Source organism: Rhizobium sp. BT03, from assembly GCF_030053155.1.
Lineage (GTDB): Bacteria > Pseudomonadota > Alphaproteobacteria > Rhizobiales > Rhizobiaceae > Rhizobium.
Map to the genome: position 1 here is coordinate 452,253 of NZ_CP125640.1, position 56,276 is coordinate 508,528.

General features: G+C 61.8%; 51 protein-coding genes and 3 pseudogenes (2 of these 54 cut by a window edge). 31 read left to right on the forward strand and 23 right to left on the reverse strand.

The features are described 5' to 3' along the window. The 4 genes in view from QMO80_RS02175 to plsY are tightly spaced (at most 40 nt apart) and all read left to right on the forward strand, a layout consistent with a single transcriptional unit that may run on beyond the window. Positions 1-335, forward strand: the 3' portion of a protein-coding gene (locus QMO80_RS02175) for a cupin domain-containing protein (RefSeq protein WP_283198709.1). Its footprint begins 370 nt before the window's first position; 335 of the gene's 705 nt are visible here — the last part of the coding sequence; its start codon lies beyond the left edge, outside the window; its stop codon occupies positions 333-335. Beyond that, on the forward strand, positions 332-1,435 hold the full coding sequence (locus QMO80_RS02180; RefSeq protein WP_283198710.1) for an FAD-dependent oxidoreductase: 1,104 nt from the start codon (positions 332-334) through the stop codon (positions 1,433-1,435). Before QMO80_RS02175 ends, QMO80_RS02180 begins: the two co-directional genes overlap by 4 nt. After that, entirely contained in the window at positions 1,432-2,640 is a 1,209-nt protein-coding gene (locus tag QMO80_RS02185) for an MFS transporter (RefSeq protein WP_283198711.1), read from the forward strand. The genes QMO80_RS02180 and QMO80_RS02185 overlap by 4 nt, the downstream gene beginning before the upstream one ends. 40 nt (positions 2,641-2,680) lie before the next feature. Next, entirely contained in the window at positions 2,681-3,340 is a 660-nt protein-coding gene (plsY, locus tag QMO80_RS02190; protein ID WP_283198712.1) for a glycerol-3-phosphate 1-O-acyltransferase PlsY, read from the forward strand. Between the two features lie 48 nt (positions 3,341-3,388). On the opposite strand, the gene QMO80_RS02195 is transcribed toward plsY, so the two are convergent. Further along, positions 3,389-4,300 (reverse strand): arginase family protein, encoded by a 912-nt coding sequence (locus tag QMO80_RS02195; protein WP_283198713.1) that lies wholly within the window; start codon positions 4,298-4,300, stop codon positions 3,389-3,391. A gap of 202 nt (positions 4,301-4,502) precedes the next feature. Between QMO80_RS02195 and QMO80_RS02200 the strand changes: the two are divergent. Then, positions 4,503-4,703 (forward strand): annotated as a pseudogene (locus tag QMO80_RS02200) (GNAT family N-acetyltransferase); the annotation flags it as partial. 33 nt (positions 4,704-4,736) lie between these two features. Here QMO80_RS02200 and QMO80_RS02205 read toward each other — a convergent pair. Continuing rightward, a complete protein-coding gene (locus tag QMO80_RS02205) occupies positions 4,737-7,580 on the reverse strand; it encodes a pitrilysin family protein (protein WP_283198714.1) in 2,844 nt (947 codons plus the stop codon). A 197-nt stretch (positions 7,581-7,777) separates the two neighbouring features. Here QMO80_RS02205 and QMO80_RS02210 point away from each other — a divergent pair, with 197 nt between their 5' ends. Beyond that, positions 7,778-8,758: a substrate-binding domain-containing protein gene (locus QMO80_RS02210; protein WP_283198715.1), complete on the forward strand. Its 981-nt coding sequence runs from the start codon at positions 7,778-7,780 to the stop codon at positions 8,756-8,758. A 69-nt stretch (positions 8,759-8,827) separates the two neighbouring features. Here QMO80_RS02210 and QMO80_RS02215 read toward each other — a convergent pair whose 3' ends face one another. From QMO80_RS02215 to QMO80_RS02240, 6 genes are all read right to left on the reverse strand, one after another. Beyond that, positions 8,828-10,093: an ABC transporter substrate-binding protein gene (locus QMO80_RS02215; RefSeq protein WP_283198716.1), complete on the reverse strand. Its 1,266-nt coding sequence runs from the start codon at positions 10,091-10,093 to the stop codon at positions 8,828-8,830. 25 nt (positions 10,094-10,118) lie between these two features. After that, on the reverse strand, positions 10,119-10,952 hold the full coding sequence (locus QMO80_RS02220) for a carbohydrate ABC transporter permease (RefSeq protein WP_283198717.1): 834 nt from the start codon (positions 10,950-10,952) through the stop codon (positions 10,119-10,121). After that, entirely contained in the window at positions 10,949-11,872 is a 924-nt protein-coding gene (locus QMO80_RS02225) for a carbohydrate ABC transporter permease (protein ID WP_283198718.1), read from the reverse strand. The genes QMO80_RS02220 and QMO80_RS02225 overlap by 4 nt, the downstream gene beginning before the upstream one ends. Continuing rightward, the gene (locus tag QMO80_RS02230) at positions 11,865-13,046 is read right to left on the reverse strand and encodes an ABC transporter ATP-binding protein (protein ID WP_283198719.1); all 1,182 of its coding nucleotides are present in this window, start codon (positions 13,044-13,046) and stop codon (positions 11,865-11,867) included. Before QMO80_RS02230 ends, QMO80_RS02225 begins: the two co-directional genes overlap by 8 nt. Further along, positions 13,043-13,873 carry a metallophosphoesterase gene (locus tag QMO80_RS02235; protein ID WP_283198720.1) on the reverse strand — a complete coding sequence of 277 codons (831 nt, stop codon included), beginning with the start codon at positions 13,871-13,873 and terminating at the stop codon, positions 13,043-13,045. Before QMO80_RS02235 ends, QMO80_RS02230 begins: the two co-directional genes overlap by 4 nt. Positions 13,874-14,066: 193 nt before the next feature. Further along, positions 14,067-14,462 carry a hypothetical protein gene (locus QMO80_RS02240; RefSeq protein ID WP_283198721.1) on the reverse strand — a complete coding sequence of 132 codons (396 nt, stop codon included), beginning with the start codon at positions 14,460-14,462 and terminating at the stop codon, positions 14,067-14,069. Positions 14,463-14,671: 209 nt separating this feature from the next. Between QMO80_RS02240 and QMO80_RS02245 the strand changes: the two genes are divergently transcribed. The 3 genes and pseudogenes from QMO80_RS02245 (at position 14,672) to QMO80_RS02255 (ending at position 15,910) form a co-directional block, all read left to right on the forward strand. Then, the gene (locus QMO80_RS02245; RefSeq protein ID WP_283198722.1) at positions 14,672-14,857 is read left to right on the forward strand and encodes a hypothetical protein; all 186 of its coding nucleotides are present in this window, start codon (positions 14,672-14,674) and stop codon (positions 14,855-14,857) included. A 385-nt stretch (positions 14,858-15,242) separates the two neighbouring features. Then, positions 15,243-15,491, forward strand: a pseudogene (locus tag QMO80_RS02250) (calcium-binding protein); the annotation flags it as partial. 125 nt (positions 15,492-15,616) lie between these two features. Then, positions 15,617-15,910 carry a hypothetical protein gene (locus QMO80_RS02255; protein ID WP_283198723.1) on the forward strand — a complete coding sequence of 98 codons (294 nt, stop codon included), beginning with the start codon at positions 15,617-15,619 and terminating at the stop codon, positions 15,908-15,910. Between the two features lie 25 nt (positions 15,911-15,935). Here the strand turns inward: QMO80_RS02255 and QMO80_RS02260 are convergent, their stop codons facing one another. Both QMO80_RS02260 and QMO80_RS02265 read right to left on the reverse strand, forming a co-directional pair. After that, entirely contained in the window at positions 15,936-18,023 is a 2,088-nt protein-coding gene (locus QMO80_RS02260) for an ATP-binding protein (protein WP_283198724.1), read from the reverse strand. Next, positions 18,020-18,760 carry a response regulator transcription factor gene (locus tag QMO80_RS02265; RefSeq protein WP_283198725.1) on the reverse strand — a complete coding sequence of 247 codons (741 nt, stop codon included), beginning with the start codon at positions 18,758-18,760 and terminating at the stop codon, positions 18,020-18,022. The genes QMO80_RS02260 and QMO80_RS02265 overlap by 4 nt, the downstream gene beginning before the upstream one ends. Positions 18,761-18,995: 235 nt before the next feature. Here QMO80_RS02265 and QMO80_RS02270 point away from each other — a divergent pair, with 235 nt between their 5' ends. From QMO80_RS02270 to QMO80_RS02315, 10 genes are all read left to right on the forward strand, one after another. Continuing rightward, a complete protein-coding gene (locus QMO80_RS02270; protein WP_283200092.1) occupies positions 18,996-19,988 on the forward strand; it encodes an ABC transporter substrate-binding protein in 993 nt (330 codons plus the stop codon). A 118-nt stretch (positions 19,989-20,106) separates the two neighbouring features. After that, the gene (locus tag QMO80_RS02275) at positions 20,107-21,132 is read left to right on the forward strand and encodes an ABC transporter substrate-binding protein (RefSeq protein ID WP_283198726.1); all 1,026 of its coding nucleotides are present in this window, start codon (positions 20,107-20,109) and stop codon (positions 21,130-21,132) included. A gap of 88 nt (positions 21,133-21,220) precedes the next feature. Next, positions 21,221-23,452: an iron ABC transporter permease gene (locus tag QMO80_RS02280; protein WP_283198727.1), complete on the forward strand. Its 2,232-nt coding sequence runs from the start codon at positions 21,221-21,223 to the stop codon at positions 23,450-23,452. Beyond that, positions 23,449-24,510 carry an ABC transporter ATP-binding protein gene (locus tag QMO80_RS02285; RefSeq protein ID WP_283198728.1) on the forward strand — a complete coding sequence of 354 codons (1,062 nt, stop codon included), beginning with the start codon at positions 23,449-23,451 and terminating at the stop codon, positions 24,508-24,510. The genes QMO80_RS02280 and QMO80_RS02285 overlap by 4 nt, the downstream gene beginning before the upstream one ends. A 45-nt stretch (positions 24,511-24,555) precedes the next feature. Continuing rightward, entirely contained in the window at positions 24,556-25,377 is an 822-nt protein-coding gene (locus tag QMO80_RS02290; RefSeq protein ID WP_283198729.1) for an inositol monophosphatase family protein, read from the forward strand. 129 nt (positions 25,378-25,506) lie between these two features. Continuing rightward, positions 25,507-26,061: an NUDIX hydrolase gene (locus QMO80_RS02295; RefSeq protein WP_283198730.1), complete on the forward strand. Its 555-nt coding sequence runs from the start codon at positions 25,507-25,509 to the stop codon at positions 26,059-26,061. Between the two features lie 37 nt (positions 26,062-26,098). Next, a complete protein-coding gene (locus tag QMO80_RS02300; RefSeq protein WP_283198731.1) occupies positions 26,099-26,605 on the forward strand; it encodes a helix-turn-helix domain-containing protein in 507 nt (168 codons plus the stop codon). 13 nt (positions 26,606-26,618) lie between these two features. Continuing rightward, positions 26,619-27,884, forward strand: coding sequence for a beta-ketoacyl-ACP synthase II (gene fabF / locus QMO80_RS02305; protein WP_283198732.1), 1,266 nt, complete (start codon positions 26,619-26,621; stop codon positions 27,882-27,884). 80 nt (positions 27,885-27,964) lie between these two features. Next, positions 27,965-28,393: a DUF4864 domain-containing protein gene (locus tag QMO80_RS02310; protein WP_283198733.1), complete on the forward strand. Its 429-nt coding sequence runs from the start codon at positions 27,965-27,967 to the stop codon at positions 28,391-28,393. 106 nt (positions 28,394-28,499) lie between these two features. Next, complete coding sequence (locus QMO80_RS02315; protein ID WP_283198734.1) at positions 28,500-29,582, forward strand: acyltransferase; 1,083 nt, start codon at positions 28,500-28,502, stop codon at positions 29,580-29,582. A gap of 2 nt (positions 29,583-29,584) precedes the next feature. Here QMO80_RS02315 and tgt read toward each other — a convergent pair whose 3' ends face one another. The 5 genes from tgt to coaD all read right to left on the reverse strand — a co-directional run bounded on the left by tgt (position 29,585) and on the right by coaD (position 33,551). Next, entirely contained in the window at positions 29,585-30,715 is a 1,131-nt protein-coding gene (gene tgt, locus QMO80_RS02320; RefSeq protein ID WP_283198735.1) for a tRNA guanosine(34) transglycosylase Tgt, read from the reverse strand. Further along, positions 30,712-31,815, reverse strand: coding sequence for a tRNA preQ1(34) S-adenosylmethionine ribosyltransferase-isomerase QueA (gene queA / locus QMO80_RS02325; protein WP_283198736.1), 1,104 nt, complete (start codon positions 31,813-31,815; stop codon positions 30,712-30,714). The genes tgt and queA overlap by 4 nt, the downstream gene beginning before the upstream one ends. Positions 31,816-31,887: 72 nt before the next feature. Continuing rightward, complete coding sequence (locus tag QMO80_RS02330) at positions 31,888-32,397, reverse strand: peptidylprolyl isomerase (protein WP_085737256.1); 510 nt, start codon at positions 32,395-32,397, stop codon at positions 31,888-31,890. 28 nt (positions 32,398-32,425) lie between these two features. Further along, positions 32,426-32,998 (reverse strand): peptidylprolyl isomerase, encoded by a 573-nt coding sequence (locus tag QMO80_RS02335; RefSeq protein ID WP_283198737.1) that lies wholly within the window; start codon positions 32,996-32,998, stop codon positions 32,426-32,428. 58 nt (positions 32,999-33,056) lie between these two features. Continuing rightward, the gene (gene coaD, locus QMO80_RS02340; RefSeq protein ID WP_064838471.1) at positions 33,057-33,551 is read right to left on the reverse strand and encodes a pantetheine-phosphate adenylyltransferase; all 495 of its coding nucleotides are present in this window, start codon (positions 33,549-33,551) and stop codon (positions 33,057-33,059) included. Positions 33,552-33,641: 90 nt separating this feature from the next. Between coaD and QMO80_RS02345 the strand changes: the two genes are divergently transcribed. From QMO80_RS02345 to QMO80_RS02355, 3 genes are all read left to right on the forward strand, one after another. Beyond that, the gene (locus tag QMO80_RS02345) at positions 33,642-33,920 is read left to right on the forward strand and encodes a hypothetical protein (protein WP_283198738.1); all 279 of its coding nucleotides are present in this window, start codon (positions 33,642-33,644) and stop codon (positions 33,918-33,920) included. Positions 33,921-34,062: 142 nt separating this feature from the next. Continuing rightward, positions 34,063-34,218 carry a hypothetical protein gene (locus tag QMO80_RS02350; RefSeq protein ID WP_003539654.1) on the forward strand — a complete coding sequence of 52 codons (156 nt, stop codon included), beginning with the start codon at positions 34,063-34,065 and terminating at the stop codon, positions 34,216-34,218. Positions 34,219-34,254: 36 nt separating this feature from the next. Beyond that, complete coding sequence (locus tag QMO80_RS02355) at positions 34,255-34,389, forward strand: hypothetical protein (protein WP_010056528.1); 135 nt, start codon at positions 34,255-34,257, stop codon at positions 34,387-34,389. Positions 34,390-34,549: 160 nt separating this feature from the next. Here the strand turns inward: QMO80_RS02355 and gyrA are convergent, their stop codons facing one another. After that, on the reverse strand, positions 34,550-37,372 hold the full coding sequence (gene gyrA, locus QMO80_RS02360; protein WP_283198739.1) for a DNA gyrase subunit A: 2,823 nt from the start codon (positions 37,370-37,372) through the stop codon (positions 34,550-34,552). A gap of 249 nt (positions 37,373-37,621) precedes the next feature. Between gyrA and QMO80_RS02365 the strand changes: the two genes are divergently transcribed. Continuing rightward, positions 37,622-38,269 carry a MarC family protein gene (locus QMO80_RS02365; RefSeq protein ID WP_184342289.1) on the forward strand — a complete coding sequence of 216 codons (648 nt, stop codon included), beginning with the start codon at positions 37,622-37,624 and terminating at the stop codon, positions 38,267-38,269. A gap of 86 nt (positions 38,270-38,355) precedes the next feature. On the opposite strand, the gene QMO80_RS02370 is transcribed toward QMO80_RS02365, so the two are convergent. Both QMO80_RS02370 and QMO80_RS02375 read right to left on the reverse strand, forming a co-directional pair. Continuing rightward, a complete protein-coding gene (locus QMO80_RS02370; protein WP_283198740.1) occupies positions 38,356-38,898 on the reverse strand; it encodes a hypothetical protein in 543 nt (180 codons plus the stop codon). A gap of 152 nt (positions 38,899-39,050) precedes the next feature. Continuing rightward, positions 39,051-39,560 carry a single-stranded DNA-binding protein gene (locus QMO80_RS02375; RefSeq protein ID WP_283198741.1) on the reverse strand — a complete coding sequence of 170 codons (510 nt, stop codon included), beginning with the start codon at positions 39,558-39,560 and terminating at the stop codon, positions 39,051-39,053. 283 nt (positions 39,561-39,843) lie between these two features. Here QMO80_RS02375 and uvrA point away from each other — a divergent pair, with 283 nt between their 5' ends. The 3 genes and pseudogenes from uvrA (at position 39,844) to QMO80_RS02390 (ending at position 44,049) form a co-directional block, all read left to right on the forward strand. After that, the gene (gene uvrA, locus QMO80_RS02380) at positions 39,844-42,765 is read left to right on the forward strand and encodes an excinuclease ABC subunit UvrA (RefSeq protein WP_283198742.1); all 2,922 of its coding nucleotides are present in this window, start codon (positions 39,844-39,846) and stop codon (positions 42,763-42,765) included. Beyond that, positions 42,762-43,218, forward strand: a pseudogene (locus QMO80_RS02385) (GNAT family N-acetyltransferase). Before uvrA ends, QMO80_RS02385 begins: the two are co-directional and overlap by 4 nt. Positions 43,219-43,242: 24 nt before the next feature. Beyond that, positions 43,243-44,049 carry a DUF72 domain-containing protein gene (locus QMO80_RS02390; protein ID WP_283198743.1) on the forward strand — a complete coding sequence of 269 codons (807 nt, stop codon included), beginning with the start codon at positions 43,243-43,245 and terminating at the stop codon, positions 44,047-44,049. Positions 44,050-44,055: 6 nt separating this feature from the next. Here QMO80_RS02390 and QMO80_RS02395 read toward each other — a convergent pair whose 3' ends face one another. After that, complete coding sequence (locus QMO80_RS02395) at positions 44,056-45,528, reverse strand: NAD(P)H-hydrate dehydratase (protein WP_283198744.1); 1,473 nt, start codon at positions 45,526-45,528, stop codon at positions 44,056-44,058. Positions 45,529-45,871: 343 nt separating this feature from the next. Here QMO80_RS02395 and QMO80_RS02400 point away from each other — a divergent pair, with 343 nt between their 5' ends. The 3 genes from QMO80_RS02400 (at position 45,872) to hspQ (ending at position 48,186) form a co-directional block, all read left to right on the forward strand. Further along, the gene (locus QMO80_RS02400; RefSeq protein WP_003579240.1) at positions 45,872-46,210 is read left to right on the forward strand and encodes a P-II family nitrogen regulator; all 339 of its coding nucleotides are present in this window, start codon (positions 45,872-45,874) and stop codon (positions 46,208-46,210) included. 79 nt (positions 46,211-46,289) lie between these two features. After that, positions 46,290-47,699: a type I glutamate--ammonia ligase gene (gene glnA / locus QMO80_RS02405; protein ID WP_003559365.1), complete on the forward strand. Its 1,410-nt coding sequence runs from the start codon at positions 46,290-46,292 to the stop codon at positions 47,697-47,699. A 157-nt stretch (positions 47,700-47,856) separates the two neighbouring features. Beyond that, on the forward strand, positions 47,857-48,186 hold the full coding sequence (hspQ, locus tag QMO80_RS02410; RefSeq protein ID WP_003539613.1) for a heat shock protein HspQ: 330 nt from the start codon (positions 47,857-47,859) through the stop codon (positions 48,184-48,186). A gap of 347 nt (positions 48,187-48,533) precedes the next feature. Here hspQ and QMO80_RS02415 read toward each other — a convergent pair whose 3' ends face one another. After that, complete coding sequence (locus QMO80_RS02415; protein WP_283198745.1) at positions 48,534-49,193, reverse strand: invasion associated locus B family protein; 660 nt, start codon at positions 49,191-49,193, stop codon at positions 48,534-48,536. A 288-nt stretch (positions 49,194-49,481) separates the two neighbouring features. Between QMO80_RS02415 and QMO80_RS02420 the strand changes: the two genes are divergently transcribed. Together QMO80_RS02420 and QMO80_RS02425 are read left to right on the forward strand one after the other, a co-directional pair. Continuing rightward, the gene (locus QMO80_RS02420) at positions 49,482-51,284 is read left to right on the forward strand and encodes an extracellular solute-binding protein (RefSeq protein ID WP_283198746.1); all 1,803 of its coding nucleotides are present in this window, start codon (positions 49,482-49,484) and stop codon (positions 51,282-51,284) included. A 63-nt stretch (positions 51,285-51,347) separates the two neighbouring features. Next, positions 51,348-52,019, forward strand: coding sequence for a DsbA family oxidoreductase (locus QMO80_RS02425; RefSeq protein ID WP_283198747.1), 672 nt, complete (start codon positions 51,348-51,350; stop codon positions 52,017-52,019). A gap of 20 nt (positions 52,020-52,039) precedes the next feature. On the opposite strand, the gene QMO80_RS02430 is transcribed toward QMO80_RS02425, so the two are convergent. The 3 genes in view from QMO80_RS02430 to QMO80_RS02440 are tightly spaced (at most 12 nt apart) and all read right to left on the reverse strand, a layout consistent with a single transcriptional unit that may run on beyond the window. Beyond that, positions 52,040-52,507, reverse strand: coding sequence for an OsmC family protein (locus QMO80_RS02430; protein ID WP_283198748.1), 468 nt, complete (start codon positions 52,505-52,507; stop codon positions 52,040-52,042). 12 nt (positions 52,508-52,519) lie between these two features. After that, complete coding sequence (gene mfd / locus QMO80_RS02435; protein ID WP_283198749.1) at positions 52,520-56,023, reverse strand: transcription-repair coupling factor; 3,504 nt, start codon at positions 56,021-56,023, stop codon at positions 52,520-52,522. Continuing rightward, positions 56,020-56,276, reverse strand: the 3' portion of a protein-coding gene (locus QMO80_RS02440) for a succinate dehydrogenase assembly factor 2 (RefSeq protein ID WP_283198750.1). Its footprint extends 49 nt past the window's final position; only the last 257 of its 306 coding nucleotides appear in the window; its start codon lies off the right edge, out of view — the gene reads right to left on this strand; it ends in the stop codon at positions 56,020-56,022. Before QMO80_RS02440 ends, mfd begins: the two co-directional genes overlap by 4 nt.

A 56,276-nucleotide genomic window follows, 5' to 3' on the forward strand; every position in this document is an offset into this window, starting at 1 on the left:
GCGAAGGCGGGAGCGGCGAGCTTGGCGACGCAGCCACGTCGTCAACGACCCTCTTCGATGGAGCGGACGAGCGTGTGATGCTCGAGGACTGGCCGGCACATGCCGACATCGAACTCGCCAACCCGCGAGGACTTGAATTCCTGGTGATCGACGGCTCCCTGACCCAGGCGGGCGACACACTTGAACGCTGGAGCTGGCTGCGCCTTCCCGCGGGACAAGCATTCCGCGCACGGGCGGGAGATCGTGGCGCAAAGGTCTGGTACAAGTCGGCCCCTCTCCTTCACGACGACGTCTGCAGCTTCGACCAGGCAGACGATAGAGGACAGGCGAGATGAAAGCATGCAGAGTAGCCGTCGTCGGTGCCGGCCTTGCCGGTCTTTATGCGGCACGCGCGCTCCACGCTTCGGGTATCGATGTGATCGTTCTCGAAGCGCGGGATCGGCTGGGCGGCCGCATTCTGACGGCAGATGAAACCGGCTTGCCGGCGGAAGACGGCTTCGACCTCGGCCCGTCCTGGTATTGGCCGCAGATGCAGCCGCCGATGGAGACGCTGATCGGCGAACTCGGGCTCCATTGCTTCGCGCAGAACAACGAGGGCGATGTGATCATCGAAAGGATGTCTCGGGAGAGGCCGCAGCGCTATCAGCCCACGATGGTGGAGCAGCAGTCCATGCGGCTTTCCGGCGGCACGGCATCGGCCGTGCGCGCATTGGCGCGCGACATACCCGCCGGCCGGGTCCTCCGCGATACGACGGTGACGGCGATGGCCCTGTCCGACACGGGGATCGAGCTGACGGTTAAAAGCGGCCAGGGAAATTTCGAGATCTTCCAGGCGGAGCAGGTTGTGGCCGCCCTCTCGCCCCGTCTGCTGGAAGCGACCGTAAGCTTCAGTCCGGAACAGGATCCCGGCACCGTTGCCCGGTGGCGCGATACTGCCACGTGGATGGCTCCGCACGCCAAGTTCTTCGCCGTCTACGACGAAGCCTTCTGGCGAACGGCCGGGTTATCAGGCACCGCGCAGAGCATGGTGGGACCGCTGGTGGAAATCCATGACGCGACGACCGCCTCGGGCAAGGCCGCCCTTTTCGGCTTCCCAGGTGTCGGCGCCGATCAGCGCGCGGCACTCGGCGAAGAGATGTTGAAACAAGCCTGCCTGGCACAGCTCTCCAAATTGTTCGGTCCCGCCGCCCTCAAGCCTCGGGCTGTTCTGTTGAAGGACTGGGCAGCCGATCCGCTGACAGCCACCGCCGCCGATCGTGTCGGTGGCGGCCATCCGCTGCCGGGGAATTCGCAATGGGTGTCTGGCTTGTGGAAGGACCGCCTCATCCTGGCCGGAAGCGAGATAAGCCCTTCCGAACCTGGTTATCTCGCCGGGGCAGTCGTCGCTGCCGGTCGCGCGGTCGCCGACATCCTGTCGAAGATGGATTCCAGATGAACGTCATGCATCAAACCTCGGCCGACCCGGCAGCCGCAAAGCGCAACTCCTGGGTGCTCACCGTTGCGCAGGCCTTCGGTGGCGCCAACGCTCCGATCATCATCTCGCTCGGCGGTCTGGTCGGACAGCATCTGTCGACCGATCCCGATCTGGTCACGCTTCCCGTCAGCCTTCTCAGCCTTGGGCTGGCACTCGGGACCCTGCCTGCCGCCTGGGTGATGCGTCGGTTCGGACGCAAGCCCGGATATCTGCTGGGCTCGGTGATCGGCATGGTTTCCGGCCTGATCGCTGCACAGGGGATCGTGCTCTCCAGCTTCCCGGTCTTCTGTCTCGGCACCTGCCTCGCAGGCTTCTATTCCTCTTACGTCCAGAGCTACCGGTTCGCCGCGACCGACAACGCCACCGCGTCGCAGAGCCATAAGGCGATCGCCCGTGTCATGGTTGGCGGCCTGATCGCAGCAATCATCGGGCCGCAGCTCGTCATCTGGACGCGCGACGCGCTGCCGGGGACGCCCTTCGCCGGGAGCTTCCTCAGCCAGGCGTTTCTCGCTGCCCTGGCGTTTCCGGTGCTGCTCATGCTTCGCACATCGACGCCGCCGACGGCTGATGCATCGGCAAGCACCCCGGAGCGGCCCCTTGCCCAGATCCTGACATCGCCGCGCTATCTCCTCGCCATCGCAACCGGCGTTGTGTCCTACGGGCTGATGACCTTCGTGATGACTGCGTCGCCGATCGCGATGGTCGGGCATGGTCATTCGATCGACCAGGCAGCATTGGGCATCCAATGGCATATCCTCGCCATGTATGCCCCGAGCTTCGTCACCGGCCGGCTGATGGTGCGCTTCGGCAAGGAGCGGGTCGCGGCCGTCGGTCTCCTCCTCGTCGGCAGTTCGGCGGCCGTCGCGCTCGCCGGCTTCGATATTTCCCATTTCTGGCTTTCGTTGGTTCTGCTCGGGATCGGCTGGAACTTCGGCTTCATCGGCGCGACCGCCATGGTGGCCGACTGCCATACGCCGGCGGAACGCAGCAAGGTGCAGGGTGCAAACGACTTCGTGGTCTTTGGTACGGTCGCCTGCGCCTCCTTCTCCGCCGGATCGCTTCTCCACAGCTCCGGCTGGGAGACGATCAACTGGATCGTGCTTCCGGCGGTCGCCCTGGTGCTGGTGCCGCTGGTCTGGCGGGCGGCGCGGCCCATCGCGATATAGGCGGACGCTCTTCAAAACATGGATCGTCGAGGTGACACACATGGTTTTCTGGATAGCGGCTACGGCTGGATTGGCGATCGCCTATCTCTTCGGTTCCATACCCACGGGCTATCTGGCGGGCAAATTGCTCAAGGGCATCGATATCCGGGAGCATGGCTCCAAATCCACCGGAGCAACGAACGTATTGCGAACGCTCGGCAAATGGCCGGCGTCGATGGTGTTTCTGATCGATGTGCTGAAAGGCGTGGGAGCAATCGTCTTTGCCCGCTGGTTTTACCCCTGGCTCTCGCCAGTCTCGTCAGGCACGGCGCCGATGGCGGCGGATCTGCAGAGCTCGGCGTCCGGGGCTGTCTGCCTGGCGGGACTTGCCGTGTTGTTAGGGCATAGCCGGTCGGTCTGGCTCAATTTTGCCGGAGGCAAGTCGGTTGCGACAGGGCTCGGCGTGTTGCTGGCGATGTCATGGCCCGTGGGTTTGGGGGCGGCAACGGTTTTCGCCGTTGCGCTGGCTATTTCCCGGATTGTTTCCCTGAGTTCCATGCTGGCGGCGTTGGCGGCCATGGCCCTGGTCTTTTGTCTGGAGCAACCGCTTCCCTACCGATTGCTGGTGATCGCAGGCGGCGTTTACGTGATTGTGCGCCACCGCGCCAATGTTCGGCGGCTGCTGGCCGGGACAGAGCCGCGTCTGGGCAATACCGCCTAAATCGAAAGCACAACGAAATCGTGAACGGCTCGCAACAAGAAGCTGGATTCATGCCTGCCGGACGATGGCGCCGATCGCATTGACGAGAAGCCGCGCGGCGGCGAGCGCCGACAGGCCATCAATGTCGGCGGGAGGATAGAGTTCGACAAGGTCGAATCCCGCAATCCTCGCCCGCTTGCCGAGGCCGGCGATCAGGTCGATCACCTGAGTGTAGGTGAGGCCACCAGGCGTTCGCGCCGCCACGCCAGGCATGATGCCGGGATCGATACTGTCGCAATCAAGGGTGACGACGACCTGCGCTCCTTCCGGAATATGCTGGAGGACGGCGCCGACGCCCTGGCTATGAACCTCGCGAGCGGTCACAAAACAGCTGCCATAGCGCTGCGCCGCTTCGATATCGGCGCTCCGCGCACTGCCGACGCTGCGCAGGCCGACTTGCACCATGCCGACCACATGCGGCATCTCGCTCGCCCGGCGCATCGGACTTGAATAACCGTGGCGTTCGCCATGCACCTCGTCGCGCCAGTCGATATGGGCGTCGATCTGCAGGACCCAGACCGGCCCTTGAGCCGCAAAGCCGGAGAGGAAAGGAATGGTCACCGAACAATCGCCGCCGAGCAGGATCGGTATGGCCGGCAATGCCAGGACCTCACGCGTCTTCGCCGCGATCCGAGCCCGGTTGCCGATATTGTCGTGCATGGTGGTCTCAACGTCGCCGGCATCGATGCATGAGATCGCTTTGCCGCCGAACAGCGGCCCGCCGAGATCGAAATCCCAGTGCTCGACGAGCGGGGCGTCGCCCTGGCTTGCAGCACGGATGGCGCCGGCGGCCAAGGCATAACCGCTGCTGTCCTTGCCGGGATAGTTGCTGCCATGGCCGGCAGCGAAAATCACCGCGCGGGGCAAACGCCCATCGGCGAGGCGATTGGGAAGGCCGAGAAACGAAGACGAGGCGGTCATTTCCTGAAGTTCCTGCGTTCGATCCCGACCTGTTTAGTCCCTTTAGAAATTTTTGAGAACTTTTTGGGAGGGCTTAATTACGGCGCTCGCCATATCCCGCGGAATTCATCCTCTTGAGCCGAAGGGTTCTAGGGTCCCGAAAACATGCGGTCTGACGCGGACATCGGCTGGGCTATCTCGACGGGCGGATTCTCGAACAGCTCTCTGCACCCATCCCAATTTCCAAGGGCGAGGCCTGGGTACCCTGCTCTTCCGCTTCGTTGCCGGCGAAATCGCATCCGGCGGCGACACGGCCTATCTGCATGCCCGTGCGGCAAACACGTCCGCCATTTCCCTCTACCGAGCGCTCGGCTTCACGCTGCGCTCGGAGATGAATATGCGCGTGGTCAAACGCCGTTCCTGAGCGATGACACGACCGCGCCGGGGGGCAAAGCGGCTATCTTACCGCCGCCGGCAGCACTTCGAACTTCCAGAATTTTTCCGGGCTGAAATAAGTCTTGGCAAAGGCGCGGATATCGTCGGCGGTGACCCTTTCGTAGCCGCTGAGATTGTCGCGTATCCGGTCTAAACGGCGCGAATCCGTCTGAGCGCCGCGCAGATATTCGATCCAGTATTCGTTGCTCTGCCGCTGATGCTTCAGCGTCTCGATGATCGGTCCCCGGGCGCGGGCGAATTCGTCCGCGGAGACATCCTGCGACCGCAGGTCATTGGCGATCTCGTCGACCAGTGCGTAGAAGCGCGCGATCTTTGCCGGCTCCGTCTCGACGTAGAAAAATGCGTAGCCATAGCCGGGGATTTCCCGTGACAGGTTGGCGTCACCCTCCAGAACGTAGCTTGCGCCTTCTGTAATGCGAAACTGGTCGATCAGCCTGTTCTGGAAGATCTGGGTGGCAATATTGGCGGTAAAGGACCGCGGCAGATCGGAGAGCAAATCGCCGATCGGAGCCCCAAAGGCGGCGGCGGCGTTATCCGCCCTGCCGCTATGGCTGAGCAAAACGGGCGTCTTGTTCGCCGGGGGAAAACGCACGTCGCCCCAATCTTTGCTTGGCGCTGCCTCCGGACGCGGCGGCAAAGCGCCGAAGGTTTCAGCCGTCATCCGGATTGCGTCGTCCACCATGACATCGCCGACGATGGTGATATCGATCGGGCCGTTGGACACCATAGGCCGGAACAGCGCCTCGAAATCTTCCGGTTTGGCGGCGGACAATTGAGCGCGATCGGGGAAGGTCCAGCGCGGATCGCCGGAATGCACGAGACCTGGAAAATCACGGCTGACAATGCCGCCAGGGGTCGCCTGATACTGATCGAGGCCGCTCAAATAGGCCTGCTGCACCCGCTTGAATGCCTCGGGGCGGTAGGCGGGATCGGAGGTATATGCCGTCATCAGCTGCAATTGCGTCGCAAGATCTTCAGTCCGCGTGCGACCGTCGAACTTGAAAGAGCCGTCGCCGATAGAGAAGTCGATGCCGACAATGTTGGCCGTCAGCGCTTTCTGGATATCCTGGTAGTCCATGGCCTTCACGCCGGACAGCGCGACGGCCGGAGATGCCCAGATCGGGGCGGGACGGTCGCGCGGCAGGTCCAGCCGGCCGCGGCCGATATCTTCGCGCACCAGCACCTCGTTGGCGCGCAGCTTGGTCGGCTTGACGGTAAGGCGCACGCCGTTGGAAAAGCGCACCATGGTCAGGCCGAGATCGTCGACGGTGCGGCGTTCGACCACGGCGCCCGGCTCGCCGAAATGGGTGTAGGGCCAGGCGATGTCGGCCGCGCTGGATGGCGCCGAGACGGCGACAGCCTTTGAAGCGTCATAGATCTGCCGAACCGTGTCGGCTCCGCCCTGCGGTGATTGGGCCGTCTGCAGCACGACCTGCGGACCGTTGCCGGAGAAAGCATGCCGCAGGGCCTGATTGACCTCGGCCGCCGTGACGCCGTTCGTTATCCTCTCGAACATCGAGAGGTCGTCGGCGGGCGACGTGAAGACCTGATTGTCATCGACGCTGCCAGCCAGCATGGAAGCGATGTCGGTGGTCGTGCGCGTCGCGGCTCCAGCCGCGGCAGCCTGGAGGGCCGAGCGGTATTCGAGGATTTCGCGATCGATCTCTGCCTGGGCAACGCCGAACTCCTGGATACGCCGCTGTTCCTGGTCGATGGCCGTGAGTGCCGCCTGCCATTTGCCCGGCTCGGAATTCGCCGAGATCAGCACGACATGCGCCGAATCGAGAAGATCCTGGGAGCCGACGCCCGCACTGATGAAAGGCGCGTCCGCCTTGCTGGCGATGGTGCTCACCCGACGTTTGAGCACCAAAAGCCCAAGATCTTCGATAAGCCCGGTGCGGCGCTTGGCGAAGGTGTCAGGCGCGGTATCATAAGGGCGCGTCCAGGCGATCTGTACGCTGGTCATGCCGCCGGGAACGACGAGGACGTCGGCGCTTTCGCCTTTCGTCTCCAATGTGCCAGGATCCGGTTTTACAGGCGTCGGACCCGCGGCCTTCCAGTCACCGAAGCGCTGCCGGATTTCGATTTCCATGGCTGCGGGATCGATATCGCCCACCACCACCAACGTCGCCCGATCAGGCCGGTAGTTCGCCCGGTAATAATCACGGACAAGGTCCACGGGCGCATTGCTGATGATGTCGGTTTTGCCGATCGGCGCGCGCATGGTCGCGCGCCGGCCGGCGAGCAATGAATTCATGATTCCGAGCCCTGCGCGATATTGCGGCGTGTCGCGCAGCCGCTCCTCCGACAGGATGACGCCGCGTTCGCGATCGAAGGCAGCGGCATCGAGGGTCAGTTCGCTCGCCGTCTCCCGCATCAGCATCAGGCCTGTTGAAACCGTGTCGGCATCGACCTCGGGAAGATCGAGCGCATAGACAGTCTCGTCATAAGAGGTGTGGGCGTTGGTATCAGGGCCAAAGGCCAGGCCCTTGCGCTGCAGGATGCGGATCATCTCCCCTTCGGGAACATGCGTCGAACCTTTGAAGGCCATGTGCTCGAGAAAATGCGCCAGGCCCTGCTGATTGTCGTTTTCCTCAAGTGAGCCGGAGCCGATGCGAAAGCGGATCGCGGCCTGCCCTGGTGGCGTGGCATTGCGCATGATCGCAAACCGCATGCCGTTGGCAAGTGTGCCGAAATGGACGTTGGAGTCGGCCTGGATGTCGCTTTGTGTCTGTGGCCAGGACGTGGACAGGGTGTCCGCATGGGCCGACGACGCGAGGCTTGCGACAAGAGCGACCGTCGCGAGAAACCGCCAGGCAGCGGAGCATTCCATTTTGTGAGACATTCTTGTCCGGGAGATGAGCATGAAAGAGGGCGAAAAGCACTGATCCGACTATTCCACAGGTTGCATTTTTCTTCAACTTCCATGTGTGAATGGACGGAAAGCGAAAACTCTGGCCAGCCGCTTTACGCAATGTCAGACCAATGTCATCGAAGCCTCCTAAGGGATTGCGCCTTATCTGTCACCAGGAGGCGTTTTCGATGGCGACATTGCAGCAGGTCGCATTCCGGGCCGGATGTTCGCTGGCGACGGCAAGCCGGGTTCTCAACCGCAACGGACCGGCAAGCGACCTGATGGTGCGCAAGGTGCGCCGTGCGGCCGCCGAACTCGGCTATCGCCCCGCCGGCTCGTCTGCCGGGCGGCTTGGGCGCAGGCCGGTTATCGGCGTGCTGATTCCAAGCATCACCAATCCGGTCTTTGCCTCGTCGCTGTCGAGCATTCAGAACCGTATGCTGGTGGCCGGCCATGGCGTGTTGATCGCCCAGTCGAATTACGATCCGGCGCGCGAGGCCGATGCCGTCGCGGCACTCCTTAACGACCGGCCGACCGGGCTGATTCTCACTGTCTGCGATCCATCGACCAGTGAAGCGCTGCTGGCCAGGCTGCCGCCGACCGTGCTGCTCAACAACCTGCCGACGGCGCAGTTTCCGGCGGCCGTCACCGCCGACAATCGCGGCGCGGGCCGCGAGATCGCGACCTTCCTGATCGGCATGGGCCATCGCCGCATTTTGTTTCTTTCCGGCAATTTCGCAGCTTCCGACCGTGCGCGCCTTCGCTACCAGGGTTATCTCGACGCCATGGCCGAGAACGGGCTGACACCGCTCGATGCCGTGCAGATCCCTTTCGTCGGCGGTTATGACCAGCTCGATCTCGGCACAGCGATGACCTCACTTTCGCCGACGGCGATCATCGCCTCCAACGACCTTCTGGCGCTCGGCGTCATCGGTGCGCTGAAGCGCGAGGGGCTGTCGGTGCCGGGGGATGTTTCGGTCGCGGGCTTCGACGGCATCGCCATCGGCCGGCTGATCGATCCGCCACTGACGACGATTGAAATGCCGGATGCCAGCATGGGGGCGACGGCCGCCTCGCTGCTGCTCGACATGGCGGAGAATGCCGCCCCTGCCCGCCACCTCGATGTCGCCCATACGCTGCGCCGTGGCGGCACGGTGCGTGCCATCTGAAGCTTCGAAACAAATGAGCCATCGCGTTCGGCGCGATGGCTCCTGTTCTATTCATACCTAGGAAAGCGATCAGCTGCGCGGCAGCATGCCCTCGACATCGGCGGCCGCGTCGTCGAGCGCTTCCTTCGGCTCGGCCGACTGGTCGACGATGCGCGAGAGGTTGTCGACGATCGTCTGGGTGACCTTGACGCCGCTCGAGCCGGGGAAGGCATACCAGGGGATCATGACAGGCATCTGGCTGAGGCCTGCCTGGAACAGCGGGTTCTGCTTGTAGAAGTCGCCGAGATATTCGGGCGATTTGGCGGCCAGCTCGTTGTTCGGGACATAACCGGTGCCGGGCACGACGACCGAGGCGCCATAAGGGCCGGCGGCGAATTTGGCGAACTTCCAGGCGGCATCTTGCTTGGCGGCGTCATGCGTCAGGATGACGACGGCGTTACCGCCGGTGGGAAGACGGCCGTTCACCGGATCGATCAGCGGGATCTTGGCCGTGCGCAGATCGAACTTGTTGCCGACATTCTTGATCGTGTTGCGCAGCGCGCCTGTGGTCTGGAATTCGAAACCGACCTTGCCGGCCGCGAAGGCCTGTTCGCCGGCGGGCTTGGTGAAGACAGGCATGCCGCCTTCCGTCGCCAGGCGATGCAGGACATCGACGGCCTTCTGGCCTTCCGGGCCGTTGAAGGCAACCTTGCTTTCGTCGTCGCTCAGCATCTTGCCGCCGGCGCCGAAGAGCAGAGCCGAAAACATCCAGTCGTCGCCCTGCCAGCGGAAATCGATGCCGTCGACGCCGTTGCCGAGCGCTTTGATCTTGCCGCCGAGCGCGATGACCTCATCCCAGGTCTTCGGCGGATTGTCGGGATCGCCGCCGGCCGCCTTCACGAGATCGGCGTTGTAATACATGATCGGATTGGACGTCGCGAATGCGAGGCCGACCTGCTTGCCCTTGACCTGGGCGAGCTTGAGGATCGTATCGGAGAAGCCCTGCTCGGCCATGTTGCCGTCTTTCTTGACGAGCGGGCCGAGGTCGACGGCGACATCGCGTTCGTCGAGCATGCGCAGGCGGTTCAGGCCGATGAAGGTGATATCGGGCATTTCGCTCGTGCCGACCTGGCGAAGGATCGTCTGGATGCCTTCCTCATAGGTCGCCGAGGGGCTCGCGAACTGGATCTTGATGTCGGGATTTTCCGCCATGAACTTCTTCGAGATCGTGTCCATCACGTCCTTGAAAAAGCCCGGCATCGGGTAGTGAACCGTCAGCATCGTCTCGGCATGCGCGGGAAGCGCGATTGCCAAGGATACGGCCGCTGCGGCGAGAAGCTGGGTGATATGTTTCATCGCTCGTTCTCCTGGTTGAAGCCGGTCAGCCTTTGAGACCGGTCATGGTGATGCCCTCGACGAAACGCTTCTGCGCAAGCAGGAAGGCGACGACGAGAGGAAGGGTAATGATGATGGTCGCCGCCATCAGCGCGCCGTAGTCGTCGCCGGCCTCGGCGGCGCGGAAATACATGAGCCCGAGCGGCGGCGTGGCGTAGTCCTGCTTGCTGATGACGACCAGCGGCCAGTAGAGATCGTTCCAATGGGCGACGACCGAGAAGATGGCGAAGGCGGTGACGGCAGGCCAGGCATTCGGCACGATGACGCGGGCGACGATGCCGAGCTCCGACATGCCGTCGAGGCGGGCGGCATGGATGAGATCGTCCGGCATGGCGCGGAAGAACTGCAGGAACATGAAGATCGCGAAGACCGAAATGGTGAAAGGCGCAACGAGGGCGACGTAACCGTTGAGCAGCGAGGCGCGGTCGAAAGCGACGTAGAGCGGCAGCGCGGTCGCATGGATCGGCACCAGAAGGCCGAGCATGACAAGCACCATCATGGCGCGGGCGGCGGCAAAGCGCAGTTTCGCCATGGCATAGGCGCAAGGGATCGCCACCAGAACCTGAAAGAAGAAGATCAGCCCGCAAACGACCACGCCGTTCCACAGAAGCCGCGCCATCGGCACCCGGCTCAGGGCCTTGGCGAAATTCTCCGCATAGGTGAAATGGGCGGGGATCAGTGACAGCGACGAGGTGAAGATATCGCTCTGCGCCTTGCCTGCCGCCGAAATCATGAAGACGTAGGGCGAAAGGAAGATGATTGCGCCCAGCGAAAGCAGCGTCAGGCGGATGATCCTGCCGAGGGAAAAAGCGCTCGTCATGTGTAATGCACCCGGCGATCGAGAATGCGGTATTGCAGGAACATCAGCACCACGAGGATGAGCAGGAAGACCACGGTCATCGCCGAGGCGTAGCCGACGCGCAGGTAGACGAAGCCCTCCTGGTAGATCGTAAAGAGCAGCACTTCCGACGCCTTGTTCGGGCCGCCCTCTGTCAGCGTCTTGACCGTCTCGAAGACCTTCACGGCATTGGTGATGCTGATGGTGATGACGAAGAGCGTCGTCGGTCCGAGCATCGGCCAGGTCACCAACAGGAAGCGGTCGAAAGGGAATCTGGCGCCGTCCACTTCGGCTGCGGCGTAAAGCTCGCGCGGGATCGCCGTCAGGCCGGCCAGGAACAGCACCATGTTGAATCCGGCCGATTGCCAGACGCCGATGATCGACAGGCTGTAGAGCACCGTGCTGGAGCTGCCCAGCCAGTTCGGGCCTGGCAGGCCCGCCAATGCCAGAAGCGCATTGATCGGCCCGATCGTCGGGTGGAACATATATTGCCAGACGGTCGCCATGGCGACGATCAGCGAGGCGACCGGCAGGAAATAGGCGGTGCGGAAAAAGCTGCGCGCCGCCGTCTCGCTCTCGATCAGCATGGCGACGCCGAGGCCCAGAAGGATCGAGACCGGCGCGACGATCGCGGTATACATCGTCGTATTCCACAGTGACTTGCGGAACGTGCGGTCGGTGATCAGATGCGCGTAATTCTCGAAACCGACGAAGCGGAACTTGCCGTAGCCGAGTTCGAAATCGGTAAAGCCGAGGAAGATGACAGCCCCGACCGGCAAAAGCACGAAGAGGAAGAGCAGAACGAGTGCCGGCAGCACCAGCATCCAGGCGATGCGGGCCTCGCTGCGCCGATGCGCAATGGCGGGATTGCCTGGCAGGCCGACGGAAACGACACTAGCCATGCGCCCTCTCCCGCCTGATATCGCCTGCGGCGAGACCGCTGCCGCCTTCCGCGCGAGCGGCAAGCCGATTGCCATCCTCGGCGAAAGCCATGGTCCGGCCGGCGGAAAACCGCAGCCTTATCGGATCGCCGGCTGCGAGGCCCGCGGCTTCGGGCGGCTGAACCTTGGCGACCACGGTCTCGCCGATCGCGTCGAGACGGCAATAGAGGATGACCTCCGATCCCAGGAACTCGACACGCTCGATCCGGGCGGCAAGCCCGCCCTGGCCGGTTCTCTCGATAGAGACGAACTCCGGGCGAATGGCGAGCATGACCGGCATCTTGCCGGCAGGCGGATTTTCAAGCGTCAGGCGCAGGTCGCCAAAGGCCACCACACCGCCCTGCGCTTCCGCGGGCAGCAGGTTGATGCGCGGCTGACCGATGAAGCGGGCGATCTCGATATGGGCGGGATCGTCGTAGATGACCTCAGGGCTTGCGATCTGCAGCAGACGGCCGCCCATCATCACGGCGACGCGATCGGCCATCGACAGCGCTTCGGCCTGGTCATGGGTGACATAGAACGTCGGCACGCCGGCGCGGCGATGCAATTCGACGATTTCGCCGCGGGCATGGACACGCAGATTGGCGTCGAGGTTGGACAGCGGTTCGTCCATCAGGAAGATGCTCGGCCGGCGGACCATGGCGCGGGCGAGCGCCACGCGCTGACGCTGGCCGCCCGACATCTGGCCGGGCTTGCGGTCGAGAAGGTGATCGATTTTCAGCGATGTCGCCATTTCCTTGACGTCGCGAGCGATCGCCGCGCGAGTGGCCCGCTGGCCCGGCAGCAGCGATCCGATGAAAGGCAGCCGCTGCATGGTCGACAGCCGGCGCATCGCCAGCGGCACGGCGATGTTCTGCGAAGCCGTCAGATGCGGATAGAGCGCGTAGGATTGAAAGACCATAGCGATGTTGCGGTCGGCGGCCGCCACGCCGGACATGTCTTTCCCGCCGATCAGGATCTCGCCGCTATCGGCATGGTCGAGGCCGGCAAGGACGCGCAGCAGCGTGCTCTTGCCGCAGCCGGAGGGGCCGACCAGCGCGATGAATTCGCTGGCTTTGACGTCGAGACTGATGCCGCTCAAGATCTGGTTGCCGTCGAACGCCTTGGTGATGCCGCGAAGCGAGAGCGCGCTCATTCGACCGGCTCCCGCTGCTTGACGGCCTGGGGATAGACCTCGTGCACGACATCATCAAGCACATAGGCGGTCATGCCGGGAACGGCGACGATTTCGCTTTCCACCGACGTGTCGAATTCATGGACGACGGCGCCGATCAGGCGTTCGCCCGGCATCTCGCGCTCCATCTTGTCGATGATGAAGGCCGCGGACGGACCCCATGTCAGCTGCGTGTTGCCGAAACGCCCCTGCCAGGCCCAGTGAAGGTGGCCGCTGCCGAAGAGCGCCACGTCATGGGCTGCGATCAGATCATAGAGCCGCCGGCGCTGGGCAGGACGAACGCTCCAATATCCGGTATCGCCCTCGTCCGGAGCGTCGACGAACAGGGGTTTGTGCGCAAAGAGCGCTACGCGCCGCCCGGCCCTTTCGGAGAGCACCTTTTCCAGCCACGCGAACTGGGCCGCCTCTTCGTCATCCTCGTGGCCCATAAGCAGCGAGTTCAGGCCGATGAAACGCCAGCCGGCGACATCCTCCAGCCAGCGGTCGGGGCCGGCAAGACTGCGCCAGCGCGACAACCGCTCGGTATCGACCGGCTGGCCGGATCCCTTCAGGTGGCCGACATCGTGATTGCCGGGGACGATCAGCATCGGGATCGACGCCTGGCGCATCAGATCCATCGAAAAGGTGATGTCTTCGTTCTTGTCGGCGCCGTCCACCGTGAGATCGCCGGTATGAACGATCAAGTCGGCGCCGGTTGCTTCGATCCAGGTCAGAAGCGGCGCCCAGTTGCCGTTGAAATGCGGCTTACTGGGGCTGAAATGGGTGTCGGTGATCTGAATGATTCTCATGGGCGCGCGTCTCCGAGACCTTAGAAGCGCGTCGTGCGCACTCCCTTCTCGTGCCCTCTCTAGAAGGCTCCCATGTCAATCAGACATCTGATGTTTTCAGCTGTTTCTCAGTTTTGATATCGATTTGTCATGCAGGAGAAGGCCGCCGGGGGAACGGGCAGCCTTTGCCGGCATTTGACAGGACGCAGTCCGATCAGTGCCGCGGCGCGTTGGCGGGAATGGACGATACCGTGGCCGAGACGGGGTCGCTTGCCGGAAACGAGTCCTCAAGACCTTCGTTGAGTTCCTCCTCCAGCGTTTGGCTGTCGTGGCTCGAACGTGCGCTCGGCTGGCCGATCAGGCCCTTGCTGCCTTCGTCGAAATTGCCGTTGCTCAAGGCATCGTAGCGGTTGATGCTGCCATCCGTCTCCCCACCCGCAAAGCTGGTGAGCTGGACCATCATCACCTTGGCGTGGTCGACGGCCGTGGAGTGGTCGAGCTCGCCATGAGAGTTGTCGATCTTGACGGAGATCGATTCCCCTCCCTCGCCCAGGAACTCGACGGTGAAGACGTCACCGGCCTGTGTCACTCGCGTATCGATCAACTGCATGGAAACCTCCTGTGTTTATCGATATCAACGGCAATCACGCTCCGTGAGTTCCACGGCAAGGCCGTTCAGCGCTGACGTGTGTGGCCCGGGCGTTGGCAACCGCTGAGCCTTTCCCTGGCGCTTATGGTTAATTTATTAATAATTCAGAATTTATAAAGGGAACGAGGCGGCCTTTCCGAGTGTTGATGGTGCGCCGCGGAGGAACCCCGATGATCCTGAAAATCCTTGCTCGCAAGATCGACGCCGACTGCCATGATACCGGCACCTATCCCGATGGGATCTTTGCTGAAAACCGGATCGATCTTTCCAGCCGCGACGGCCGCCGCCGCTCGCCGCATGAGCGCGATTACGGCGCCGACAGGAAACTGGACAAGCTGCCGCTCGGTTTTGCCTGACCCGTTCCCGTCTCCCGCCTGCGGAAAACCAACACGCCTGACGGGCAATACGGCGTTCAACGCTCCTGCCGTGGTTCTGATCTTCTCGCCGCGGCTGCCGATGTTCCGGCCGCCATATTGGCCGGCTGGCGGTCGACCGGAAAATGCAAGCATAGCTTGATAATCTTCTTGCGCGAGGTGTTGCCCGATACGGGCCACATTCGCAACAACATATCATGGTTAACAAGAAATCACTGCATGGCCACCATCGTGTATTGAATCAAATTTGCGGCAGCAAATGGGGATATATTCCCACGGTCGATTCCTCGTAAACCGGGAGAAAACCATGGATAAAGCTGCTAGAATAAACGATATTATTCACTCCTTCGGAATTGATACGCATATTTCCTCCGCGGCGGACGACAAGCTACTGCTCGACCATTCGATTTTCGCCGCGCTCAGCCTATCCGCATTTTCGGATGAGAATTTCGTTCTCGGCACGAAAGCGCTCGAGACGGATGACAAGCTGATCTACGATCAGGCGAGCGGCCCTCTCTCCTTTGACGCGGATGGCAGTGCTGCGGGCACGGCGATCCATGTCGCGGATCTCGACAATTACGCGGCGCTTCACGTCAAAGATTTCATGCTGATCTGACCCGGCCAGGCCCGCCGCTATTCGGCGGCGTGCGGCCGCACCACGCGCTTTTCCAGGCTCCCCTTGCCGGCATGACATTGCCGGCCACATTCCTCCATTGACGTCAATCATCACCGGAGAAGCCCTTGCCCTGGATCGCCTATATCGTCCATTTCATCGCCGCTGCATTTCTGACCAACGGCATCCCGCATTTCGTCAACGGCGTCAGCGGCCGGCGTTTTCGCACTCCATTCGCAAATCCCGGTTCGCCGACGGCGAATGTCGTCTGGGGCTGGGCGAATTTCCTGATTGCCTTCCTGCTGTTTGCCAATATCGGGCCGCTCTATATCGGCACGCCGGGTGATACGATCTTCGTCGCGGCCGGCATGCTCGTCACCGGCATCCTGCTCGCGTGGTTTTTCGAGCGCAATGAGCGTTAATCTGGTGGCACCTCCTGACCGCTGATCACGAGCGCAAGCCGGTCGGGAAGCTAAGCCTGACGGTCGTTCCGTGTCCGGGAGAGGAATAGATGGATGCCTCCCCGCCGCTCTGACGGACGAAGCCGTAAACCATGGCCAGACCAAGCCCTGCTCCACCATGTCCGCCTCGTGTGGTGAAATAGGGTTCGAAAGCTTTGTCAGCGACCTCTGGTGTCATGCCTAGGCCGCTGTCGGCCACCGAGATCAGCAAGGTGTCTCCGTTTGCGGTTGCACCGATAATGATGACGCCTCCCGTCGGCATCGCTGCCGAAGCGTTGAGACAGAGGTTCAGGACGGACTGTTCCAAGAGGGCCGCGTCGAGCGATACGACCGGCAGATCGGCATCCAGTTCCAGCTTGATATGGCATTTTGCACCGACGGCGATCTCCAGGATATCGGCCATCCCGCGAAGGAGGCTGGCGACATCCACGGGGCTTGGATGGAACGGCTGCTGGCTGCCGATCGACAGCATGCTGCCGGCCAGCGACCGTCCTCGCTCGGCAGCCTTGCGAATTCGCGCAATGTTGCGTTTCTGCCGATCGGTGAAGCCGGTTTCACGCTCGAGAAGGCCGAGGCTGCCGGTGATGATCCCGATCATGTTGCCCACTTCGTGGCTCACCTGATGCGTCATGCGCATGATGCCGTCCAGTCGCTGAACTTTTGCCGCCTCCGCCTCCTGCCGATCCATCAGCGTGACGTCGCGTGCCAGAAGAACGATGCCGCCCTCCGGCTGTCGTGACATGGAGATCTCGATCACCCGCTGGTCGCCGGTGCGATGGCGGACGACTGCACGTTCCAACAGGGTGCCGCGCTCCGGATCGGAGGGCAGCAAGGCGGGATCGATCTCCGGCACCGGCTCGACAAACCGGCGCAGCGGCAATTTGCGCACGGAACCCGAATGGCCGAACAGTTCGATGATCCGCCTGTTCATGGTGATCGCTCGCCCCATCCTGTCGAAAAGCGCAATCCCCTCGTTCATATTGCGAAAGGTTGAACGGATCGTGCGAGCGGCGGCTTCCGCGGTGCGTCTCAATCGAGACACACGATCCACGCTGTCCTTGAAGGCGCGGAAGGCGTCCAGCAGACGCACAAGCTCGGTTTCATTTCCACGGTAGGCTGGCGGACCCACTTCGTTTTCGCCCTTGGCGAGCGCGTTCATGCCGTTCGACAGCGCCACGATGCCCCGTGACACACGCATGACCGACCGGATGGAGAATATTGCCATGACGAGCACGAGCAGGAAGGCCAAGGCCACGGTTACCAGCAGCCGGCTCAAGGCATCGGAGGTCGAAAGCAGATCGTCGTTCAGCTGGCGTGCAACTGCATCACTTTGCGTCTCCGTTGCATGGGAGAGGTCGCGGGAGACGGCATGCAGCTTTGCGACCGCCGCCCGGATGGCGAACATGTTCAAGAGATATCGTGTCTGAGCTTCGAACACGCGCTCATACGGCTGAAGCTCGGCGGCCTCGGTTTTCCCCTGCGCGGCCGTCGTATCCGCCACGTATCGTCTGCGAAGTTCACCGAGCTGGAAAAGACTGTCGGAGGTGGAAGCCGCTTGCACGATTCCATTCACTTGACGGCGCAGCTCTTGATCGACGATGCCTTTGCCGGTCGCGACCTCCCCTAGCGCCACGGCAGCCTCAGCCTTGTGATTCTGGGCAGCGTCGGCGTCCCTGGCAAGCACAAGCGTCTGTGTCCTAATAAGATCGAGAAGCTCAACCATCCTTGGGCTCGCAAAGCCGCGCACAGCCTGGTCTGCTCCCTGAGGCGCGGCCGTCTTCAGCAGGCTGTCGACCTGCAGCACGACAGCGCGGCTCTCGCTCGCCACCCGGTATGGCGAGGTCGCGTTCATCAGGAAGGGTGCGCTCGACACCAGATCGGAGACTTGCCGGGAAATGAGCGAGGCCTTGGCGAGGCTCGTGAAGGCCTGCAGGCCATAGGCTGCCATTTCGTCACGGGCGCGCTGCAGCCCGTAGATCGCGATCGCCGACAGGCTGAACACCAGGAAGCAGATGAAGGCGATCGCGAACGGCAAGCGAAAGGCAATCGACGACAGAAAGGAGCGGCTGATCACGCGGACGGCTCGCCGTCGCCGGTGTGCAGGACATAGCCCTTTCCGCGTCGTGTCTTGATATGGCGCGGGAGATCGGGATTGCGTTCGATTTTCCGCCGGAGACGCAAAACCAGGACATCGACGTTACGGTCGATGTAGCGATCGCTTTCCGAGCCAAGCCGATCGAGAATCTGCGCCCGGCTCACCGGCTGGTTGGGGGTCTGCGCAAGGATTTCAAGCAGGGCGAACTCGGCAGTCGTCAGCGTTTTGCTGCGGTCGGCGAGGCAGACGGCTTGCCGGCCCATCAGGTCGATGGCCCAATCGCCAAGCAGCAGAGAGGGACGTTCGTGCTCCCGATCACTCTCCTTTTCCTGTTTCAGTGAGGGCACGGTTCGCCGCAAGACAGCTTTGATGCGGGCCGTCAGTTCGATCGGTTCGAACGGCTTGACGACATAGTCATCCGCCGCGGTTTCGAGGCCGAGGACACGATCGGCGGCACTGCCGGCTGCCGTCACCATGACGATACCGATATTGGCCTCCGACCGCAGTTTTTGGGCGAAAGTCCGGCCGGATGTCCGCGGCAGGTTATGGTCGACCAGCACCAGATGCATCTGCTCTCGTGCCAGAATATCGGTCGCCTCCTCGGCGGATCCCGCGCAGGTCGGAATCCACCCCTCGGCCTCGACGAGATCGGAGATAAGTTCCGCCATATCCGGATCGTCCTCGACGATCAGAATTCGAACCTTCTGATTCAGCACCGCTTGATCCTCCCGGCGCCATCATAGGCATGCCGCCGTCAATGTTCAAAGACTTGCTGATGATGAGGTTTGTCACATTTGTAATGAATGTAACGTCGCTCCGCCCGGCGATGAAAAATCGGTAACCATTCTTCGATTGCGGTGACGCGAAGATCTGACATGCTGGCTGTGGATATTGGAACGGGAGGTTCCAAGGGAGGCTTGCGTGAGGATATTGACCGCTTTTGCTGCGGGCATGGCTTTCTGGCTGTGCGGCGCAAGCCAAGGCATGAGCGAGGCGCGATTGAACGTCCTGTGCGGCGTCGACGAAGCCTGGTGCATGGCCATGGAAAAAGCGTTCGAAGCCCGCGCGGGTATCGATATCTCGATGGTTCGCAAGAGCACGGGTGACATACTCGATCAGATCCGGGCCGAAAAATCACACCCGACAGTGGATGTCTGGTGGGGTGGAACCGGCGATGCCCATCTGCAGGCTGCCTCAGAGGATCTGCTCGATCGATATCAGCCCGACCATGAACACGATATGCTGCCTTGGGCGCAGAACTTTTTTGCTATGTCCGGCTCCCGGTCGGCCGCCATATATGCGGGGGCTTTGGGTTTCGCCTATAATTCCGATCTGCTCGCAGCGCTGAAGATTCCGGCCCCGACCTGCTGGCAGGACCTGACGAAAGAGGCCTATCGCGGCCATATCCAGTCCGGCAATCCGAATTCCTCCGGAACCGCTTTCACGATGCTGGCCACACTCGTGCAGCTCTTCGGCGAAGAGGAGGCGTTCCGTTATATGGCCGCGCTCAACCGCAATATCGTCGAGTATACCAGGTCCGGCTCGGCGCCGGTGAAGGCAGCCGCTCGGGGTGAAATCCTGATCGGCATCTCGTTCATGCATGACGCGGTGACCCTGAAGGAAGCCGGCGCGGCGCTGGTCATCGTCGCTCCCTGCGAAGGAACGGGTTACGAGATCGGTGCCGTCAGCATCGTCAAGGGCAGCCGCAATGCCAGGGCCGCCCAGGCATTCGTCGATTTCGCCCTCAGCCCCGAAGGCCAGGCGACAGGAGCCGCGGCCGGCCAGAACCAGGTTCCGTCGAACGCCAAAGCGGCTCTACCGCCGGCCGCGCCCGACATCACCATGATCAAGATGGTGGATTATGACTTTGCAACATTCGGCTTGTCCGACGAGCGAAGTCGGCTGTTGACCCGTTTCGACACCGAGATCTCCCCGACCCAATAGGCCGGGATCCGACTTTCATCCGAACTCGACAACACGGTGCGATCGACGCGCCGCGACGGGCAGCGCTTGTGTCGCTGACCCCACTACCCTCTCAGACGCAAGCAACAGGAGGATACCCATGCGACTGACAGTTCTTTCCACGCTTCTCTTTGCCGGAACGGCGCTGGCTGCCGGTTCGGTCCAGGCCACCGGCGAGCTCAACCTCATCTGCTCGGCCGATGTCGTCATCTGCGAGCAGATGCAGGGCGACTTCCAAAAGGCTCACGACATCAAGGTCAATATGGTGCGCCTGTCATCGGGCGAGACCTATGCCAAGATACGCGCCGAGGCTCGCAACCCGAAGACCGACATCTGGTGGGCCGGCACGGGGGATCCGCATGTCCAGGCAGCATCGGAAAACCTGACGCTGGAATACAAGTCGCCAATGCTCGACCAGTTGCAGGATTGGGCCAAAAAGCAGGCGGAGAGCACCGGTTTCAAGACGGTCGGCGTCTACGCCGGTGCGCTCGGCTGGGGTTACAACACCGAGATCTTCAAGACCAAGGGTTACAAGGAGCCCCGCTGCTGGGCCGATCTCCTGGCGCCGGAATTGAAGGGCGAAATCCAGATCGCCAATCCGAACTCCTCGGGCACTGCCTATACGGCACTCGCTTCGCTGGTGCAGATCATGGGCGAAGACCAGGCCATCGACTATCTGAAAAAACTGAACGCCAACGTCTCGCAATACACCAAATCCGGATCGGCTCCTGTCAAGGCGGCGGCGCGGGGCGAAACGGCCCTCGGCATCGTCTTCATGCATGACGCCGTCGCGCAGACCGCCGAAGGTTTTCCGGTCAAATCCATCGCGCCATGCGAGGGCACCGGCTATGAAATCGGCTCCATGTCGATCATCAAAGGCGCCCGCAATCTCGACAACGCCAAGATCTGGTACGACTGGGCGCTGCGGCCCGAAGTGCAATCGCGCATGAAGGATGCCAAGTCCTTCCAGCTGCCGTCGAACAAATCGGCGGAGGTACCGAAGGAAGCGCCGAAGTTCGAGGACATCAAGCTGATCGACTACGACTTCAAGACCTATGGTGATCCGGCAAAGCGCAAGGCCCTGCTGGAGCGCTGGGACCGGGAAGTCGGCGCCATTGCCAACTGAAGATCGATAAGTGGCGCGGCATCCCGGACGGATCCGGGGTGCCGCTCCATTCTCCCATTCCATCAACGTGAAATAAGCGAGGTATGCCATGAGACGTGGCAATCGCCGATTGGACATCGTCCTTGGCCTGGGGGCGGTAGCCCTCACCCTGCTCCCGTGGTATCGCATCGAGGGCGGCTTCTTCGGATTCAAGTGGCTGTCTGCCTTCCCGTTCTCCGCCGATACGGCACCAGGGTTGCTGCAAATCCTGCAGCATGGAAGAGCTTGGCTTGCCGGCGTGGTCCTGCTCTTTCTGCTCGGCTGTTTGGCGCGCCTGGCGCGCGATCCGATGCGGCGCGGTACCCTGCTCGCCTCACTCGGTGCCGTCGGTCTCGTCTTCCTGTCTCTGCAGGGACTGGCGATCGGCTTTTCCGGTTGGACCTGGGCAATTAGTGAAAACCTGTTCGGCATATTATCCGAGGGACAGCCTTCGATGGGTGCCGGCGCGGTCCTTTTGGCGCTCGTCTTCGTTCTCCTCTTTGCGTTCGGACTGGCCGAACGCGGGGTGATGAAGGGAGATGCCTTCATCGTCGGCTCGATTTGCATTCTTGCGTTCCTGGTCACCGTCTTCGTTTTCTACCCGATCGGCAGCATGTTCATCGCTTCGGTGCAGGACTTCGACGGCTCCTTCAATCCGGAGGGCCTTATACGTAACATTCAGGACCCCGGCATTTGGAGCCTCGGCTGCATAGCGGGCGAAGAACGTTGCGGCGTTGCCTGGCGCACGCTCCTTCTCGCTGTCATGACAGCTTCCGGCTCGACCCTGCTCGGCCTCGGCTTCGCGCTGGTGGCGACGCGCACGCGCTTTCCGTTCAAAAAGGGATTGCGCCTGCTGACGGTGCTGCCGATCATCACACCGCCCTTCGTCATCGGCCTGGCGCTGACGCTGCTGTTCGGCCGCGCCGGCGTTATCACCGAGGCCTTGTCCAGCCTGTTGGGTATCGAGCCGGGCCGCTGGCTTTATGGGCTCACCGGCATCTGGATCGCCCAGGTGCTCTCCTTTACGCCGATCGCCTTCCTCGTCCTTATCGGCGTCGTCGAAGGCGTCAGCCCCTCGATGGAAGAGGCATCGCAGACCCTGCGTGCCGGTCGCTGGCGCACGTTCTGGCGCGTCTCCCTGCCGTTGATGAAGCCGGGTCTCGCAAACGCCTTCCTGATCGGGTTCATCGAGAGCATGGCCGATTTCGGCAATCCGCTCGTGCTCGGCGGCACGCATGGCGTGCTTTCGACGGAAATCTTCTTTGCGGTCGTCGGATCGCAGAACGATCCGTCGCGCGCGGCCGTTCTTGCCATCGTGCTCCTCTGCTTCACGCTCTCGGCATTCCTCGCTCAGCGTCTCTGGCTATCGGGCAAGAGCTTTGCCACGGTCACCGGCAAGGGCGACAGCGGCGCTCATATCGCCTTGCCGCGCGGCCTTTCCATTGCCGTACATGCGGTGGTCGTTCCGTGGATGATCTTCACCGTCGTCGTTTATGGAATGATCCTGATCGGCGGCTTCGTGAAAACCTGGGGCCTCGACAACTCGCTGACGCTCGACCATTACGCTCGCGCCTTCTCGATCGGTTTCGACAACGGCGGGATCGCGTGGACCGGCGTGGCGTGGAACTCCTTCTGGACGACGATGGAAATCGCGCTCGTCTCCGCGCCCCTGACCGCTGCGGTGGGCCTGCTCACGGCTTATATAATCGTACGGCAGAAATTCGTCGGGCGGAACGTCTTCGAATTCGCGCTGATGATGAGCTTCGCCATCCCCGGAACGGTCATCGGCGTCAGCTACATCATGGCTTTCAACCTGCCTCCGATCGAGATGACCGGCTCGGCGCTGATCCTCATCCTCTGCTTCGTCTTCCGCAATATGCCGGTCGGCGTACGCGGCGGGATCGCGGCGATGAGCCAGCTCGACAAGAGCCTGGACGAGGCGTCGCTGACTTTGCGTGCGGACAGTTTCCGCACGATCCGCAAGGTGATCCTGCCACTGCTGCGGCCCGCCATCACCGCTGCCCTGGTCTACTCCTTCGTTCGCGCCATAACCTCGATCAGCGCCGTCATCTTCCTTGTCAGCGCAGAATACAACATGGCCACCTCCTACATCGTCGGCCTCGTCGAGAATGGCGAGTACGGCGTGGCAATCGCCTATTCATCGATGCTGATCGTGGTGATGAGCATCATCATCGCCGGCTTCCAGCTCGTCGTCGGCGAGCGCCGCCTGCGCCGCGAAAATCGCGTCGCTGGCACCAGCTCAGCTCCCTCTGTTCCTCTCGGTCAGGAGAAAACCGCATGATCACCGTCAAACCCGGTTCCGTCACCTTCCAGAATGTCCGCAAGTCTTTCGGTGCATTCACGGCCATTCCGGACCTTTCCCTCTCCATCGAGCCGGGCACGCTGGTGACCTTGCTCGGCCCATCCGGCTGCGGCAAAACCACCACGCTGCGCATGCTGGCCGGGCTCGAGCATCCGACATCCGGACGCATTCTGATCGGCGGCGCCGACGTTACCATGCTGCCCGCCAATGAGCGCGATGTCTCGATGGTGTTTCAGTCCTATGCCTTATTTCCGCATATGACGTCGCTGGATAATGTCGCCTACGGTCTGCAGTCGTCGGGCCTCGGCAAGAAGGAAGCGCGGGAAAAGGCCGAGGAAGGATTGAAGCTCGTCGGCCTTGCGGGCATGGGCCATCGCCTGCCGGCCGAGCTTTCCGGAGGCCAGCAGCAACGCGTCGCGGTTGCCCGCGCGCTCGTGCTCGAGCCGCAGGTGCTGCTGCTCGACGAACCGCTCTCCAACCTCGATGCACGCCTGCGCCGCCGGGTGCGCACTGAGATCCGCGAACTGCAGCAACGGCTCGGCTTCACCGCCGTTTATGTCACCCATGACCAGGATGAGGCTCTGGCGGTGTCCGACCGCATCATCGTCATGAAGGATGGCGAGATCGCCCAATCCGGGACGCCGCGCGAACTCTATGAAACACCGGCATCGTCCTTCATCGCCGATTTCATGGGAGAAGCCAATGTCATCCCTTGCGAGGTGATCGGCGTCGAAGGTACGGAGACGCTTATCCGCGTGGCCGGCGTGGACCATCGTTTGCCAGGCCGTAGCGCAAAGCCCGGCTTGGCAAAACTCGCCGTCAGGCCCGGATCGATCACCATAGCGGCAGCCGGCCAGCAGGGCCTGGCGGGACGCGTGCTCCATAGTGCCTATCTCGGCGGGCATGTCGAATATGAGATCGAGACCGATGTCGGAACGCTCTTCATCATCGACCATGCCGTCGAAAGAAACCTGCCGCCTTCGAGCGATGTCACACTCGGGTTCGAGAATCGCGGCATTGCGCTGATCAATGCCTGAAACATTTGGGCCTGAACATTTGGAATGCGAATAAAGGATAGCAATATGACTATGCATGAAGCCGACCTGGAGCGGCGTTTCACCCTGGCCAAATCCCTTGCTGCGGAGGCTGGTGCTTTGGCGCTCGACTATTTCAACAAGCGCGAGACTCTTGTGATCGAGACCAAGCGCGATCTTCAGGATGTCGTGTCGATCGCGGACCGGAACGTCGAGACCTTCCTGCGTGAGCGGGTTGCGGCAGCAATTCCCGAGGACGGTTTCCTCGGCGAGGAGTTTGGCCATCAAGCGGGACGTTCCGGCTACACCTGGGTTGTCGATCCAATCGACGGCACCGCGCCCTTCGTCAATGGCATGCCCACCTGGTGCGTTTCGGTCGCTGTCCTATACCAAGGTGTCCCGGTCATCGGCGTGATCCACGCGCCCTGTGCGAGCGAGCTTTATGCCGCGGCCGTCGGCTTTGGAGCGAGCTTGAATGGTCAGGTGCTGTTGCTCGATCCCTCCCGCACGATACAGAACGCCATGACGGGTATTGGCTGCAATACGCACGTCGCTCCGGAGGTTGTCGGCGCCATCATAACGGCGTTGCTCGCCAGCGGCGGCACGTTCATTCGCAACGGCTCCGGAGCGCTGATGCTTGCCTATGTCGCTGCAGGGCGTCTCGTCGGCTATTATGAGCCTCACATGCGGGCTTGGGACTGCATGGCGGGTTATTGCCTGGTGAAAGAAGCCGGCGGCGAGTACCTGCCCTTCCCGACCGAGGGGGAAGATTTGTTCAAGGGGCATCCCGTCCTCGCAAGCAACCCTTCCGCGTATTCGGAATTGCTGGCGATTCACAATCTGCGCAACGGCGATATGACCGCACGATAGAGCAAGCTACTGGCGGCGAGCGCAGGGCTGACAACGGCGAATGGTTGCGCCTACAACTGATTGTCAGAATCTGTCATGAACACGCTCAGGCAGGTGAAGAACAAGCGAATTCAATAACCTTCGATCGCCATGAAGACTCCGAGAAAACGCAGCAAGCCTCGACCAGACAAGTCTCAGCCATTGCTGCGGCAGCTCGCCGCCGTTCCTGCCAAGCTGTTTTCGGGTGCATTCCGCCAACAATACGGCGCGATTTGCTTCCGCTACGCCAATGACGGGCCGGGGATCGAAATCCTGGTGATCACATCGCGCGAGAGTGCGCGCTGGGTCATTCCGAAAGGGTGGCCGATGAAAGGGAAGAAGCCGTTTGAAGCGGCAGCGATCGAAGCCTGGGAGGAAGCAGGCGTGCGCGGGACGGTGAGGAAAAAACCGGTCGGCCGCTACACCTATCTGAAAGAACTCGACAATGGCGACGTCGCTCCCTGCATCGTCGATTTGTTTCAGGTTGAAGTCATCGAGATCAGCAACGACTTCAAGGAGCAAGGCCAGCGCATTCTCGAATGGGTCAGCCCCGATGAAGCGGCGCGACGCGTTCGCGAGGTCGAACTCAAGTCGCTGCTCGTCGAGTTTGAAGTCCGCGGGCGCGCAAAGCGATCCTCGCTGACGGCTGTCACCTCCGCGAAGTAACTTGCATGATGATAGTCACTGCTGTAGTGACATCCCCATGCAGCGGACGAGCTTCAGCCAATTCAAATGCCCGGCGGCGCGCGCGCTCGACAGCGTCGGCGACTGGTGGAGCATTCTGATCCTGCGCGACGCCTTTCAGGGGCTGTCGCGCTTCGACGATTTCCAGAGGAGCCTCGGGGTGGCGCCGAACATCCTGACGCGGCGGCTCAAACAGCTGACGGATCAGGGGCTGTTCGAACGACGGCTCTACCACCAGCGCCCTGCCCGCTACGAATATCGGCTGACGGACAAGGGCCGCGATTTCTTTCCGGTGCTGATGACGCTGTTTTCCTGGGGAAGCCGGCACATGCCGGAGCAAGATCTCGCCTTTCTGCTGGGTGACCGCGCTTCGGGCAGAGAGCGCCAAACAGTGCTGGTCGACGCACGGACCGGCGAAGAAGTGACACCCGAAAACACCAGCCTGCTTGCAGGCCCCGCAGCCGACGACGAGGTGCACGCGCGGATCGCCCGCATGCGCGCCTGGTATCTCGGCATCGACGCATAGAGAGGAAAATATCATGCACCGCATTGTTGTCACCGGCATGGGACTCGTCTCGCCACTCGGCACTGGCGTCGAGCCCGCCTGGAGGCGCCTTCTTGACGGCGGCTCGGGGCTAAGAGTGCTTTCGGACGATGTCGTCGGCGAACTGCCGGCCAAGGTCGGCGGCATTGTTCCTGGCACGACCGAGGATGCGGAGGCCGGTTTCGATCCCGACCGTTACATCCCGCCCAAGGACCAGAAGAAGATGGACCGCTTTATCCAGTTCGCCATGGCGGCGACAGAGGAAGCAGTGAAACAGGCCGGCTGGATGCCCACCGACGAGGGCGCGCGCGAACGCACGGCAACGATCATCGCCTCGGGTGTCGGCGGCTTTCCTGCCATCGCCGAGGCGGTCCGGATCGGTGAGGCGCGCGGCGTGCGGCGGCTGTCTCCCTTCACCGTGCCCTCCTTCCTCGTCAACCTCGCCGCCGGTCAGGTCAGCATCCGCTACGGTTTCAAGGGGCCGCTCGGCGCGCCGGTGACGGCCTGCGCGGCCAGCGTCCAGGCGATCGGCGATGCGGCACGGCTGATCCGCTCCGGCGAGGCGGATGTGGCGATCTGCGGCGGCGCCGAGGCCTGCATCGACAAGGTGAGCCTCGGCGGTTTTGCCGCCGCGCGTGCCCTTTCCACCGGTTTCAACGAGACACCGGAGCTGGCCTCGCGGCCCTTCGACACGGCGCGCGACGGCTTCGTCATGGGCGAAGGCGCCGGCATTCTGGTCATCGAAACGCTCGAACATGCGCTTGCCCGCGGCGCCACGCCGCTTGCCGAACTCGTCGGCTACGGCACGGCGGCGGACGCCTACCACATGACCTCGGGTCCCGAAGACGGCGACGGCGCGCGCCGGGCGATCGAGGCGGCGCTCCGTCAGGCCGAGATCCCGGGGTCCGAGGTCAAGCACCTGAACGCGCATGCGACCTCGACACCGGTCGGTGACAAAGGCGAGATCGCGGCGATCGGCACGGTCTTCGGCCGGGATGGCGGCATTGCCGTCAGCGCGACGAAATCGGCGACCGGCCATCTGCTGGGTGCTGCCGGCGGGCTGGAGGCGATCTTCACCATCCTGGCGTTGCGCGACCAGATCGCGCCGCCGACCCGCAACCTTGATGAAGCCGATCCTGATGCCGACGGCATCGATATTGTCGGCAAGGCGGCGCGGCCGCTGGCAACGGACTATGCCATTACCAACGGTTTCGGCTTCGGCGGCGTGAATGCCAGCGCCCTCTTCCGCCGCTGGTCGTAAAGTCCGCTTTTCTTGCGCTGGAAATGGCCTACACTTCCGCTCTATCGGGATCTTTTCCCCCGATAGAGCCGGAGATCCCCATGCGCGCCTTCTTCGCAGTTGTCATTCTGTGTGCCGCGTCCCTCCTCTCCCCTGTCTCGGCCCGCGCCGAAGATCCGATCGACGCCACACGGACGATGATCGAGGAACAGATCAAGGCCTTCCTCAACGAGGATGCCGAAACCGCCTATTCCTTCGCCGCTCCCGGCATCAAGGCGATGTATCCCGACAAGAACCTGTTCTTCGCCATGGTGAAGAAGAGCTATGAGCCGGTCTATCACCCCGGCAACTATGCCTTCGGCCGCAGCCGCTCGATCGACAACGGCGCGCTGATCTATCACGAGGTGCTGATCTCGGGCCGCGACGGCAAGGACTGGACGGCGATCTACCAGATCACCCGCCAGCCGGACGGCAGCTACCGGATCAACGGCGTGCAGATCATGCCGGATGCCGACAGCAAGGGCATCTGACGCGCTGTTCTTGGCTGGATGAAACACTGCTTAGCATTTGGACCCGTTACACTAACTATTTTGAAATCGTGCTGGAGTAAAAAACCCCAGCAGGGGGACTGGCAGGTTGAATACTGGCAAGCAATTTTTCACAGCTCTTGAGGCCTTGCGGGGAATCGCGGCCATCATGGTCATGTTCCTGCATACCGGCGGCACGCTTGGTCCGATACCGGTCAATATCAGCTACCTTGCCGTTGATCTCTTCTTTCTCTTGAGCGGCGTCGTTCTTGCAAGTTCATACGAAAGCCAACTGGCAACGGGACAGATTTCGCCTGCCAGATTTCTGCTGCAGCGGATCATTCGGCTTTATCCTGTCTATCTGCTATCGCTTCCTGTCGGCCTCGTCAGCTATGCCGTTCAATTCGGCTTGGATTACCTCACCCTGGCCGGCCTTCTGCTGAGGGCGATTCTGTTCATTCCAAATGCAGGCACGGGCGGCGCCTTTCCGTTAAACGGGCCGAGCTGGTCGCTCTTCTTCGAACTCTGGGCTGGCGTGCTGTTTTCCGTTCTTCTGGTGCGACTTTCGTCCAGAATTTTGCTCGCCATCGCCCTCGGGACAGCGGGTATCACCTTGTACGGAGCCCTTGGAGGCAATTTCGACATTGGCCATCAGGCGGGCTACTTCGGATTTGGCTTCTCGAGAATTTTGTTCTCGTTCTCGCTCGGGATCTGCCTTTACAGGTTGTACGAGGTTCGGACGCCGAATGCAGTCAATAGAGGCAACACCATCGGCATTTTCCTCTGTGGCTGCCTGATTGTGATCACGAATATGCCCGCCAGCACATTCTACGGTTTTCCCTATTTTGATCTTTTCATATGCTTGGTGATTTTCCCGGCCATTGTCTGGATCGCAATGCGCACGAGGCAGACCGGCCTTGTCGAGCTGGCATTCCGTTGGCTGGGGATCGTTTCCTATCCGATTTATATCCTGCACGCGCCCATCTTCGAGTTGCTGCATTTGCTGCGGCAAAAGGGCTTTGACCTGCCGGCCTCCCCGGCAGCCGGTATGGTCGTCGTGATGGCGATTTTCATCATGGCCGGCATCGTCGCCATTCACTTCGACGAGCCAGTGCGCAAAAAGCTCAAAACAATGATTGCGCCAAGACCAGCATCTGAGCTTCCCGCGGAGAGCCGCGCTGGAGCGGGCTAGCCTTACACCGGGTCGAGATCGCCCCTTGCCCATTCCTCCATTGTCTCCGCCATGAAATCGGCGAAGCGGCCTTCGGCGATTGCCTTGCGGATGCCCTGCATCAGTTCCTGGTAGTAGGCCAGATTGTGCCAGGAGAGCAGCATGCCGCCGAGCGCCTCGTTGGCGCGGACGAGATGGTGCAGATAGGCGCGGGAATAATCGCGCGAGGCCGGGCAGTTCGATTGTTCGTCGAGCGGCCGCATGTCCTCGGCATGACGGGCATTGCGGATATTGACCTTGCCGCGGCGGGTGAAGGCGAGGCCGTGGCGGCCGGAACGGGTCGGCATGACGCAGTCGAACATGTCGATGCCGCGGGCGACCGATTTCAGCATATCGTCAGGCGTTCCGACACCCATGAGGTAACGCGGCTTCTCGAGAGGAAGCACGGGCAGCGTCGTTTCCAGCATCCGCAGCATGACGTCCTGCGGTTCGCCGACGGCAAGGCCGCCGACCGCATAACCCTTGAGGTCGAGCTGGCTCAGCGCCTCGGCCGACCGGATGCGCAGCGCCGGAATGTCACCGCCCTGGACGATGCCGAACATCGCCTTTCCGGGCTGCTCGCCGAAGGCGACCCGGCAGCGCTCGGCCCAGCGCAGCGACATTTCCATGGCGCGCTCGATCTCCTTCGGCTCGGCCGGCAGCGCCACGCATTCGTCGAGCTGCATCTGGATGTCGGAGCCGAGCAGCCCCTGGATTTCGATGGAGCGCTCCGGCGACATATGGTGCAGGCTGCCGTCGACATGCGACTTGAAGGTGACGCCCTGCTCATCGAGCTTGCGCAGGCCGGAGAGCGACATCACCTGAAAACCGCCGGAATCCGTCAGGATCGGGTGTTCCCAGCGGATCAGCTTGTGCAGGCCGCCGAGGCGGGCGACGCGCTCGGCACTGGGGCGCAGCATCAGATGATAGGTATTGCCGAGGATAATGTCGGCACCGGTCTCACGCACCTGGTCGAGATACATCGCCTTGACGGTGCCGACGGTGCCCACCGGCATGAAGGCCGGCGTGCGGATCGTGCCGCGCGGCATGGAAATCTCGCCGAGGCGCGCGCCGGCATCGGTCTTCTTCAACGTGAATTGGAAGGTCTCTGTCATTTGTCTTTCCGGAAAAGAAGGCTCGCGTCTCCGTAGGAGTAGAAGCGGTAGCCTGTCGAAATGGCGTGTTCATAGGCCGCATGCATGGTTTCGAAGCCGGCAAAAGCCGAGACCAGCATGAACAGTGTCGAGCGCGGCAGGTGGAAATTGGTCATCAGCATGTCGACCGCCTTGAAACGGTAGCCGGGTGTGATGAAGATACCGGTGGCGCCGGCCCAGGGTTTGATCTCTCCGCTTTCCCCGGCCGCACTTTCGATGAGCCGCAGCGAGGTCGTGCCGACGCAGACAATACGCCCGCCCCTTGCCTTGACGGCATTCAGCCGGGCGGCGATTTCACCACTGACATAACCGCTTTCGAGATGCATCTTGTGATCGTCGGTATCGTCGGCCTTCACGGGCAGGAAGGTGCCGGCGCCGACATGCAGCGTGACGAAATGGCGTTCGATGCCGGCCTTATCCAGCGCCGCAAACAGATCAGGCGTGAAGTGCAGGCCGGCGGTGGGCGCGGCGACGGCGCCCTCCTCGCGGGCATAGATCGTCTGGTAATCCGCGCGGTCGCGCTCGTCCTCGGGTCGCTTGGCGGCGATATAGGGCGGCAACGGAATGTGGCCGACGGCGGCGATCGCCTCGTCGAGCGCCGGGCCGGACAGATCGAAGGCGAGCGTCACTTCGCCGGCCTCGCCCTTTTCCTCGACGGTGGCATCGAGCGCGCCGAGGAAACAGCTTTCGCCGCTATGACCGAAGGCGATGCGGTCGCCCTCCTTGATGCGCTTGCCGGGTTTGGCAAAGGCCTTCCAGCGGCTGGGGCCGATGCGCATATGCAGCGTTGCCGACACTTGCTGGCCGCCGGCGCCGTCGCGATGGCGGATGCCTTCGAGCTGAGCTGGAATGACCTTGGTATCGTTGAAGACGAGCGCGTCACCGGCGCGCAGAAACGACGGCAGATCGTAAACGTGATGATCCGAGAGCGCGCTTTCCGCATCGGGCACGCTTTCAGCATGCGGATTGACGACGAGCAGGCGGGCGCTATCGCGCGGTTCGGCGGGCCGCAGCGCAATGCGTTCATCCGGCAGGTCGAAATCGAAAAGGTCTACGCGCATCGAGGTACTTCCAGGCAAAGCGAAACCCGCCCCGCGCTTTCGCGCAAGGGCGGGTTCCAGCAGAAATCACAATCAGACGTCGGCGGCAACCCGCATCGAGACGATCGAGTCCGGATCGGAAACCGGCTCGCCGCGCTTGATCTTGTCGACGTTTTCCATGCCTTCGATGACCTGGCCCCAGACGGAATACTGCTTGTTCAGCCAGGGCGCGTCGGTGAAGCAGATGAAGAACTGCGAATTGGCCGAGTTCGGGTTCTGCGAACGCGCCATCGAGCAAGTGCCGCGCGTATGGGTGGTCGCGGAGAATTCGGCCTTCAGATCCGGCTTGGAGGAGCCGCCCATGCCGGCTCGGCCGGGATTGAAGGTTTCCGAACCCTTCTTGCCATATTCGACATCGCCCGTCTGAGCCATGAAATCCTGGATGACGCGGTGGAAGACGACGCCGTCATAGGCCTTCTCGCGAGCGAGTTCCTTGATGCGGGCGACATGCTCGGGGGCGACCTGCGGCAGAAGCTGAATGACAACCTTGCCCTTGGTGGTTTCCAGAATGATGGTGTTTTCGGGATCCTTGATCTCGGCCATTGTCTTCTCCTCTTGTTTGTCTCGTAACTTACTTCTTGCCCAGGGTGACCTTGATCATCCGGTCGGGACTTTTGACTTCGCCGTTCTGGCCTTCGCCGCGCTTGATCTTGTCGACATTCTCCATGCCGGACACGACTTTGCCGACGACGGTGTACTGGCCGTTCAGGAAGGAGCCGTCGGCGAACATGATGAAGAACTGCGAGTTGGCGGAATTCGGATCCTGCGACCGGGCCATGCCGACCGTGCCGCGCACGAACGGTGTCTTGGAGAATTCAGCCGGAAGGTCCGGAAGGTCGGAGCCGCCGGTGCCGGCCAGGCTCGCATCAAAGTTCTTTTCCATGTTGCCGTATTTCACGTCGCCGGTCTGGGCCATGAAACCCTCGATGACGCGATGGAAGGCGACGTTGTCGTATTCGCCCTTCTTGGCCAGCGCCTCGATCTGGGCGACATGCTTCGGCGCCACCTCAGGCATGAGCTGGATGACGACAGGGCCGTTCTTCAACTGGATGGTGAGATAATGATCGGCCGACTGGGCGAAGGCGTCCCCCGCGAAGGAGGCGAGATACAACACGCCGGCAAATGCGAGATAAAAGAGTTTCATATGGGCTCCGTTGCGGCGGGTTTCGCCTGGTCTTTGCGCTTGCCAGACTTCGTACTTATCAGTCTGGGCGCTTGGATGTGAGGGCTTGCAAGACGGCTGCCGGCACGAAGGCGCTGACATCGCCGCCCATGGCGGCGATCTGGCGGACCAATGTGGCGGTAATGGGCCGCGAGGCCGTGCCTGCCGGCAAAAAGATGGTCTGGATATCGGGCGCCATCGTTCTGTTCATGCCGGCCATCTGCATTTCGTAATCAAGATCTGTGCCGTCGCGAAGGCCGCGGATCAGAAGCGTGGCGCCATGGGCGCGGGCGGCATCGACGACCAGATTGTCGAAGGCGACGACGTCGATGTCGCCGGTCTTGCCGGGCAGCGCTTCGGCCAGCGAAAGGCGGATCAGCTCGGCTCTCTCCTCGAAGGAAAAGAGCGGCGCCTTACCAGGATGGATGCCGATCGCAACGATCACCTTTTCGGCGACGTTCAGCGCCTGGACCAGAACATCCACATGCCCATTGGTGATCGGGTCGAAGGACCCGGGATAAAAAGCTGTCGTCATCTGGCCCGACCGTTGGTTTGACGCCTTTTGTCACGGATGCCGCCTTGCCGCAAGTGATTTGGCCAATCGTCCCGGCCGGTTGAACGGTGGATGAACGGCCCGTTCAAGGCGGTTTCAGACAGGATCTGCTTAATTCAGATCATCAAGACAGCCGATGCCATTCCGACATCCGGCGCCTCCCGAAAGACCACTTCCATGCTGATCGTGCTCGTTGCACTTGCCGTCGTTTCCTCGCTTGCCGCCGAGATGGCCTATGGCTATTTCGCCGATCGCTACGAGGTCAGCTGGGTGCGGCCGGAGCTTGCCGAGCATGCGGCGATCGTGCGCGCCCAGGGCCGGCTGCGCGCAAAAAACGACGTTCGAATCTGAACGCCAGATGAACGAGACATTCAAGGAGGCTTCAGATCGGCATTGGTAAACACCGCCTCAACATCCGGCGGAACCATTTTAAAACGGATGCGTTCATTCAACCGATACATAGATGCGATTATCGCGGCAGGAAGGACTAAAGATGCCCGGCAAGATTACGATGATTAACGTGCTCTGGATGGTAATGGTCACGGGCATGCTGACCGCAACTGTCGCTCTCTATGATCAGAAGGTTGATACGTCCAAGGTTTATGGCCCTTATGCTTCGGCCCGGACGGCCGTACTGGGCCAGTACTGAGGGGCGAGAACGCAACTCCCCAGGAAAGGAATGCCTATGTTCACGATCTTGACAGTGCTCACCGCCCTTATCAGCGTCATGTTCATAGTGTCTGTAGCCTCGACGATATCGGCGCTCCGGCGCGAAGGTGAAGAGGTCAAGGCGCTGAACGAAAAACATAGCGCATTCTGACATTCTATCTTCCCCCTTCCCCACCTTGAGCGGCACCCTTCCGCTGCCAAGGCCTTTCAAAGCCGGATGCACCCAGCGTCCGGCTTTTTCTTTGGTTGGCGGTAAAGACAAGCGCCACTTGAAAAGAAAAGGGCGGCCCGAAGCCGCCCCGTTCATCCGGTCATTCCTCGGCCGGCCCGGCCGGATCACCATCGGCAGCCGGCGCGTCGCCGGCAGCTGATTCGCCGGTCACCGCGGCGCCTTCAGCGACCTCGACAGCCTCCTCCGCCTCATCCTCCTCGGGCTCGCTGATGCGCTCGACAGAGACGACCTTCTCGTCCTTGGCCGTCGAGAAGATGGTGACGCCCTTGGTGGCGCGGCTGGCGATGCGGATGCCGCCGACCGGCACGCGGATCAGCTGGCCGCCGTCGGAGACAAGCATAATCTGGTCACCGTCATCGACCGGGAAGGCCGCGACCAATTCTCCGATCTCGCCTGTTTTCGACGTATCGGTGGCGCGGATACCCTTGCCGCCGCGGCCGGAGATGCGGAAATCGTAAGAAGACGAGCGCTTGCCGAAACCCTTTTCCGAGACCGTCAGCACGAATTGTTCGCGTGCCTTCAGCTCTTCATAGCGCTCGTCAGAGAGCTGTCCCTCCTCGGTGACTTCTTCACCGACCAGCGCGATATCCTCTTCATCTACGCCTATCGCTCGACGTTCGGTGGCGGAACGTTTGAGATAGGCGGCGCGCTCCCATGGCTCGGCATCCACATGGCCGACGATCGTCATCGAGATGATGCGGTCGCCCTCGCCGAGATTGATGCCGCGCACGCCGATCGAGTTGCGGCCGGCAAAGACGCGGACGTCGTCGACGGAGAAGCGGATGCACTGGCCGAGCGCCGTCGTCAGCAACACGTCGTCGCTGTCCGTGCAGGTCTCGACCGAGAGGATTTCGTCCCCCTCCTCGTCCAGCTTCATCGCGATCTTGCCGTTGCGGTTGACCTGGACGAAATCCGACAGCTTGTTGCGGCGAACCGTGCCGCGCGTCGTCGAGAACATGACGTCGAGATTGTCCCAGCTCTCCTCGTCCTCGGGCAAGGGCAGGATGGTGGTGATGCGCTCGCCGGGGGCGAGCGGCAGCATGTTGATGAGCGCCTTGCCGCGCGATGTCGGCGTGCCGATCGGCAGACGCCAGACCTTTTCCTTGTAGACGATGCCGCGCGAGGAGAAGAACAGGACCGGCGTATGGGTGTTAACAACAAATAGCCGGCTAACGAAATCCTCGTCGCGGGTGGTCATGCCGGAGCGGCCCTTGCCGCCGCGGCGCTGGGCGCGATAGGTGGTCAGCGGCACGCGCTTGATATAGCCGAGATGCGAGACGGTGACGACCATGTCCTCGCGGGCGATCAGATCCTCGTCGTCCATTTCGAGGCCGCCATCGACGATCTCGGTGCGGCGCGGCGTGCCGAATTCGTCACGCACGGCAGTGAGCTCATCCTTGACGATAGTCTGGATGCGGACGCGCGAAGAGAGAATATCGAGGTAATCCTTGATTTCCTCGCCGATCTTATTGAGTTCATCGCCGATTTCGTCGCGGCCAAGGGCCGTCAGACGGGCAAGGCGCAGTTCGAGGATGGCGCGGGCCTGCTCTTCGGAGAGGTTGTAGGTCAGGTCCTCGTTGATGCGGTGGCGCGGATCGTCGATCAGACGGATCAGGCTTTCGACATCTTCGGCCGGCCAGCGGCGGGTCATCAGTTCTTCGCGCGCCGACTGCGGGTCGGGCGCCTGGCGGATGACGCGGATGACTTCATCGATATTGGCGACGGCAATGGCGAGGCCGACCAACACATGGGCCCGGTCCCGCGCCTTGCGCAGCAGGAATTTCGTTCTCCGGCTAACGACTTCTTCGCGGAAGGAGACGAAAGCGCGCAGCATGTCGAGCAGCGTCAGCTGCTCCGGCTTGCCGCCGTTCAGCGCCACCATGTTGCAGCCGAAAGACGTCTGCAGCGGCGTATAACGATAAAGCTGGTTGAGGATGACCTCGGCATTGGCGTCGCGCTTCAATTCGACGACGACGCGATAGCCCTGGCGGTCGGATTCGTCGCGCAGATCGGAGATGCCTTCGATGCGCTTGTCGCGCACCAACTCGGCCATCTTCTCGATCATCGTCGCCTTGTTCACCTGGTAGGGAATCTCAGTGATGATGATCTGCTCGCGGTCGCCGCGCATCGGCTCGATGGCGGCAACGCCGCGCATGATGACCGAACCGCGGCCGGTTTCATAAGCCGAGCGAATGCCGGCGCGGCCGAGGATCTTCGCACCCGTCGGGAAGTCCGGGCCGGGAATGATCTGCATCAGTTCCGGCAACTCGATCGCCGGATCGTCGATCAGCGCGATGCAGCCGTCGATGACTTCGGAGAGATTGTGCGGCGGGATATTCGTCGCCATGCCGACGGCGATGCCGCCGGCGCCGTTGACGAGCAGGTTCGGGAACTTGGCGGGAACCACGACCGGCTCGGAGAGCGTGCCGTCGTAGTTGTCTCGGAAATCGACGGTTTCCTTGTCGAGATCGTCGAGCAGCGAATGGGCAGCCTTTTCGAGGCGGCATTCAGTATAACGTTCGGCCGCCGGCGGATCACCATCGACCGAACCGAAATTGCCCTGGCCATCGATCAGCGGCAGACGCAGCGACCAGGGCTGGGCCATGCGGGCCAGCGCATCATAGATCGCCGAATTGCCGTGCGGATGGTATTTACCCATCACGTCACCGGTGACGCGGGCGCATTTGACGTATTTCTTGTTCCAGTCGATGCCGAGCTCGGACATGCCATAGAGGATACGCCGGTGCACGGGCTTCAGGCCGTCGCGCACGTCGGGCAGCGCGCGGCTGACGATGACGCTCATGGCGTAATCGAGATACGACCGCTGCATTTCCTCCATGATGGAGATGGGCTCGATGCCTGGCGGGAGCTTCCCGCCGCCGGGGGGTGTTTGCTCAGTCAAAACAGATCACGATCTCTTCTAGAATCACTTGAAGATTTATAGCGGAAAGCCTGTTCCCGCGCCAATTTCACGGGGCGTTTTGAACAGGCTTTTGCGGCTTAAAGAGGGTAAAACATGCAAGTCGCGCGGCCTGACCTGGAGAAATCCGCCTCAGGCCGTCGCGGGGTATTTGCCAAATCGGAATACCCGCTTCACAATTATAAAACCACGCATAAAAACCACGCGACTATATGGGGTTCCGGAGAGACGATGGCAAGCGCCGACCTATTGATCAACGCCTTCACGACGCTGCTCGTCACCATCGATCCGCCGGGGCTGGCCCCGATCTTCCTGGGGCTGACGACGGGCATGAGCCGCGCCCAGCGCACGCAGGTCGCGCTGCGCGGCTCGACCATCGCCTTCATCATCCTCGCCGTCTTCGCGCTGTTCGGGGCCGGCGTGCTCAGCGTGCTCGGCATTTCGATCGGCGCCTTCCGGATCGCCGGCGGCCTGCTGCTCTTCTGGATCGCCTTCGAGATGGTGTTCGAGCGGCGCCAGGAACGCAAGGAGAAGGCGAGCGAGGCTGCCGTCACCAAGGATCATATCGAGAATATCGCCGTCTTCCCCCTCGCTTTGCCGCTGATCGCCGGTCCCGGTGCGATCTCGGCGACGATCCTGCTTGCCGGCACGCTGCCGACCTCGGTCGAAAAAGCCCAGCTGATCGCCGTCATCGCCGCCAATCTGCTGCTGACCTTCCTGATGCTGCTGATTGCCGAAAGGCTCGACCGTTTCCTCGGCGTTACCGGCCGAGCGATCCTGACACGGCTCCTCGGCGTCATCCTCGCCGCCCTAGCGGTGCAATTCGTCGTCGACGGCGCGAAAGCGGCGCTCAATCTGATCAGTGCGACGCCGCATTGATGGATCCCGCCGCGAGCGTGCGGCGGCTTGCGATAACGAGATGCGGAAACAGCGTGGCAATCGAAGCTGAAAGATAGCGACACACTTTAGGCAGCCAGAAGTGCGACCGCCTTCTCGGGCGTTTCAGGAGCCTGCGTCATCGTCAAAGCGCGCAGTATCGCCCTCGTCAACTCGCGAAAAACCTCTATCGACGAATCGATCTCCGAATGGGCCATACGATCAAATGAGAGAATGCCAAAACCGGGGGCACCTTCCCTCAGATCCTCTACTCCCCTGAAAAGGCCCGGCAGGTATTCTGCTGCAAATCCGGCAAGTACTTTGTCGTAACTGGAAGCAAGCGATAGGGGCCAACTCTCGCCATTGGAAGGCTCAACTGGGACGTCCACCCGCAGGCCTTGCTTATCAGTGGACAGATCCAGCCGTGCTGACAGCAGGCCATATAAGGTCATGCCCCCAACCGGCCGAGCTATTTCCACAGCCACGCTTTTCCGGTGGGCGATGCCTTCTCCACCGGCGAAAACTCTGTTCTCCCAAAGATGGGATGCAGTTGATCTGAGCAATGGCGGTGCCTCGTCCAACCAAAGTCGGAGACGTGCACCGGAGGTTTTCTCAAAGGTGTGGCAACTCATGCAGAAATTCCCCAGCGAGCTTTTGCAATGCCGTCCCATCCAGGACTTCAGTTGCAGTGGAAAAAGCCATCGTCGCGACCAAAGAAAAAGAGCATGACGCCGTCCAGGGCATCATGCTCTCAATTCTTACTCAAACCAGGATCGGCAACCGATCAGAACGGGATGTCGTCGTCGAGATCCCGCGAGAAGTTGCCGCCGCCACCGCCGCGGCTTGGCGATGAGGAGGGAGCCGAGGCGCCGTAGTCGTCGCCATAATCATTGTTGCCGCTGCCGCCACGGCCGCCGCCGGAGCTTGCACCGCCGCCTTCACCGCGGCCATCCAGCATGGTCAGCGTCGAACCGAAGCCCTGCAGCACCACTTCCGTCGAGTAGCGGTCCTGGCCCTGCTGATCCTGCCATTTGCGGGTCTGCAGCTGGCCTTCGATATAGAGCTTGGCGCCCTTCTTCACATATTGCTCGACGACCTTGCACAGGCCCTCGTTGAAGACGACGACGGTATGCCATTCGGTCTTCTCGCGGCGCTCGCCGGAATTGCGGTCGCGCCAGGTCTCCGAGGTCGCGATGCGGAGATTGGCGATCGGCCGGCCATCCTGAGTGCGGCGGATTTCCGGGTCCGCACCGACGTTTCCAATCAGAATTACCTTGTTTACGCTACCAGCCATGCTTCTCACCCTGCCTGCCGCCCTGCCCGGCGGCGTTAATCGATCAGCGCACCTTAAACCATCGCGGACCGCCGATGCGCGTAAACGGTCGTTCATCCACATGTTTATCCCATTAGAACGCCGCATGGGTTCATCAGGAATTTTGTTCTTTATTTGTTCTAAATTATCCGTATGATCCTGTCAACAGAATCGAAAACCTTGAGCCTTCCCGGATATTCAGCCTCGACTCGCCCGCCGGCATCACTAAATAAGGGCTGTTATCCAGAAAACCAAAGCAGAGACGATGAGCGAACTGAAGACGATCTCCATCCGCGGCGCGCGCGAGCACAATCTGAAGAGCATCGATCTCGATCTGCCGCGCAACAAGCTGATCGTCATGACCGGTCTTTCGGGCTCCGGCAAGTCCTCGCTTGCCTTCGACACGATCTATGCCGAGGGCCAGCGCCGTTATGTCGAGAGCCTGTCGGCCTATGCCCGGCAGTTCCTCGAAATGATGCAGAAGCCCGACGTCGACCAGATCGACGGGCTGTCACCGGCGATTTCGATCGAGCAGAAGACTACCTCGCGCAACCCGCGCTCGACGGTCGGCACCGTCACCGAGATCTACGACTATATGCGCCTGCTCTTTGCCCGCGTCGGCGTTCCCTATTCGCCGGCGACCGGCCTGCCGATCGAGAGCCAGACCGTCAGCCAGATGGTCGACCGCATCCTCGATTTCGGCGAAGGCACCCGTCTTTATATTCTCGCGCCGCTCGTGCGCGGGCGCAAGGGCGAATACAAAAAGGAACTGGCGGAGCTGATGAAGAAGGGCTTCCAGCGCGTCAAGGTCGACGGCCAGTTCTACGAGATCGCCGAGGCGCCGGTGCTCGACAAGAAATACAAGCACGATATCGACGTGGTGGTCGACCGCATCGTCGTGCGCTCGGATGTCTCGGCGCGCCTCGCCGACAGCCTGGAAACCTGCCTCAAGCTCGCCGACGGGCTGGCGGTTGCCGAATTCGCCGACAAGCCGCTGCCGCCGGAAGAGACCTCGGCCGGCGGCTCGGCCAACAAGTCGCTGAACGAGACGCATGAGCGCGTGCTGTTTTCGGAGAAATTCGCCTGCCCGGTCTCCGGTTTCACCATTCCCGAGATCGAGCCCCGGCTGTTCTCCTTTAACAACCCCTTCGGCGCCTGCCCGACCTGCGACGGCCTCGGCGCCCAGCAGAAAATCGATCCGGATCTGATCGTGCCGGAGCCCGAACGGACGCTGCGCGACGGCGCGATCGCCCCCTGGGCCAAGTCGACTTCGCCCTACTACAACCAGACGCTTGAGGCGCTCGGCAAACATTACGGCTTCAAGCTCGGCACCCGCTGGAACGATCTTTCCCACGAGGCCAAGGACGTCATCCTCAACGGCACCGACGACAAGATCGAATTCCATTACGCCGACGGCGCCCGCTCCTATACGACGCAGAAGAATTTCGAAGGCATCATCACCAATCTCGAGCGCCGCTGGAAGGAAACCGATTCCGCCTGGGCGCGCGAGGACATCGAGCGCTTCATGTCGGCAGCCCCCTGCCCGTCCTGCAACGGCTTCCGCCTGAAGCCGGAGGCCTTAGCGGTGAAGATAAGCACGCTGCATATCGGTGAAGTCACCGGCATGTCGATCCGCGTCGCCCGTGACTGGTTCGAGACTCTGCCGGCAAGCTTCAATGCCAAGCAGAACGAGATCGCCGTGCGCATCCTCAAGGAAATCCGCGACCGGCTGCGCTTCCTCAACGATGTCGGCCTGGAATATCTCAGCCTGTCGCGCAACTCCGGCACGCTGTCGGGCGGCGAAAGCCAGCGCATCCGGCTGGCCTCGCAGATCGGTTCGGGCCTGACCGGCGTGCTCTACGTGCTCGACGAACCGTCGATCGGCCTGCATCAGCGCGACAATGCCCGGCTGCTCGACACGCTGAAACACCTGCGCGACATCGGCAACACGGTCATCGTCGTCGAACATGACGAGGATGCGATCCTGACGGCCGACGACGTGGTCGATATCGGCCCGGCCGCCGGCATTCACGGCGGCCAGGTCATCGCCCACGGCACGCCGCAGGACATCATGGACAATCCGAAGTCGCTGACCGGCAAATATCTGTCGGGCGAACTCGGCGTTCCCATTCCCGACGAGCGCCGCAAGCAGAAGAAGGGCCGCGAGATCAAAGTGGTCGGCGCGCGCGGCAATAATCTGAAGAACGTCACGGCGGCAATCCCACTCGGCGTGTTCACGGCGGTGACCGGCGTTTCCGGCGGCGGAAAATCCACCTTCCTGATCGAGACGCTGTATAAATCGGCGGCGCGGCGCGTCATGGGCGCGCGCGAAAACCCGGCCGATCACGACCGCATCGACGGCTTCGAGCATATCGACAAGGTGATCGACATCGACCAGTCGCCGATCGGCCGCACGCCGCGCTCGAACCCGGCGACCTATACCGGCGCCTTCACGCCGATCCGCGACTGGTTCGCCGGCCTGCCGGAAGCCAAGGCCCGCGGCTACCAGCCGGGCCGCTTCTCCTTCAACGTCAAGGGCGGACGCTGCGAAGCCTGCCAGGGCGACGGCGTCATCAAGATCGAGATGCACTTCCTGCCGGATGTCTACGTCACCTGCGACGTTTGCCACGGCAAGCGCTATAACAGGGAGACGCTCGACGTCACCTTCAAGCAGAAGTCGATCGCCGACGTCCTCGACATGACGGTGGAGGAAGGCGTCGATTTCTTCGCGGCAGTACCGGCAGTCCGCGACAAGCTGCAGTCGCTGAAGGATGTCGGCCTCGGCTACATCAAGGTCGGCCAGCAGGCGAATACGCTTTCGGGTGGCGAGGCGCAGCGTGTCAAGCTCGCCAAGGAACTGTCGAAACGCTCGACCGGTCGCACCCTTTATATTCTCGACGAACCGACGACCGGCCTGCATTTCCACGACGTCGCCAAGCTGCTCGAGATGCTGCATGAGCTGGTCAACCAGGGCAATTCCGTGGTGGTGATCGAGCACAATCTCGAAGTCATCAAGACCGCCGACTGGGTGCTGGATTTCGGCCCCGAAGGCGGCGATGGCGGCGGCGAGATCGTCGCAACAGGCACGCCCGAGGCGATCGTCAAGGAGAAACGCTCCTACACCGGGCAGTTCCTCAAGGAATTGCTGGAACGGCGGCCGGCAAAGAGGGCGGCTGCGGCGGAATGACGATGAGGCCGGCGTCGCCCGATGATCTCCAAACGATCGCGACGCTGACGGCAGCCGCCTATCGCCCCTATACCGAACTCTTCGGTGCTCCGCCTGTCCCGGTGACGGAAGATTACGCGCCACGCATCGAACGCGGCGAGGTGTGGCTGCGTGACATCGACGGCGAAATAGCCGGGCTCATGGTCGTCGAACGGCATTCGGATCACCTCATGCTGTTCAGCATCGCGGTCTCGCCGGCCTTTCAGGGTACCGGACATGGTCTGGCGATGCTGGCTGGAAAGCAAGGCGCGCGAATGGGCGCAGCCTGAGATCCGGCTCTACACCAATGCGCTGATGGAGCGGAATATCGCGCTCTATCGCGGCTTCGGGTTTCAGGAAACGGGTCGCCGGCCGAACCCTTATCGGCCAGGATGGATGCTCGTCGATATGACGAAAGACATTGATGCGGCCTGAACGGCTGCGAACCGGGAGGACGACATGACGAAATCCGGCACTATCCGCACCGGCATCGGCGGCTGGACCTTCGAGCCCTGGCGCGGGCATTTCTTTCCAGATGACCTCAAACAAAAGGACGAGCTGAATTATGCCAGCCGCCAGCTGAAGGTCATCGAGGTCAACGGCACCTATTACAGCACCCAGAAGCCGGCGGTCTTCGCGAAATGGGCAGCCGATGTGCCCGACGGCTTCATCTTTTCGCTGAAGGCCACGCGGTTCGTCACCAATCGGCGGGTGCTTGCCGAAGCCGGTGAATCGATGGAGCGGTTCCTGTCATCTGGAATCAGCGAGCTCGGCGATCATCTCGGGCCGCTGCTCTGGCAGTTCGCGCCGACGAAGAAGTTCGATCCGGAGGATTTCGAGGCCTTCCTGAAGCTGCTGCCGGAAAAGCAGGACGGGCTGGCGCTCCGCCACGTGGTCGAGGTCCGGCACGATTCCTTCAAGGTGCCGGAATTCGTCGCCCTGCTGGCGAGATACGGCGTGGCGCCGGTTTGCGCCGAACATTTCGAATATCCGATGATCGCCGACGTGACGGCCGATTTCGTCTATGCCAGGCTGCAGAAGGGATCGGACGATATCGCAACCTGCTATCCCGACAAGGACCTGAAGGCCTGGGCGGACCGGCTCGAGACCTGGGCCGATGGCAAGGTACCCGACGATCTGCCGCTGATCGATAAGGGGCGCAAGGTCAAGGCCGAGCCGCGCGACGTCTTCGCCTTCATGATCCATGAGGGCAAGGTGAACGCGCCGCATGGAGCGATCGCCCTGCAGAAATTGCTCGAGAAATAGATCGAGCTATAGGGGTAGTACCGCGAGCGCGAGATCTTCCGCCGTCAGGCCCTTGCCGGCGCGTTGTCCTGCCTCTCCGTGCAGCCAGACGCCGGCGGCTGCGGCCTCGAAGGCCGGCAGGCCCTGGGCGAGCAATCCACCGATGATGCCGGCGAGCACGTCACCGGAACCGGCAGTGGCCAGCCAGGCGGGAGCGTTGGTATTGATCAGCGCGCGGCCGTCCGGCGCGGCGATGACGGTATCGGCGCCTTTGTAGACGATCGCGGCATTGGCGCGGCGGGCCGCGGTCAGGGCCTTATCCACCTTCCCCAGCCCAACGTCGCCGCCGATATCGGGAAAGAGCCGCGAAAATTCGCCCTCATGCGGCGTCAGCACCAGCCGCGGCTCACCTTGGAAAAGATCGAAAAGCTGCTGCGGATCGTCCTTGAACGAGGAAATGCCGTCGGCATCGAGCACGAGATGGAGCTCGGCAAGGGCCGAGACGAAAGCGCGCGCCCTGACGCCGATGCCGAAACCGGGGCCGAGAACGAAGGCCTGAAGCCGCTTGTCGGCGAGCCAGTCTTCGAGGTCGGCCTCGTCGTCGATTGCATGCAGCATGACGGCGGTGAGATGCGCAGCATTGGCAGCCAGCGCCGCGCGCGGCGCTGCGATCGTCACCAGGCCGGCACCCGCCTTCAGGCCCGAGGTCGCCGACATGCGCGCGGCCCCCGTCTTGTCGGCCTCGCCGGAGAAGACGACCAGATGGCCGCGTTTGTATTTGTGGGTTTCCAGTTGCTCGGAGGGCAGCACGGCTTTCCAGGCGTCCGGCCCGTTCTCGGCGACCGTGCCGGCTGCCTCGGCCCGGATGATGCGGGCGGGAATGCCGATATCGAAGACCTCCAACTCGCCGCAAAGCTCCCTGCCCGGCATCAGCAGATGGCCGGGCTTGCGGGTCATGAAGGTAATGGTGTTGCAGGCACGGAAGGCGGCCCCCAGCACCCGGCCGGTGCGGCCATCCAGGCCGGAGGGCAGATCGATGGCAAGCACGGAAAGACCGGCCTCGGCGACACGCTCGATCACCGTGCGGACATCGGCCGGCACCTCGCGGCCGAGCCCCGCACCGAACAGGCCGTCAATGACGACGTCGCCGCGTGCGGGACTATAGAGGTGGAGCTGTTCCCCCCGCAGCGTGCATCCGGCTTTCGCGCGGGCCGCATCGCCCTTCAGCCTGGCAGGATCGCCAAGATGGAAGAGCGCCACCTGAGCCCCGCTCTTCTGCAAATGCCTTGCCGCGACATAGGCGTCGCCGCCGTTATTGCCGGGGCCACAGAGGACGACGAAGCGCAAAGCTCCGGGATGAAGGCGCAGGGCGGCCGCCGCGGCCGCGGCACCTGCTCTTTCCATCAAGGCGAAGGAATCGATGCCGGAGGCGGCAGCGGCAGCGTCGACCGCAGCCATCTCGGCAGATGTCAAAAGAAGGTCGGACAGCTGGTGACTCATTGGCCTATTCAATCAAAAAACGCCTAAAAAACAACCGCCTGAAAGATCAAAGAAAAGAGCTCATTTTGTGCATTTGCCTATATTTTCATCTTTCCGAGGCGTAGTTGCGCGACTCCTTAAACATCTGTTTTTTTCGATTTTCGATATGATTTTGATCGAAGGACAGAGTTTTCCGGCTAATTTGCCACCAAATCGACATCCGAATCTCCGCAAATGCAGCGGTTTCGCCAAAATCCGCGAATTTTTTTAAGAAGATGGATTTCAAACTGGCACGATATCTGCATCATATCCGGCGAGCGGGAAAATTCCTGCCATAACGGGAGAAGCGGAGAGACATTTTCTCATGAAAAAGATCGAAGCGATCATTAAGCCTTTCAAGCTGGACGAAGTGAAGGAAGCTCTTCAGGAAGTCGGCCTGCAAGGTATCACGGTCACTGAGGCCAAGGGCTTCGGCCGTCAGAAGGGTCACACGGAACTTTATCGCGGAGCCGAATACGTCGTCGATTTCCTGCCGAAGGTGAAGGTCGAAGTCGTACTGGCCGACGAGAACGCGGAGGCCGTCATCGACGCGATCCGCAAGGCGGCGCAGACCGGCCGTATCGGCGACGGAAAAATCTTCGTTTCCAACATCGAAGAGGTTATCCGTATCCGCACCGGCGAGACCGGCATCGACGCCATCTGACCCACTTTGCCAAGCGCGCAAAGTTCGATACGGTCAGCGCAGCCATATATTGTCATCGTAAATCGGAGGAAGGTATTTAATGGCGACCGCAAGCGAAATTCTGAAGCAGATCAAGGAAAACGACGTGAAGTTCGTCGATCTGCGCTTCACCGACCCGAAGGGCAAGCTGCAGCATGTGACGATGGACGTTGTCTGCGTCGACGAGGACATGTTCGCTGACGGCGTGATGTTCGACGGCTCCTCGATCGGGGGCTGGAAGGCCATCAACGAGTCCGACATGGTGCTGATGCCCGACACCGAGACGGTGCATATGGACCCGTTCTTCGCTCAGTCGACCATGGTCATCGTCTGCGATATTCTCGATCCGGTTTCCGGCGAGGCTTATAACCGCGACCCGCGCGGCACCGCCAAGAAGGCCGAAGCCTATCTCAAGGCATCCGGCATCGGCGACACGATCTTCGTCGGCCCGGAAGCCGAATTCTTTGTCTTCGACGACGTCAAGTACAAGGCCGATCCCTACAATACCGGCTTCAAGCTCGATTCGACCGAGCTGCCGTCGAACGACGACACCGATTACGAAACCGGCAACCTCGGCCATCGCCCGCGCGTCAAGGGCGGCTATTTCCCGGTTCCGCCGGTCGACAGCGCCCAGGACATGCGTTCGGAAATGCTGACGGTTCTCTCCGAGATGGGCGTCGTCGTCGAAAAGCATCACCATGAAGTCGCCGCCGCCCAGCACGAACTCGGCATCAAGTTCGACACGCTGGTGCGCAACGCCGACAAGATGCAGATTTACAAATACGTCGTGCATCAGGTGGCCAATGCCTACGGCAAGACGGCGACCTTCATGCCGAAGCCGATCTTCGGCGACAACGGCTCGGGCATGCACGTGCACCAGTCGATCTGGAAGGGCGGCAAGCCGACCTTTGCCGGCGACGAATATGCCGGTCTTTCCGAGAGCTGCCTCTACTACATCGGCGGCATCATCAAGCATGCCAAGGCGATCAACGCCTTCACCAACCCGTCGACGAACTCCTACAAGCGTCTCGTCCCGGGCTATGAGGCACCAGTTCTGCTTGCCTATTCGGCCCGCAACCGCTCGGCCTCCTGCCGCATTCCGTTCGGCACCAATCCGAAGGCAAAGCGCGTCGAAGTCCGCTTCCCGGATCCGACCGCCAACCCCTATCTCGCCTTCGCCGCCATGCTGATGGCCGGCCTCGACGGCATCAAGAACAAGATCCATCCCGGCAAGGCCATGGACAAGGATCTCTATGACCTGCCGCCGAAGGAACTGAAGAAGATCCCGACCGTCTGCGGCTCGTTGCGCGAAGCGCTGGAAAGCCTCGACAAGGACCGCAAGTTCCTGACGGCCGGCGGCGTGTTCGACGACGACCAGATCGATGCCTTCATCGAGCTGAAGATGGCAGAGGTAATGCGTTTCGAAATGACGCCGCATCCTGTCGAATACGACATGTACTATTCGGCCTGATCGGCCTGAACACGGAAAGTCCCGGTCTCCGGGGCTTTCCCCTCCCAGGGTCATGGACGCCAGCAGGAGGATATGACGTTCATGTGACGCGCTTGCGCAAAAATCTTGATTTGCGCGGCACCAATCACCAAATTTGGTGATGAAAGGAAGTCGTACCATGAAAGAAAGAGTAGCAAAGTTCAGTATCGGCGAAGTGGTCCGGCACAAGGTTTTCCCGTTTCGCGGCGTCATCTTCGACGTTGATCCGGAGTTCGCGAATACGGAGGAATGGTGGAATTCCATTCCGGCCGAGGTGCGCCCGAGCAGAGACCAGCCCTTCTATCATCTGCTCGCCGAAAATGACGAAAGCGAATATGTCGCTTATGTCTCCGAGCAGAACCTGATGAACGACGAAAGCGGCACGCCGCTTCGCAACCCACAGATCTATCAGATTTTCGATCAGGCCCCGTCAGGGCAGTTCAAACCCAAGATGAGCTTCGCCCACTAGATCGGTTGATCGACCTCATAAACAAGGCCTCGCCTCTCCCAGCGAGGCCTTTCTTTTGCCTTTCGCCGAGAAAAGCCCCTCATCCGGCTGCCGCCACCTTCTCCCCGTAAACGGGGCGAAGGGGTATGCTGCAACCTCTCCCGTCCCTCGCCGACGTCCCGCGTGGCACGTCCCCTCGCCCCGTTTACGGGGGTCCGAAGGACGGGGCGAGACGAGTGGCTCGACCCCGGTCGGTTAGGGCGAGGGGCAGCCATCAGCGCGAAGCGGACAGCCACGGCGCAAAGCCGGGACCTATCAATAAAAAACCCGGCTTGAAGCCGGGTCTCCAATTCAATATGGCGGCAGGATTACTGCGCCTTGGCTGCCTTCTGGGCGTCTTCCAGCTTCTTGCGGGCTTCCTCGGCCTTCTTCTGCATGCCTTCCTGCAGGCTGCGCTGGCTTTCAGCGAGCTTCGATTCGGAAACCGGTTCGCCGTCATAAGCGCCGGTGAAGCCTTCGAGCGAAATCTTGATCGGGTTCGGGGCGCGGCGGAAATTGATCGAGGTGAAGATTACGTCGCTGCCCTTCTTGAGGCTGGCGATCATCGCGTCGGTCAGCGGAATTTCAGCGGTGCACTTGTCCGGCAGGCAGACGGCGTAGTCGAGCTTCTGGCCCTTGCCGCCGTCGATCTGCATGATGACACCCGGGGGGATCAGGCGAGCTGTCGGAACCGAGACCTGCAGGAGCTTGCGGTTGATCTTGCCGGAGACCGAGATCAGGCCAACAGCCGTGACGAGCTGGCCGCCATTGGCGAGGATCAGGTTCTGCACGACACAGATGTCGTTGTCTTCCTGCTTGCTGCAGGTTTTGTACCAGCCGAGCCTCGGCGCGCCGGCGGCCTGTGCCTGGCCATCGGCAGGAGCTGCCGCTTCCTGGGCGAAGGAGGAGACCGGAGCCGAAGCGGCGCCGAACATCACTGCCAGAACGGACAGCGCTGCCCGCATTTTCTTTTCAGACTTGAACATCATAACGAATTCCGTCTCCTGATATCCGTTCGGGGCAGCGACCTGCCGCCCCAACCATCGGGTCGTTCGGCACCCCACCTCATGGAAAAATGAGGCAAATGCATGACCCCGAAACTTCGGGTTCACCTGTTACATCGCAGCGTTCAAGATATCCAGCATTTCTTTGCCAATTCGAGCAGCTATTTCATCGCCGGTGCCAAAGAAATCGCGCCCGCGTGTTGGAATCGGTCGACCCCATGCTAATCTCCGGCGTGAATCGTGCCCATTTTCGCGGATTTCAAGGATTGCCGAATGCTCCGTATCGTCGTCCCTCTCGTCCTCTCGCTGCTCTGCGGCACCGTCGCCGCCGAACCGCTGCATGGCATTGCGATGCATGGCGCGCCGGCGCTGCCGCCTGATTACAAGCACTTCCCTTACGTCAATCCCGACGTCAAGAAGGGCGGCAAGATCACCTATGGCGTCGTCGGCACCTTCGACAGCCTCAACCCGTTCATCCTTAAGAGCATGCGCACGACGGCGCGCGGCATGTGGGATCCGGAATATGGCAATCTCGTCTACGAATCGCTGATGCAGCGCTCCAGGGACGAGCCCTTCACACTTTACGGCCTGCTTGCCGAAACCGTCGAGTGGGACGACGACAGGAGCTTCATTCAGTTCAACCTCAATCCGAAAGCGAAATGGGCCGATGGCCAGCCGATGACGCCGGAAGACGTGATGTTCACCTTCGATCTGCTGCGCGACAAGGGCCTCCCGCGTTATTCGAATCTGCTGAAAGCCGTCGCCAAGGTTGAGAAGGTCGGCGAGCACAGCGTGCGCTTGACTTTCAACGATCAAGCTACCCGTGAAACGCCGCTGATCTTGGGCCTTTTTCCGGTGCTGCCGAAACATGCGATCGATCCCGAAACCTTCGACCGAACATCGCTAACGCCACCTGTGGGGTCTGGTCCTTATAAGGTGAAGACGGTGAAGCCCGGTGAAAGCATTACCTATGAGCGCGACCCGAATTACTGGGGCAAGGACATTCCTGCCAAGGTCGGCACCGACAATTATGATCAGATCACAGTGCAATATTATCTGCAGGATACGACGCTTTTCGAAGCCTTCAAGAAGGGCGATGTAGACATTTACCCCGACGGCAATCCAGGCCATTGGGTCAATGCCTATAACTTCCCTGCCGCCACCTCGGGGGCCGTGGTCAAGGACGTGTTCACACCAAAACTGCCGAGCGGCATGCTCGGCTTCGTCTTCAACACACGCCGGCCGATCTTTGCCGATCCGAAGGTGCGTGAAGGCTTGTCGCTGGTGTTCGATTTCGAATGGGCGAACAAGAACCTCTATTCCGGCGCCTACAAGCGCACGCAGAGTTTCTGGCAGAATTCCGAGCTTTCGAGTTTCGGTGTTCCCGCCAATGCCGCGGAGCTTGCCCTGCTCGGACCAATCAAGAACAAAATCGCCCCCGACATTCTCGACGGCACCTATAAGCTGCCGGTGACGGATGGTTCCGGCCGCGACCGCAATGTGCTGAAGCAGGCGGTCGAGCGGTTGAAACAGGGCGGCTTTACGATCCAGGGCGGCAAGATGGTCGACGCATCGGGGCGCCAGCTCGCCTTCGAAATCATGACGCAGAATGCCGACCAGGAGAAGCTCGCTGTCGCTTACCAGCGTTCGCTGCAAGCAATCGGCATTACCGCTTCCATTCGCACAGTCGACGATTCGCAATATCAGAGCCGGACGAGCAGCCGTGACTATGACATGATCATCAAGTCCTATGTGTCTACGCTATCGCCTGGAATAGAGCAGGTCCGCCGCTGGTCTTCTGTTGAGCGCACACAGGAGGGTAACGACACCTTTGCCGGCGCTAACGATCCCGATCTCGACACGCTAATCGATCACTTGCTGAGGGCGCGTTCGGCGGACGATTTCACCGCGGCGGTGCGCGCCTACGACCGGCTGCTGCTATCGAGCCACTACGTGCTACCGCTCTATCATATCGACCAGCAATGGGTGGCGCGCAGCAAGCGTATCGGCCGTCCCGAGACGGTGCCGCTTTACGGCTATCAGTTGCCGGTTTGGTGGGATACAAGCGCCCAATAGAAGCGCCGAACGCCTCGACCCGATGTCTCCCTTCGGAGACGCACAGACATAAGGAAGATCATCATGGAGCGTATCACCATCGACGTCGTCTCGGATGTCGTCTGCCCCTGGTGTTATCTCGGCAAGGCGCGGCTGGAACTCGCCATCGCCGAGGTGCAGGACGAAATCGGCGTCGACATCAACTGGCGGCCGTACCGGCTCAATCCCGACTATCCCAAGAAAGGCGTCGACCAGAAGAAGGCGCTGGCTGAGAAGCTCGGCGGCGAGGAGCGGGTGGCGCAGGCCCACAAGATGCTCAGCGATTTGGGCCGCGAGGTCGGCATCGCCTTCGATTTCGAGGCGATCAAGATCGGCCCGAACACGCTCGATGCGCATCGGCTGATCCACTGGGCGATGATCGAAGGCCGCGAGAAGCAGGACAAGGCCGTTGCCGCGCTGTTCAAGGCGAATTTCGAGGAAGGCCGCAATGTCGGCGACCATGCGGTGCTGCTCGATATTGCCGAAAAGGCTGGCCTCGACCGCTCGGTCATCGCTTCACTGCTTGCCTCCGATGCCGATCGCGATCTGATCGTCGCCGAGATCAAGGCGGCGCAGGAGATGGGCGTCAACGGCGTGCCGTTTTTCATCTTCGACCAGCAATATGCTGTCAGCGGCGCCCAGACGCCCGACGTGCTGGCGAACGCGCTGCGCGACATCGCCAAGGCGAAGGCCGAGGCGCGATCGGGGCTCAACTAGCAAGCCCGACTGCCTTAGCTTCAGCCCAGCACAGGAATGCAGCGCACCTCGGTCTTTACCGAATTGGCGATGAAGCATTCGTTGTGCGCGCGATGATGCAGGGCTTCGAGCTCGCTCAGGGAGGGCTGCTTCTTGCCGGAAAAGACGACATGCGGCCTCAGCGTGACCAGGGTCATGGCAAGACGGCCCTCCGCATTCTTCTGCATGACGCCCTCAGCGGCATCGGTGTAGCTGTCAACGCAGAATCCCTGTTTGGCGGCAATCGACAGGAACCAGAGCATGTGGCAGCTGGAGAGCGAAGCGACGAAAGCCTCCTCGGGATCGACGGCATCCTCGGCGGAATAGGGTAGCGGAACGACATGTGAGGATGAGGATGCGCGCATCTCGATGCCGCCGTCGAAGGTCCAGCGATGGACACGGCTGTAGCGGTTGTCGGTGAAGGTTTCACCGTTCCGCTCCCAGGCGATCGTTGCACCGTATGTCGCCATCTCAGTCTCTCTCTATTTCGCCATCTCTGCCAGTTGCGTCATGATCACGGCTGCGCTCTGCAGGCGTTTTTCCGGGGTCGGCAGGTCGCGGGTCAGGAACAGGCTGTGGTCGGGGCGGATCTTCGCCATGGCGCCCTGCTTGCCGATATAGCCGACGAGATTCGCAGGGTTGGGGAATTCCTTATTGCGGAACTGCACGACGACGCCCTTCGGCCCGGCATCGAGCTTTTCGACATTGGCGGTGCGGCAGAGCGACTTGATGTAGACGATCTTCAGGAGATGCTGAACTTCGATCGGCATCGGCCCGAAGCGGTCGATCATCTCGGCGCCGAAGCCGTCGATCTCCTTGAGCTCGGTGATTTCGCCGAGACGGCGGTAAAGCGCCATGCGCAGATGCAGATCTGGCACGTAGTCCTCAGGAATCATCACCGTCGTGCCGACGGAGATTTGCGGCGACCAGCCGGTATCCCGGATCTCATCGACACCCTTGACCTCGGCGACCGCCTCTTCCAGCATCTGTTGGTAGAGTTCGAAACCAACCTCCTTGATGTGGCCCGACTGCTCTTCGCCGAGCAGGTTGCCGGCGCCGCGGATATCGAGGTCGTGGCTTGCCAGCTGGAAGCCGGCGCCGAGCGTGTCCAGCGACTGCAGCACCTTCAGCCGGCGGTCGGCCGTCGCCGTCAGCACCTTATTCACAGGCAGCGTAAAGAGCGCGAAAGCGCGCACCTTCGAGCGGCCGACGCGGCCGCGCAGCTGATAGAGCTGGGCAAGACCGAACATATCGGCACGGTGGACGATCAGCGTGTTGGCTGTCGGCACATCGAGGCCGGATTCGACGATGGTTGTGGACAACAGCACGTCGTAGCGGCCTTCATAGAAGGCGTTCATGATGTCTTCGAGTTCGCCGGCCGGCATCTGGCCATGGGCGACGGCGACCTTCAGCTCCGGCACGTCGGACTGCAGGAAGGCATGCACATCGGCGAGATCGGCCAGCCGCGGGCAGACATAGAAGCTCTGGCCGCCGCGATAGTGCTCGCGCATCAGCGTCTCGCGGATGACCAGGCTGTCGAAGGGCGAGATGAAGGTGCGCACCGCCATGCGATCGACCGGCGGCGTGGTGATCAGCGACAGTTCGCGCACCCCGGTCATGGCGAGCTGCAGCGTGCGCGGGATCGGCGTCGCCGACAGCGTCAGCACATGCACGTCGCTCTTCAGCTCCTTCAGCCGCTCCTTGTGCTTGACACCGAAATGCTGCTCCTCGTCGATGACGAGCAGGCCGAGATTGGCGAATTTGATGCCGGCGCCGAGCAGCGCATGCGTACCGACGACGATATCGGTCTTGCCTTCGGCGACTTCCTTCTTGGTCAGCGCCAGCTCCTTTGCGCCGACAAGACGGGAGGCTTGCTGGACGCGCACCGGCAGGCCGCGGAAACGCTCGGAAAAGGTCTTGAAATGCTGGCGGGCGAGCAAGGTCGTCGGCACGACGATGGCAACCTGGACGCCGTTCATCGCGGCGACGAAAGCGGCGCGCAGCGCCACTTCCGTCTTGCCGAAGCCGACATCGCCGCAGACGAGCCGGTCCATCGGCCGGCCGGCGCCGAGATCGGAGCGCACCGCGTCGATGGCGTTATCCTGGTCCTCGGTCTCATCATAGGGGAAGCGGGCGGCAAATTCGTCGTAGAGGCCGTCCGGCGTCGTCAGCATCGGGGCGTGGCGCGTCAGCCGCTCGGCCGCGATGCGGATCAGCGCATCGGCCATGTCAAGCAGGCGCTTCTTCAGCTTGGCCTTGCGCATCTGCCAGGCGCCGCCGCCGAGCTTGTCGAGCTGGGCCTCGGTGCCCTCGCCGCCGTAACGCGAGAGAAGATCGATGTTTTCGACCGGCAGGAAGAGTTTGGCCTCGTCGGCATATTGCAGTTCGAGGCAGGCATGCGGGGCGCCTGCCGCCTCGATGGTCCTCAGCCCGATGAAGCGGCCGATGCCGTGTTCGGCGTGGACGACGATCGAGCCTTCATCGAGCCCGGCGACTTCGGCAATAAAATCGGCGGCGCGTTTGCGGCGTTTGGAGCGGCGCACCATGCGGTCGCCGAGGATATCCTGCTCGCCGATGACGACGAGATCGCCCGCCTCGAAACCGGATTCGAGATTGAGCACGGCGGCTGCCGCCTCGCCTTTGCCCAGCGCGCCGACATCTTTCAGCGCCTCGACCGGCTTCACCTTTTCCAGGCCGTGTTCGTTCAGCACCTGCAGCAGGCGCTCCAGCGAGCCTTCCGTCCAGGCGGTGACCAGCACTTTCGCTCCGCCGGCGCGGCGGTCGGCGATATGCTTGACGACGACGTCGAAAATATTGACGCGTTCGGCGTCACCGCCGCCTTCGGCATTCGAGCGGGCCCAGCGCTGGCCCTGGCGGGCCTCGATGTTGACGACCCGCCTCGCCTCACCCTCGATCTCGTTGAAGGGGCTGATGCGGATCGCGCCGAGCGCGTCGAGGGTTTTGACAAAAAGCTTGCTGTCGAGATAGAGCTGGCCCGGCGTTACCGGCTTATAGGGCGTGCCCTGCGCCATCTGGCCCTTGGCCGGCTGGCCGGAATTCAGGCGGGCGTCGTAATAATCGAGGACGAGCTTGGAGCGCTCCTCCGCCGCCTCCCGCACCGTATGGTCGGTGACAAGGCGGAAGCCGCTGAGATAATCGAAGACCGTATCGAGCTTCTCGTAGAAGAGCGGCAGCCAATGCTCCATTCCGGGATAACGGCGGCCTTCGGAGACGGCGAGATAGAGCGCGTCATCGCGCGTCGTCGCGCCGAACGCCGAGAGATAATTCTTGCGGAAGCGGCTGATCGTATCGGGCGTCAGCGTCACCTCGCTCATCGGGTTGAGATCGAGGGAGCGCACCTGGCCGGTCGTGCGCTGGCTCGCCGGATCGAAGCTGCGGATCGACTCCAGCGTATCGCCGAAGAAATCGAGACGGACCGGCTCTTCCGAACCCGGCACGAAGACGTCGAGAATGCCGCCGCGCACGGCATATTCGCCGACCTCGCGAACGGTCGCAACACTGTCGAAGCCGTTGCGCTCCAGGCGGCCGGCGAGATCGTCCATGCGCAGCTGGTTGCCGGGACGGGCCGAAAAGCTCAGGCTTTCAATGACATCCTGCGGCGCCACCTTCTGCAGCATGGCATTGGCGGTGACGAGCACGATGGCCGCATGCGGCTTTTTGCGGTGGGCGATGAGGCCGCCGAGTGCGGCAAGCCGGCGGGCGGAAGTATCGGCGCTCGGCGAGACGCGGTCATAGGGCAGGCAGTCCCAGGCCGGCAGGGTGAGAACCGGAATGTCGGGGGCGACGAAGCCCAGCATCTGCTCGAGATCGGCCATGCGGTGGCCGTCGGACATGACATAGGCGACCGGCTCTCCCGTGCGGGCGAGTTCGGCGAGCAGCAGCGGTTCGAGGCCGGCAGGCACATTGCCGATCGTCAGCGGCTCGGCAATGGCCGCAAGCTTCTTCGCATCGAAACCAGGGATCATTCCGGAGTCCTGAGGGGCTTGTCGAAATCGGGCGTATAGGCGGCAAGGCGGGCAAACATCGGTGTCTGGAAACGCTCCGGCACCGGCCAGGTTCCCATGATCCAGCGGACCAGGTCGTTATCCTCTTCGGCCATGATCGTCTCGAACTCGTCGAGCTCTGCGTCCGAAAGCTTCGCGATCTCGGCTTCGGCGAACTGGCCGAAGACCAGATCCATCTCGCGGATGCCGCGATGCCAGCAGCGGAAAAGGATCC

What these genes read in the sequence shown, in the direction of transcription:
- QMO80_RS02180 (WP_283198710.1), top strand. Translation starts at nt 332, where the DNA reads ATGAAAGCATGCAGAGTAGCCGTCGTCGGTGCCGGCCTTGCCGGTCTT.
- QMO80_RS02185 (WP_283198711.1), top strand. Translation starts at nt 1,432, where the DNA reads ATGAACGTCATGCATCAAACCTCGGCCGACCCGGCAGCCGCAAAGCGC.
- plsY (WP_283198712.1), top strand. Translation starts at nt 2,681, where the DNA reads ATGGTTTTCTGGATAGCGGCTACGGCTGGATTGGCGATCGCCTATCTC.
- QMO80_RS02195 (WP_283198713.1), bottom strand. Translation starts at nt 4,300, where the DNA reads ATGACCGCCTCGTCTTCGTTTCTCGGCCTTCCCAATCGCCTCGCCGAT.
- QMO80_RS02205 (WP_283198714.1), bottom strand. Translation starts at nt 7,580, where the DNA reads ATGTCTCACAAAATGGAATGCTCCGCTGCCTGGCGGTTTCTCGCGACG.
- QMO80_RS02210 (WP_283198715.1), top strand. Translation starts at nt 7,778, where the DNA reads ATGGCGACATTGCAGCAGGTCGCATTCCGGGCCGGATGTTCGCTGGCG.
- QMO80_RS02215 (WP_283198716.1), bottom strand. Translation starts at nt 10,093, where the DNA reads ATGAAACATATCACCCAGCTTCTCGCCGCAGCGGCCGTATCCTTGGCA.
- QMO80_RS02220 (WP_283198717.1), bottom strand. Translation starts at nt 10,952, where the DNA reads ATGACGAGCGCTTTTTCCCTCGGCAGGATCATCCGCCTGACGCTGCTT.
- QMO80_RS02225 (WP_283198718.1), bottom strand. Translation starts at nt 11,872, where the DNA reads ATGGCTAGTGTCGTTTCCGTCGGCCTGCCAGGCAATCCCGCCATTGCG.
- QMO80_RS02230 (WP_283198719.1), bottom strand. Translation starts at nt 13,046, where the DNA reads ATGAGCGCGCTCTCGCTTCGCGGCATCACCAAGGCGTTCGACGGCAAC.
- QMO80_RS02235 (WP_283198720.1), bottom strand. Translation starts at nt 13,873, where the DNA reads ATGAGAATCATTCAGATCACCGACACCCATTTCAGCCCCAGTAAGCCG.
- QMO80_RS02240 (WP_283198721.1), bottom strand. Translation starts at nt 14,462, where the DNA reads ATGCAGTTGATCGATACGCGAGTGACACAGGCCGGTGACGTCTTCACC.
- QMO80_RS02245 (WP_283198722.1), top strand. Translation starts at nt 14,672, where the DNA reads ATGATCCTGAAAATCCTTGCTCGCAAGATCGACGCCGACTGCCATGAT.
- QMO80_RS02270 (WP_283200092.1), top strand. Translation starts at nt 18,996, where the DNA reads ATGGCTTTCTGGCTGTGCGGCGCAAGCCAAGGCATGAGCGAGGCGCGA.
- QMO80_RS02275 (WP_283198726.1), top strand. Translation starts at nt 20,107, where the DNA reads ATGCGACTGACAGTTCTTTCCACGCTTCTCTTTGCCGGAACGGCGCTG.
- QMO80_RS02280 (WP_283198727.1), top strand. Translation starts at nt 21,221, where the DNA reads ATGAGACGTGGCAATCGCCGATTGGACATCGTCCTTGGCCTGGGGGCG.
- QMO80_RS02285 (WP_283198728.1), top strand. Translation starts at nt 23,449, where the DNA reads ATGATCACCGTCAAACCCGGTTCCGTCACCTTCCAGAATGTCCGCAAG.
- QMO80_RS02290 (WP_283198729.1), top strand. Translation starts at nt 24,556, where the DNA reads ATGACTATGCATGAAGCCGACCTGGAGCGGCGTTTCACCCTGGCCAAA.
- QMO80_RS02295 (WP_283198730.1), top strand. Translation starts at nt 25,507, where the DNA reads ATGAAGACTCCGAGAAAACGCAGCAAGCCTCGACCAGACAAGTCTCAG.
- QMO80_RS02300 (WP_283198731.1), top strand. Translation starts at nt 26,099, where the DNA reads ATGCAGCGGACGAGCTTCAGCCAATTCAAATGCCCGGCGGCGCGCGCG.
- fabF (WP_283198732.1), top strand. Translation starts at nt 26,619, where the DNA reads ATGCACCGCATTGTTGTCACCGGCATGGGACTCGTCTCGCCACTCGGC.
- QMO80_RS02310 (WP_283198733.1), top strand. Translation starts at nt 27,965, where the DNA reads ATGCGCGCCTTCTTCGCAGTTGTCATTCTGTGTGCCGCGTCCCTCCTC.
- tgt (WP_283198735.1), bottom strand. Translation starts at nt 30,715, where the DNA reads ATGACAGAGACCTTCCAATTCACGTTGAAGAAGACCGATGCCGGCGCG.
- queA (WP_283198736.1), bottom strand. Translation starts at nt 31,815, where the DNA reads ATGCGCGTAGACCTTTTCGATTTCGACCTGCCGGATGAACGCATTGCG.
- QMO80_RS02330 (WP_085737256.1), bottom strand. Translation starts at nt 32,397, where the DNA reads ATGGCCGAGATCAAGGATCCCGAAAACACCATCATTCTGGAAACCACC.
- QMO80_RS02335 (WP_283198737.1), bottom strand. Translation starts at nt 32,998, where the DNA reads ATGAAACTCTTTTATCTCGCATTTGCCGGCGTGTTGTATCTCGCCTCC.
- coaD (WP_064838471.1), bottom strand. Translation starts at nt 33,551, where the DNA reads ATGACGACAGCTTTTTATCCCGGGTCCTTCGACCCGATCACCAATGGG.
- QMO80_RS02345 (WP_283198738.1), top strand. Translation starts at nt 33,642, where the DNA reads ATGAACGGCCCGTTCAAGGCGGTTTCAGACAGGATCTGCTTAATTCAG.
- QMO80_RS02350 (WP_003539654.1), top strand. Translation starts at nt 34,063, where the DNA reads ATGCCCGGCAAGATTACGATGATTAACGTGCTCTGGATGGTAATGGTC.
- QMO80_RS02355 (WP_010056528.1), top strand. Translation starts at nt 34,255, where the DNA reads ATGTTCACGATCTTGACAGTGCTCACCGCCCTTATCAGCGTCATGTTC.
- QMO80_RS02365 (WP_184342289.1), top strand. Translation starts at nt 37,622, where the DNA reads ATGGCAAGCGCCGACCTATTGATCAACGCCTTCACGACGCTGCTCGTC.
- QMO80_RS02370 (WP_283198740.1), bottom strand. Translation starts at nt 38,898, where the DNA reads ATGAGTTGCCACACCTTTGAGAAAACCTCCGGTGCACGTCTCCGACTT.
- QMO80_RS02375 (WP_283198741.1), bottom strand. Translation starts at nt 39,560, where the DNA reads ATGGCTGGTAGCGTAAACAAGGTAATTCTGATTGGAAACGTCGGTGCG.
- uvrA (WP_283198742.1), top strand. Translation starts at nt 39,844, where the DNA reads ATGAGCGAACTGAAGACGATCTCCATCCGCGGCGCGCGCGAGCACAAT.
- QMO80_RS02390 (WP_283198743.1), top strand. Translation starts at nt 43,243, where the DNA reads ATGACGAAATCCGGCACTATCCGCACCGGCATCGGCGGCTGGACCTTC.
- QMO80_RS02395 (WP_283198744.1), bottom strand. Translation starts at nt 45,528, where the DNA reads ATGAGTCACCAGCTGTCCGACCTTCTTTTGACATCTGCCGAGATGGCT.
- QMO80_RS02400 (WP_003579240.1), top strand. Translation starts at nt 45,872, where the DNA reads ATGAAAAAGATCGAAGCGATCATTAAGCCTTTCAAGCTGGACGAAGTG.
- glnA (WP_003559365.1), top strand. Translation starts at nt 46,290, where the DNA reads ATGGCGACCGCAAGCGAAATTCTGAAGCAGATCAAGGAAAACGACGTG.
- hspQ (WP_003539613.1), top strand. Translation starts at nt 47,857, where the DNA reads ATGAAAGAAAGAGTAGCAAAGTTCAGTATCGGCGAAGTGGTCCGGCAC.
- QMO80_RS02415 (WP_283198745.1), bottom strand. Translation starts at nt 49,193, where the DNA reads ATGATGTTCAAGTCTGAAAAGAAAATGCGGGCAGCGCTGTCCGTTCTG.
- QMO80_RS02420 (WP_283198746.1), top strand. Translation starts at nt 49,482, where the DNA reads ATGCTCCGTATCGTCGTCCCTCTCGTCCTCTCGCTGCTCTGCGGCACC.
- QMO80_RS02425 (WP_283198747.1), top strand. Translation starts at nt 51,348, where the DNA reads ATGGAGCGTATCACCATCGACGTCGTCTCGGATGTCGTCTGCCCCTGG.
- QMO80_RS02430 (WP_283198748.1), bottom strand. Translation starts at nt 52,507, where the DNA reads ATGGCGACATACGGTGCAACGATCGCCTGGGAGCGGAACGGTGAAACC.
- mfd (WP_283198749.1), bottom strand. Translation starts at nt 56,023, where the DNA reads ATGATCCCTGGTTTCGATGCGAAGAAGCTTGCGGCCATTGCCGAGCCG.